This is a genomic window from Vibrio sp. 10N.222.55.C7 (assembly GCF_041473335.1).
Lineage (GTDB): Bacteria > Pseudomonadota > Gammaproteobacteria > Enterobacterales > Vibrionaceae > Vibrio > Vibrio crassostreae_C.
The window spans coordinates 60780-117780 of the sequence record NZ_JBFRSC010000008.1 but is presented as its reverse complement, the minus strand read 5'-3'; the positions used below and the strand labels follow the sequence as shown (position 1 = coordinate 117780).

Below are 57001 nucleotides of genomic sequence, written 5' to 3'. Positions count from 1 at the left end.
GCACCTTTAGCGAAATTCGACAACCGCCCAGGTATTACTTGGGGTCGTATCCTACGTTGTTGGGGTATTGTTGGTCTTGGTAACCTTATCGGTTCTTTGATTGTTGCTTTCCTTGTTGCAGTATCACTAACGGGTAACTTCTCTCTAGAACCAAACGCTGTTGCTCAAAAGTTCATTGCTGTTTCTACAGGTCGTAGCCTAGGTTTTGAAAACATGGGTATGGACGGATGGATCACGTGTTTCGTACGCGGTATCTTCTGTAACCTTATGGTATGTCTAGGTGTGATTGGCAACATGACTGCACGTACAGTATCTGGCCGTGTAGCAATGATGTGGTTCCCAATCTTCATCTTCTTCGCACTAGTCTTTGAGCACACAGTGGTAAACATGTTCCTATTCCCACTAGGTATGATTCTTGGCGCTGATTTTGGTATCGCGACATGGTTGAACTTCAACCTTATCCCAACAATCCTAGGTAACATCGTTGGTGGTCTATTAATGACGTGTGTTCCTCTATACCTAACTCATGCTAAAACAGCTCCTTCTCTAGGTGCTAAGTAATCCTCAGTAGGGTGAAACGTAATTTAGTATGAGATTAAGAGCCCCAACAACATGTTTGGGGCTTTTTTAGTTCGAAAGCCCTTATATCATTGCGCAAATTACTCGCAATAGACTGTTTTGTTATAATTACTTCTATCTTCGTTAGTATTTAGACTGAATATTTAATTCAACACCTGATAGTCTAAGGGTTAAGGATTTGGATAAGTCATCATGAATACAGTGACTTATCACATAGATTGAAGCTTGAGATAAAACAAGCAAACCTTCGGAGCACAGCATGTCAGAAGTATTGTCATCGAATGTTAAAGAAGTAACCAAAGGATTGGTTTCATTAGTAGGCGCGGGTCCGGGCGACCCAGACTTACTTACGTTAAAAGCGGCACGAGTGATTCAACAAGCAGACGTTTTGGTTTATGACCGCTTGGTATCAAAGGATATCTTGGCGATGGCTAACCCAGAAGCGGAAATGCTGTATGTGGGTAAAAAGCTCGATCATCACTGCGTACCGCAAGATCAGATCAACCAACTATTAGTGACCAAAGCTCAAGAGAACAAACACGTAGTGCGTCTAAAAGGTGGTGACTCGTTTATCTTTGGTCGTGGTGGTGAAGAGTGTGAAACGTTAGCTGAGAATGACGTGAGATTTGAAGTGATTCCGGGCATCACAGCTGCTGCCGGAGCAACGGCTTATGCGGGCATTCCGTTGACGCACCGTGATCATGCACAAAGCGTGCAGTTTATTACAGGTCACTTGAAGAAAGATGGCGAAGATATTGACTGGCAATCTCTTGCTCAGCACAACCATACCATCGTGTTTTACATGGGCTTGAAAGAGAGTCCGAACATTCAGAAGAATCTACTCGATAATGGTATGCGAGCTGACATGCCAGTTGCGATCATCGAAAACGGTACACGCCAAGAACAAAAGGTGTTTAGAGGTGGGTTACGTGATTTAGCTGACCTTGCGAGCGTCGCAAAGAGCCCAGCGCTGATTGTTGTAGGCAGCGTGGCTCAGCTCCATGAAAAACTTGCTTGGTTTAACAAACAAGCTTGATCGTTTGACCTTCTAATTGGATCTCTAAGCCACTACTGAGTCCATCAAGAATCAAATACTGCAGCGGCTGCCTTGTCGCTGCATTTCTTGTTGGCGCATCGGCATTTCGTCAATGATATTGGTGATCTGTTTCCAATCTGTTTTGCCACTCCATCGGTGCTTCTCTTTCCCGTCTTTACCAATCAAAACAGCGGTATGTGATCCTTTCGGGATCTCGTAAATACTGGTGACTGCTTCTAAGTTAAACTCTTCTTCTAACCAAGTTGGGACTGTGTAACCACTCTCAGCAATAACCATAATGACGACATCTCGTTCGTCCAATTGACAGTTATTGAGCAACACTTCATTCAGAAACTCTTTAACGATTGAATCTTCCTTTGGAGCGAAATAAATCACACTGCGGTGTGGCAAAGGCTTTGAGTGAGAATAAACGGGGTAGGCGAGTACTGAATTGATGGTTAAGCTCATGATTATTACCGTGCTGATGGTCAGTAGTTTAAGCAAACTAAACCAGCTACCAGAGTTTGATGGTTGATTTAAAGTTTGCATCGCTTTGGTTGTGTCGATGCTTACGATCGAATTGTGTGTTTGTCGGTGCAGCATTGCCAACCTCCCTTTAAAAACTCTAAGCCTGAGTACGATTTGAACGCTACGTAAAGAAGAAGGTGAAGATCAGAACCACCTAAGAAACGCTCAAAACAAATCCACTTACAATAAGCATAGTTAGGATTACGTAAAGACACTTAGCTTTACGCTAAAGATATTAGATTTACGTTAACGATAGCTGGCAGGTTCATTTTTATTGAGTAAAGCGACTCGCATTTTACAATTGAATAGAATAGGGTATACGGAAAATCTAAAGGTATGAATTTATGGAAAACATAGCAATTTTGGTCGACGTTCAGAACGTTTACTACACGACGCGCGACAAATACCGTTCTAACTTCGACTATAACCAGTTTTGGTATGTTGCCACGGAAGGGCGTAACGTTATTGCAGCTAATGCTTACGCAATCTCAAGCCAAGATCCAAAGCAGCGTCAATTTCATCATATCCTTCGTGGTGTGGGCTTTAATGTGAAGTTAAAGCCGTTTATTCAGCGTCGAGATGGCAGTGCAAAAGGCGATTGGGATGTGGGTATTGCGTTAGACGCGATAGAACTTGCTGAGACGGTTGATACGATTGTTTTGGTATCAGGAGACGGTGATTTCGAAATCCTTGTAGAGCGAATCAAAGAGCGCTTTGGCAAGCCTGTTGAAGTGTATGGTGTTCCCGGGTTAACTGCTCAAAATCTTATCGATTCTGCATCAAAATTTGTACCGATTGAAAAAGATTTTCTTCTATAGAGGAAATCGGGCACTTTATAATTGAAATCAATAATAACGATAATTAGAATGCAAACAGTTCTTATTTATCGGTATGTGTAATGTCTCGCGTTTTAGTTGTTGATGATGATATTCAGTTGTGTGAATTACTGGGTGAAGTGTTAGAAAATGAGGGGTATCACGTTGATACTGTTCATTGCGGTGAATCCGCGCTTGAGTTTATTCAATCTCACCCTGTCGATTTGGTTCTACTCGATGTAATGCTTCCGAACCTAAGCGGCATTCAAGTAGCAAGACGTATTTGTCAGCGTTTTGCTACTCCCATTCTTATGCTAACCGCGCTTAACGACGATGCCTCAATGCTCGATGGCTACCAAGCAGGCGCCGACCAGTACATCGCTAAACCTTTCAATGTTCCTGAACTCTTAACCCGTATTAAGGTGATCTTGCGCCGAGTGGGTTTTGAACGCCAAAGACAATCTTTAGCTTCCTCTAATCACGGCTTGTGTGAACAACTCTCTCGTTTGCCATTAACTGGCACTGAAAAAGACTTGCTTGATTATTTGGTCAAAAATGACGGTATTGTCGTCTCAAAGTCTGATCTGCAAATCCATGTACTCAAGAAAGAATTGTGTCCCTTCGATCGTAATTTAGATATGCATATCAGCAATATACGTAGAAAGCTCGTTCAGGCAGGTTTGTCTAAACAACATATAAAAACCGTTCGTGGTAAAGGTTACAGTTACCTAGAGTCGGTCGGAGCATGAGTAAAAAACTGCTGCGTTGCCCTGATTTTATTGCTAAGCGTAAAGACGGACTCACTTTCCAACTGTTCAGTTACCTGACCGTCATTTTGGTGAGTATTTTGATCCTGCAAGGTGTCGCTGAAAGAGCCTTGATGAAAGCGCTGCTTAAAGTCCCAGAATCGGTAAAAGCGGAAATGCTCGACCTTGCTTACCAAGCGAATGTGTTGATCGAAGAAGGGGACATGGATGAACTCGCGGACTGGGGTAATGCTCAGCAGTATTATCTGTTCGTCATTGATAAAGACAATCGTCCGATCACACATCGTCACATGCACCCACATTTTGAATTTAAGCTCAAATACTTAAGAACGTTAGATCACCAACTTAGTGATCGAGTGAGTAAGCCGATCTTCGGCCTACCACTGGATAACGGTAAAACACTGGTTATCCAACTACCGCACCAGTTTCATCCCGCAAAATCTTTTGCGCCATATTCCTATATGCTTAAAGCATTGATTGCATTGGTCGTATTGTCTCTGTTCTCGATTATCATGGCCAAAAGCCTTCAGCAACCGTTGGATAGATTGAGAGAAGCGAGCCGCAGACTGGCTCAAGGTGACTTCACGGTCAGTGTGGTGTCGGAGTTGAACTCCACCACGCGTGAATTCAACGAGCTTGCACACGATTTTGATTATATGACCTTTGAGATTAAATCTCTGGCTGAAAAGCAACGTTGTTTGATTCGTGATGTCTCACACGAGTTAAGAACACCATTAGCAAGGCAAAACCTCGCACTACACCTGCTGCGCAGCAAGGTTGATGATAAAAGCATTGGTTTGCTAGAACGAATGGAAAATGAAACAGAAGAGATGAATAAGCTGGTGGGTGAGATACTTGAATTTAGCCGCTTAGAAACCTCTCGCTATGACTCCAAGTTAAGTTTAATGCACCTTGAGCACTATTGTTCAATGTTGATCGCGCAGATGCAAAACGATTTAAAACCGAATCAAACTTTGATTGGTTCCCTAGAGACGCCGATATCAATGGTGAACGTTGATGAGAGGCTACTGCTTCGAGTCATTGGTAACTTGGTCGGGAATGCCATTAAATACGCGGGTGAGAACGCTCATGTGGTCGTGACGACATACGAACAGGTAATGGATAGACGTTACAGTGTAATATCTGTAGAAGATGACGGTGATGGTATTCCTGATAACAAGATTGCAGGTATATTCGACCCGTTTACTCGTATTGAATCAGCAAGAGACAAACGGTCTGGTGGCTACGGTCTGGGCCTTGCGATTGTTAAAGAAGCGATGGGTGTGATGAATGGACATGTAACTGCTGAGAATAGAGAAGGTGGGGGGCTGAGAGTGAACTTGATGTTCCCAATCGGTGATTAGCTTTCCCTATTGATAATTACCTTAAATTGATAACTGTCCCAACTCAGTAGTACTGACTTAAGCGATACCCAATAAAAACGCCACTGCATCTGCAGTGGCGTTTTTTTTTATGCGCTTTGGTATGGGCTAGGCGTAGCCATTAATTACGCCTGAGCTTGAAGACAAGAGCATAAGATAAGCGAGACTATGCCTGTTGGCGAGCTAGCTTAACTTCTTCTTCTTTCTCACCTGCTGCTGGGTCGTTGAAGCGAGACTCGTCTAGAGCGCCTTCAGACTTAGCAACGATGATAGATACGGCACTATCACCTGTGATGTTTACAGCGGTACGAATCATATCAAGAAGGCGGTCAACACCCATGATTAGAGCAATACCTTCAAGCGGCAGGCCAACTTGGTTCAATACCATCGCTAGCATAACAAGACCAACACCAGGGACACCTGCAGTACCAACAGACGCCAGTGTCGCCGTTAGGATAACCATTAGGTAATCACCCATTGAAAGGTCGATGTTGTACGCTTGCGCGATAAATGCCGTCGCAACACCTTGCATGATTGCAGTGCCGTCCATGTTCACAGTTGCACCTAGTGGTACTGTGAAAGAAGCGACTTTGTTGTCTACGCCCATACGGTTCTTAGCCGTTTCCATAGTTACTGGAATTGTTGCGTTCGAAGATGCTGTTGAGAATGCAAACATGATTGCATCTTCCATCTTACGTAGGAACGTAATCGGACTAAGACCTGTGAATCCTTTAAGCATCGCACTGTAAGTCACCAAGCCATGCAACAGCAGGGTACCAGCAAGCACTAAGAAGTATTCTGCTAGGTTCCAAATCGCACCTAAGCCAAGGCCAGAGAACAGTTTCGCCATCAAGAAGAATACGCCGTAAGGAGCAAGGTTCATTAGTAGCGCAACTAGCTTCATGATCACTTCGTTTAGATCAGAGAAAACTGCAGCGATACGTTCACCGGGTTTGCCCGCTGCACTGATTGCGATACCAAACAACACTGCAAATACGATAACTTGTAACGTTTTGCCCTCAGCCATCGCCTGAATAGGGTTGGTTGGGAACATGTCGATGATTACTTGGCCCAGAGAAGGGGCATCCGCTGATTTGAAAGAGCTCGCAGCAGTAAGATCCGCACCAGCTCCAGGTTGGAACAGGTTACCGATAGTTAATGCTAGAGTGATGGCAACGGCAGTAGTACCGATATAAAGTGCAAGCGTTTTGCCACCCATACGGCCAAGAGTTGATAAGTCTTTAAGAGAACTTGTACCGCACACTAGTGAAACGAAGACTAGAGGCACAACAAGCATTTTTAAACTGGCGACAAAGATTTGTCCGCCCACTTCAAAGAGTCCGTTAACGATGTAGTTGTTAACAAATCCGTTGTCTGCAAAAAGGGATTGAATGGCGAATCCCGTTAATATACCTACGACCATACCGAGGATTACTCGACCAGTCAGAGACATAGGTTTCTTGGTATTCATTTAGAACACTCCTTATTATTTATAACTTTGATACCTTTTCAAAGTGAGCAGGAGATTAGCAGTCGGATAATCAATTCGAAAAACAAAAAATGAGTTTGGAATTATAGATGTGATCAAAATCACTGATAATTGTGTAAATTAAACAAATAAAAACAAAATAATTCACTGTTAATTTACATCTATCGAGGGTTTTATACATAAATTTGTCGTTTCAAAGGTAGTAAATAAGAAGAGATGATTTTCTTATCAATCTTCACGTCTTCAATTGACTGAACAAATACCGTTGTTTCAAAAAATTCGGTGAAGATAACCAGTCGATTTACGTCCATGAGCCTTAACTATTTGTATTGAATGGTTTTGTTGAACTCCTCAAATATGACTCACCGACAGGCCTTTACAAAACTTTACGAATGCAAAGAATGTAAATTTAATGCAAATGGTAATAGTTATCACTTATATTCACTCCCGAAATAATTCAGTGGTACCGGCAACGGTTCAGCGAACACATCGAATAAATAACAAAGTGTTCGTCTAAAAGAATAAAAGCGGAGTAAAGGACATGTTTTCAAAGAGCCCATTGGCTTTAGTGATCGGCGCAGTATTAGCTTCACCAGCAGTATTGGCAGAAACAGTAAAAACAGACGAGCATATGGTTGTTGAAGGTCGTGACTACGGTTATAAAGCCGACACGAACACAACAGCAATGCGCATGGAGGCGACTCAATTAGAGACTCCGGGACAAGTTTTAGTAATCGATGAGCAAATCATCGATGAACAGCGTGCAACAACGCTTGGTGACGTGCTTAAGAATGACGCGAGTGTAAGTGCTGGCGGTACAAGCCGTAACCGTGAACGTTTCTCTCTACGTGGTTTCTCGGTAGAAAGCTCTTCGGGCTTCCTTAAAAATGGCCAGCAACATTGGTCTCACTACCGTCAACCAATCGAACTGCTAGAGCGTGTTGAAGTACTAAAAGGACCTTCTGGTCTTCTTTACGGTATTTCTGCACCAGGTGGCTTGATCAACATGGTAAGCAAAAAGCCAACTTACGATACGCAAGTAAGTGTTAGCCAAGATATTGGTTCTAATGACCATTCTCGTACAACGGTAGACGTAAGTGGCGCTTTGAACGACGCTGAAACTCTACGTGGTCGCGCGATTCTATCTAAAGAAAGCTACGGCTCTTGGAGAACTTATGGTGACGGAACTGAACCACAAACAGAACGTTTTGTTGGTGGTGTATTCGTTGATTACGATGTAACTGAAGACGTGACAGTTTCTGTTCATTACGACAAAACTAACGACGAAGGTAGCGTAGATTCTGGCGCTTTATACACGCTAGACGGCAACCGAGTAGGTAGCGACAAGCACATCTGGGATGCACAGTGGTCACAGATCGAGAATGATGTTGAGAACGTTGGTTTTGATATTGCTGCTAACCTGACTGATACATGGTCATTAAAAACAGGTTTCAACTACCAAGATTTCGAACGTATTGATATGGAAAGCTACCCAAGCTTTTCAAATATGAATCCTGATGGTACGGGCACCGTGACTCAAGGCGGTAACTACCGTCATGATAAATGGCGTTTCAGAACGGCTTACGTTGATCTAACAACAACCGCTGATCTTGCGGGCACAGAGCACCAACTATTATTCGGTGCTAACTGGTTAGGCTACAGCTATTACCGTGGTATGGATCGCTTCAGCAGCGCTGAATACGCACCAGATGCAACAGTACCAGCGCCGTCAGTGGGTCCAACATCGCTAGGTAAGATGAGTACTTACGATACTTGGGGCTTCTACATCCAAGATTTGATTACTATTAATGATGAATGGCAAGTTCTTGCGGGTGCTCGTTTCGACCGTAAAGTAAGTGATGGCGTAGCAGAAGAAAATGTAGCGCCTAAGCTTGGCCTGATTTACCACCCAGCATCAAACGGTAGTATCTACGCTTCTTACTCTGAAAGTTTCGAACCACAAGGTGTTGTGTCTAGCGGTAGCCGTAACTACACCAACGATGGCGAACTTCTTGATGCCGCGACGGGTGTTTCTTACGAAGTCGGTACTAAGTGGGAGCTGATGGACGAACGTCTATTCGTTTCTGGTGCGGTATTTGATATTACCCAAGAAAACATCTCAATGGATGTAGAAGACACTTCATCAGGCGATTGGACGAAGACACAAGGTGGCGAACAAGTTCACCGTGGCGCTGAGTTAGCAGCGCAAGGCTTTATCTCAGAAAAATTCTCTATGTCTGGTTCTGCAATGTACTTAGATGCTGAAATCACGAACCATGAAACGTATGAAGGTAACCGTCCAGTTGACGTACCTGAGTTTGCAGCAAGCGTTTGGTCTACCTATGCAGCAACAAACGAAGTTGATGTGAACCTGGGTCTTATCTACGAAGGTTCTCGTTACGGCGATAGCGCGAACACATTCAAGAAAGACGGCTACGCACGTGTAGATATGGGTGCTGCATACACGCTTAAGTACGACGATTCTCTTGATTTCGTAGCGCGTCTAACAGTCGAGAACGTATTTGATAAAGAATACCTAGCGGGTGGCGGTTCAACATCTTCAAACCACCAATTTGCTGAAGACGTAGTAATCGGCGAAGGCCGTAACTACATGGCGACTTTACAGGTAAAATACTAATTTGTTAGTAGGGTACTATTGTTAGCCTAAATACTAAGGGGAAAGTTTCGGCTTTCTCCTTTCGTGATTCTGCTATTCAGTAAAATATCCCTAGTAATGCGAGTGACTTTTAATGATAATGAGAGTGCTTATCAATAATAGTATTTATCAATAAAATGTATTTGACCTTCTTCTATAGTAAATGACTACAATTATGAATCTTTTAAAAACTAGCCTAGCGCTTGCCATCAGTTTGGTTGCAACGTCTTCTATGGCAAACAGCTTGGATCAAGCTCAATCAATTCAAAACAAGACCAATAACGCGTCGGCTTCGAGCCAAAAGGTTATTGATAAAAGCTCACAAGCGACTTTAATGCTGCAAGCTGAGATTGAGCGTCTGCAAGAAGAAGTTAAAAACTTAGAAATCTATCACGATCACCTTGCTGCATTGGTTGAGAGCCAAAACCAAGAAGCTCAAAGCATTGAAGAGCAGATCGAAGAAATCAAATACACACGCCAAGGTGTTGTGCCATTGATGTATCAAATGATCGATGGTCTTGAACAGTTGGTAGAGAAAGACGTGCCGATTAAGAAAGAACAGCGTCTAGAAAGAGTAGAAAAGCTACAAGCAATGATGACTCGTGCTGATGTGAGTGATGCTGAGAAGTATCGTCGTATCCTGGAAGCTTACCAAATCGAGATGGACTACGGCATCAAGCTCGGTGCTTACCAAGGCCGCGTTGCATTGAGCAACGACAGAACGATTGAAGCTGACGTGTTGCACCTAGGTCGTATCTCTTTGGTGGCTCGTAACCTAAATGGCAGCCAATATTGGTCTTGGAATCAAACACAAAATCAGTGGCAAGAGCTAGATTCTTCAATGAAATCTGAGCTAGATAAAGCTTACGACATTGCAAGCCAACAAGCGGCGCCAAGCCTAATTACTTTACCTGTTTCTTTAACTGTTGCGGAGGTTAAGTAATGAACTTAAAGCCATTAGCAGCATTGCTTTGCATTACATCACTTTCATTTTCTGCTTTCTCAGCTTCAGACTCAACGGCTCAGCTAGTTAATAAAGCAAAATCAGAGAGTCGAACTCAAGCTTCTCACAACGTAGTGCGTGAAGCTGATTTCAAAAAGACAGAACAAGAACTGAAAGCGATCAAAGCTCAGCTTGAAGCGAAGCGTACGTCTATCCAAGGTGCGACAGATGTTCTGACTCAAACGTTCAGTGATAACGAAAACAAGCTTGCTCGCTTAGAAGAGAAGCTGCGTTTAGAAACCGGTAGCTTAGGCGAGCTGTTCGGTGTCGTTCGTCAAAACGCAAAAGAACTCGGCGCAGAGCTTAGCTCAACCGTGAATAGTGTTGATCGTGCTGAACACACTGCAACTGTTGATCAAATCATTGATGCTAAATCACTGCCTTCAATGCCACAGCTGACCGGTTTGTGGATGAGCATGGTTGAACAGATCCAAGCGAGTTCTGAGCTTAGCAAATCTCAAATTGCATTCATTAATGGTGAAGGCAATACAAACAAGGTTGACGCTTACCGACTAGGTTCGATTGGTCTTGTGACAGAGCAAGGTTATGTTAGCTGGAACACTCAGCGTGAAGATGCGATCGCTTACCTTAAGCAACCACAAAATGGTCCAACGTTAGCGTCACTTTCTTCGTTAGCGAATGGTGAAGTATCTAACGTGGTTGTCGATCCTTCTCGCGGGTTTATGCTAGAGCAATTAGCACTTACGCCAAGTTTAACTGACCGTCTACAAGCGGGTGGTGTGGTTGGTAAAGTGATTCTTGGCCTACTAGCTATTGGTCTAATCATCGCATTAGTTCGTGGTGTCTCTCTTGCTATCGCACGCCAGAAAATTCGCGCGCAACTTAAGAACCCTGAGCAAGCGGGTGATAACCCACTAGGTCGTGTTCTTGCGATGTACAACAAGGAACAAAACCAAACGGTTGAAGCGTTAGAGTTGCGACTTTTAGAAGCGGTAGTTGATGAGCAGACTCACCTAGAGAAAGGTCTATCGATGCTTAAGCTATTGGCGGCACTAGCACCAATGTTGGGCCTTTTAGGTACAGTAACCGGCATGATCGAAACATTCCAAGTGATCACTCAGTTTGGTAATGGCGACCCTAAAGTTATGGCGGGTGGTATCTCGATGGCGCTTGTAACTACGGTACTTGGTCTGGTTGCGGCAATGCCTCTTCTACTGGCACACAACATTCTTAGCACTCAAGCAGAAAACATTCGCAATATTCTTGAGAAGCAAGGTATTGGTCTTGTTGCTGAGCAGGCTGAAAAGACCGTTGAATCAAACGCTGTTGTTTCACCAGTTGGGACTGCTGCGTAATGGATATTTTGTCGGGTTCTCTATTACCAGCGAGTTGGTTAACGAGTGACTGGCTGCTGTCTTTATCAAGCTTTATGGAGCAGGGCGGTTTCGTCCTGTGGTGGCTAGCGGCTGTCGTCCTAGTGTATTGGGTGCTTGTGGTAGAACGTGTGCTTTATCTTGCGTTCTACTTTCCTAAGCAACGCCAAGCTTGGATAGCGAAATGGCATGAAAGAGAAGATCACTCTTCTTGGCATGCCAAAGCCATTCGTGAAGGTTGGTTAGGGCAAGCGAGTATCTTGCTTAACCAAAACTTGAATTTTATTAAGCTGTTAGTCGCTATTTGCCCGATGTTGGGCTTGCTAGGCACTGTAACCGGTATGATCTCTGTTTTTGATGTTATGGCGACACAAGGCAGCAGTGACCCTAAATTGATGGCTTCAGGTATCTCGTTAGCAACACTGCCAACCATGGCAGGCATGGTTGCAGCGTTAGCGGGCATGTTTGTTCACGCTCGCTTAGCGAAAGTGTGTAACCGCTTAGAATTGAAATTAGAAAAATCTTTAAGGAGTCAACGATGAGACTCGGTCGACGTCATTCTAAAAACGAAGAGGCTCAAATAGACCTTACTTCGATGCTTGATATTGTCTTTATCATGCTTATTTTCTTTATTGTGACCAGTTCATTTGTTCGTGAATCAGGGGTGGAAGTCAATCGCCCACAAGCGTCTAACGTAGTAAGCCAAAAGGATGCGGGTATCTTTGTAGCGATTACGTCTGCGAATGACATCTTCATCGATAAACGTGTTGTTGATGTTGAACGTGTTCAAGCGACGTTAGAGCATTTATTGCTAGAACAACCTGATGCTTCTTTGGTCATTCAAGCGGATGAACACGCTTACAACGGAACCGTTGTTAAAGTGATGGACGCCGCTAAAGGTGCGGGTGTTAAAAACATTGCGCTTGCTGCTGAAAAGCGATGATCTTGGAGGATCTTCATAAATGATTCGCCTATTTCTTGCTTTACCGCTAGCGGGTGCATTGGGCTTAGCGCTGTTTTCTTTCATGGCTTGGATGGTCGATAATGGCCACCAACGTTCACCAGACGATAGCGAGACGTTAAGTTTCAACATGGTAATGGTGGAACAAGAACAAGAAGTTCAAAGAAGACAACGTGCAGTCCCTGAAAAACCAGAAATGCCAGAGCCGCCACCGGAAGCGCAAACGTCTCAGTCACAAGCTGAAGTTACGCCTCTGAATTCGATGTCTTCATTACCTTCTTTGGATTTGAATACATCCATTGACGGCCTAGCGATTAACGCGCCGACATTTTCTGATTTTGGGTCAAACCAACAAGCAATGCCTCTGTATCGAGTAGAACCTCGTTACCCACCTAAAGCGCTGAAGCGTGGTGCTGAAGGCCATGTGATAATGTCTTTTACCATCGACGAAACGGGACGCCCAATTGACATTCAAGTCACTGACGCAAACCCACGTCGTATGTTTGAACGTGAAGCGATGAGAGCACTTAAAAAATGGAAATATCAACCGAAAGTCGTCGATGGAAAAGCGATAGCTCAGGTTGGTCAAACCGTGAAACTAGAGTTTAAGTTGGCAAAATGATGAAACAGATATGGATATTAGTGGGCTTGTTGTTAATGCCCCTTACAACACAGGCACAAGAGCTAACCCAATATACTGCTATTCGTGTTCAAAAGGCGCATAAGCTTGCTCAAGATGAACAGGTTAAACAGGCCATTGACGTACTAGCAGGTTTAGAGCTTTCTAAGGGCTACGACAAAGCGTACGTAGCTCGTATGCTAGGTGTTTTTTACTGGCAAGATGGCAAAACCGATAAGGCGATTAAGCAGCTTACATACGCCGTCGATACCAATTTGCTGGTGGATGAACAAGCTTGGATAACGAAGCGTATGCTTGCGGATCTGTTATTAAACGATCAACAGTTCAAAAACGCGCTTCCACATTACTACGAGTTAGTAAAAACAGCGCCAGAGGCAGAAAAGAAAGACGTGCTTTGGATGCGAATTGCACAAGCGGAATACCAAATCGAAAACTGGTCAAAAGTACTGGTTGCTATTGGTAATCGCGACAAGTTCAATGCGAAATCAGAACTGTCGCCTCTTTCGCTAAAATTGGGTGCACAACTACAGTTAAAGCAATGGAAGCAATCTATTCCAACACTGGAAAGCCTGATTGAACTTCAGCCAGAAAAAGACAACTGGTGGCGTCAACTTGTGGGTATTCAGTTAAGACTAGAGCGTAACCGCGATGCATTGAACACGTTAGCGTTGGCGGATCTACAAGGTGTTGAGCTGAAAAACTCAGACCGCCGATTACTGGCTCAGCTTTATGCTAAACGTGGTATTCCAGAGCGTGCAGCACAAGAGATCGCTAAGTTAGATGATGCGAACAGCGATGTTCAACTCCTGGCTGAGCAAGCAACCTACTGGCAGTTAGCGAAAGAGTGGGACAATGCGATTGAAGTATGGACGTTAGCGTCTAAAAAGGACACGCAATATCATTGGAATGTGGCTCAATTACTGGTTCAGCAAGGTTACTACGATCGTGCTCTGGTTGTTTTGGATAAAGTGAAAGACAAGAACAAGCAAGCTGATGTTGCTTTAGCGAAAGTACGTTCATGGTACAAGCTAAAGAATCTTGATAATGCTCTTGCTCAAGCGAAACGTGCGAACAACATTGAGCCTTCTTCTGAGGCAAAAGGTTGGATTAAATATCTGACTCAGCTAAGAACAGTGAGTGATAACGGCAACGTCTAACTGCGAATAGCACAACAGAAGACAAGAGAAAGTAATATAGAGAAAAGGGTGTCATTTGATGGTTCAAATGACACCCTTTTTAATTTTGGCGGTTAAAGCTTTTTGAACTTTATCGTTCCAATGCGGCAGTTAAGGCTCGCACATCGTGCCGCTGGACGTAGCACTTTGAATCACGCCGCTGGTATCAGCAACCCAATTAATGGTGCAGTCACGATAAGGGTTTTTGAATGCGTGTACTGTATAACCATTGTCTAACGGTTTCTTGGTTTCAATCCAAGCATAGTTTCGAGACGCCCAAAAACTGATAGGGCGTGACCGTTCGGTGAGATAACGTTCTTGTACATCGGTTATGTCTGAACCGATGTATTCTTGAATATGTTCTTCCGTGCTGATTATTTGGCTGGTGCACGCCGTCACTAGCGCAGCAAAAGCCAAAACAAAAATACGCATTTCAAATCCTTTTAAGCTTCATTAGCTATCATCAAACCAGTGATCAAATAGTCCCAACTTTCTATCCTTAAAGCTACGACTGTTACCTTAAACCCATCTCAATCAAGCATGTTGAGATTGAGCTTTTTTGAGCTTTGACCCTGTTATCAATAACCTCTAATAAAACGAATCAAATCCCTTTAGTACACGTTAGCAAGAATATGCATACAGTTCGATTACTTCCCATGTAATGTTATGTAAATTTCCTTACGCCACTCGGCAAACGTAAACAATGTAAATTGAATGCCAATACGAATGATTATCAACTAAATTGTCGCCATAAAATTTATAGGTATTGGTTTGTATGTCGTTAAAAAGTAGGGCGGTTCAGTCATGGGCTCGTCGACTTCATGTTTATATTTCTATGGCGCTTCTGTTCGTGGTTCTTTTCTTCTCAGTGACAGGTATAACCCTGAACCGACCTGAGTTATTTGAATCAAGCCAACCCAATATCCAACGCTCTACGCTAACGCTTCCTACTAGTTTATTTACGATCCAAGACGGCCGTTTAAAAGCTGACGAGACAGCCTTTGAAACGTTTCTGTTTGAAGAAGCTAACCTCTCCGGCGTTCCTTCAGGTTTGGACATCTACGCAGAGATCGAAGACGGTGAGTTGCTCATCGGTGAAGTGTCTATGGACTTCAAAGGACCGGGCTACAACGCTTCCGTGTTTGTTGACGTTACGTCTGAATTTGTAGAAGTCGAAACCACGAATTACGGCGTTATCGCATTGTTGAACGATCTACATAAAGGTCGTAACAGCGGTGAAGTATGGAAATGGTTTATCGATATCACTGCGCTACTGATGATCTTCTTTGTGCTTACTGGCGTGTGCTTACTGTTACCTAAGAAAAAAACACTCAATACCTCCATTAAATGGACGGTGTTTGGGTCTGCAATCTCATTGGTTATCTATTTTGTCGCCGTGCCTTAACGCTTGATTCGATTGATGAATCGGATTGAAGAACGAACTTAAGGTTAAACGGATTTTAAAGGTTGTTAAAAATGAAAAAAATGAACTGGAGCAAGGCGCTTCTTGCTTTATCTCTTTTGCCAAGCCTAGGTATGGCACAAGCGATTCCTGATACGGCAAAACTGGATGTCAGCTTTGAGCTTCCAAAGATTGATACCTCTATGTATGCACGTCCTTATGTGGCGGTGTGGGTAGAGAATAGCGAACGAAAGTCAGTGAAAACCATCGAGCTTTGGGTCGGTAAAGACGAATGGCTTAAGGATCTGCGCAGCTGGTGGAGAAAGGTTGGCCGTTACGATCGTGAACTGGTTGATGCTGTGACGTCTGCAACACGTCCTGCTGGCCAGTACCGTTTCGTGTGGGATGGTAAGAGCGACAGCGGTGAAACGTTAGAACAAGGCGAGTACACGGTTCATATCGAAGTGGTTCGTGAACACGGTGGCCGTAATTACCTTCGCCAAAAAGTATCACTCGCAGATTCAAACATATCTTACGAATTAAAAGCAACGGAAGAGACGGGTGAAATCACCCTGAACTACATCGCTAAATAGTAAGTGCGAACAGTAACTAGCAAGTGCGAACAGTAACTAGTAAGTACGAACTAAAACCAAGCTGAACAGAATAGACAGTGGTCATCGTAGGCTCAGATAGAGCGACACGGCTAACAATTATAAATAATGGAATTGAACATGATGAAACAGACAAAAATCAAAGCACTTGCTCTAGCGGGTGTGATGGCATTCGGTCTAGCAGCAACGACAACGGCACAAGCTCACCCACGTTGGATTTTGCCATCTCACTTTACTGTATCTAAAGAAGGTGGTGATTGGCTAACGTTCGATGTTACTGCGTCTCACGGTACGTTTGTTTTTGATAAGCCTGCTGGCAGCGAAAATGCTCATGTCATCATGCCAGATGGCCGCAGCGAGCGTCCTAACTTCGTTATTCGTGGCAAGCGTCGTTCAATCTTCGACTTCTATTTTGAAGAAGAAGGTACACACAAAGTGGTGATAAACAATGAGCCTTCTTACTACACGCAATACAAAGCGGGTCGTCGTGACACAGTGAAATGGATTAAAGCAAACAAAGCGGAACGTGATTCAGTTCTTCCTGAAAAGTCGCGTGACGTGGTAACACAAATTAGTTTCACCCGTGCAGAAAGCTACATCACAGTGGGTAAGCCATCGGATTCAGTATTTAAGATTGAAGGCAAGCTACTTGAAATGAAGCCAGTCACGCACCCTTCAGACATCATTGAAGGTGAACCAGTAACGTTCCAATTCTTCTACAACGGTGAAATTCAAAAAGACGTGAAAGCGGAGATCACTCGTGAAGGCACGCTTTACCGCAACCACCAAGAACAGATTGATGTAGTGAGTGATGAGAACGGCGAAATCACGTTCACTCCAGACGTGGCTGGTCGTTACGTAATGAAAGCGAACTACAAAGGTGAGTTGATTGACAACCCACTGGCAGACAAAGCAAGCGCGAACGTTCACCTGACGTTCGAAGCACTGCTTCAGTAATCTGTGATATCGGGGCTAGCTCCCTGATTAAGCAATCAAAAACTTAAGGGCTCATTTGAGCCCTTTATCGCTCAGTTTACTACTGAGAATTTGCACTGTGGCTAGGGTATGAACCATGACAATAAAAACAAAACTAAAATCGATAATCACTCCATGCTTGGCACTGGGACTTGGTTTCGCTGCATTGCCTGCGCAAGCACACTTTCCATTGATGAGCTGCTGGTTTGAAGGCAAAACCGTGGCCTGTGAAGCGGGTTATTCTGATGGCAGTAAAGCGATTGATTACGCGGTTGAGATGTACGACTACGAAGACAACTTGATTGCAAAAGAGATGACAGATAAGCGCTCTATCGTTGAGTTTCCAAACCCTGACACTGAGTTCTACCTTGTATTCGATTCAGGCCATGAGTTTCCTGTTGAAGTCGACGTTGTTGAGATCAGCGAGAAATGATGATCCAAGGTGTACGTGCTGACACGGGCGGCAGAGAAGGCAAATGGGTAGGGCTGATCATTGTGTTCATTCTGAGCTTTGCTACGGTCGCGATCCCATTTCATCAAGCAGAAACCCACGTAAAAGCGGTACTTGATCATCAAATTCTGGTGACCGATGTTGAACAAGAAAACTTGGCAATGTTGTCAGAGCTGCGTTTAGCGCATGAAGAGATTCGTGACCTACGTATGGGCTCAGACGGCGAATGGCCGAGTGTTGCATCACTTAAAGATGAATGGGTTGCCCCGTTTGTAGAAGATCAGAGTTGGAAGCGCAAAGGTTCTCATGCTTGGGTACTGGACGAGCGTGGTTATTACTTTTCTACTCCAAGTGAACAAGCTACGCCTACCGATCATGGTTTTGCGGATTCCTTTATTTTAAATGCGAACAGCGTTTCTCCTGAAATCTGGATCTTCTTGGGCGGTGTAGCGAAACAGCCCGCTACTTTTGACCAACACACGCTAGAGTCTACGGGTTGGAAAATGGTCGTGAACGAATCAGAAATTGAACAGCATCATGAAAGCGATGCTCACTAATAATAAGAGAATTACTATGCGAATTATGACTCTGTTCATGTCGTTATTAGCGGTGTTCATGGCACCCAATGCATTGGCAAAAGAATATAAGATCGACAGCAACAAGCTGACGATTGGTATCACGCTTCAACCTTACTACAGCTACGTAAAAGCAGTAGTAGGCGACAAAGTGAACATCCTTCCTTTGGTTGATGCCGGCTTTAATCCGCATAACTACTTGCCACAACCGAACGACTTGAAGAGATTGAGCCAGATGGACGCCATCGTGGTAAACGGTATTGGTCACGATGACTTCGCGCTTAAAGTGATTTCAGCCGCGCAACGTGATGACCTAGTCGTGATCGAAGCAAACAAAGAAGTGCCTCTACTTCCTGCTCTTGGTCAGTCTGTTGGTCAAGGTGCCGTTAACCCACATACCTTTGTTGGGCTTTCGACAACAATTCAAAAGGTTTACACCATCGCGAGTGAGGTCTCTAAGCTCGACCCTGACAACGCGGCTTTTTATCGTAAGAATGCACGTAAATACGCAAAGCAATTTCGCTTTATGAAGCGCGATGCGATGTTGTCATTAGGTGAGTTAGATACTTCAGGTATGAAGGTGGCGACCACGCACAATGCGTATGGGTACATTCTGCAAGAGTTTGGTGTAGATGTGGCGGCGGTGATTGAGCCAGCACACGGTGTTGAGCCAAGTGCGAGCCAACTGCAAGATACGATCGAAAAGATCCGCGCTTCGGGCATTGATGTTTTGTTCTATGAGCTCAACATGCCAAATCGCTTTGTTGACACCATTGAAGCGGAAACAGGTGTTCAGCTTTACCGTTTTTCTCACATGACGCACGGCGAATATGCAGACGATAAAGTCGAAGTTGAGATGAAGAAGAACCTCGAGACGTTAATCGAAGCTATGAAATTTGCGGCGGCGAACCAAGCTAAAAGCGGGAACGCATAATGTTAGGTCCATCGATTTCAATCAATCACCTCGGTCTGCAATACGACAACAACGTCATTCTTGACGATATCTCACTAGAACTTAAAGCGGGTCAGTGTCATGTAATCATGGGGCCAAACGGCGGTGGTAAAACCTCTCTGCTACGCTCTGTTCTTGGTTTGACGCCTTTCTCTGGGCAAATCAATATTCATTGGCCAGAAAAGCAGAGTATTGGTTACGTACCTCAAAAAGCGACCTTCGAATCGAGCTTGCCTTTGACGGTCATGGATTTCGTGTTGCTTAACCAAACTCGAATTCCGCTATTTTGGCGTCGTAAGTCTAAGCAATTGGATCTTGCACTCGCGCAATTGGATCGAGTGGGTATGGCGACACGTAGCGATCGCCGTATGGGACAGTTGTCGGGTGGTGAGCAGCAACGTGTGTTGTTTGCTCAAGCGCTATTGGATAACCCAAGTCTATTGGTGTTGGATGAACCAACGACCGGTATGGATGAACAGGGCGTTCGTTATCTTGAATCGCTGATTCGTGAATGTGTTGACGAGGGTCGCACGATCCTTGCGGTTCACCACGATGTAACCGCAGTACGTCGCCTTGAAGCCAATGTACATGTTGTGAATCGATTCTTGGTTGATAGTGGTCCACACGAACAGGTACTACATCCAAGTAAGATTGAAAGCTTATTCCAGCATTACAGCAGTGGTGCTGCGATGAACAAACCGAAGGAGGTTGCGTAATGGATTGGCTACGACAATTTGCCGTAAGTGGTGTTGAAGCGGGTTGGTTATATGACAGCTTCATGTATGCGTTCATGGTCAATGCACTGGTTGCTGCATTGTTACTGGGCCCGTTACTAGGTGGCCTGGGTACTTTGGTGATTGCTAAGCGTTTGGCTTTCTTCTCTGAAGCGGTAGGCCACGCGGCATTAACCGGTATCGCTATAGGTGTGTTGCTTGGCGAGCCACCAGAAAACCCAATTATTGGTCTGTTTAGCTTCTGTATGATCTTCGCGCTGCTTCTTCACTTTGTAAGAAACAGAACCAATGTGCCATACGATACTTTAGTTGGCGTTTTCCTTGCTTTAGCACTGGCAGTGGGTGCGGCATTGCTGATGTACGTGGCGCGTAAGATCAACATCCACATGCTTGAGAACGTACTATTTGGTTCGATTTTGACGGTAACAGACCAAGACTTAGCGATTCTCGCAGGCAGCTGCGCGATCATTATTTTGCTCTTGATACCGACGTTCAACCGTATTCTTCTAACCTGTATCAGCCCTGATATTGCCAAGGTTCGTGGTTATAACACCAGTTTCTACGACTACTTGTTTGTCATGATGATCACCTTAGTGACGATTGCAGCGGTGAAGATCGTAGGTGCTGTTCTGGTTGGTGCATTATTGCTGATCCCAGGTGCGACAGCTCGCTTGCTAACTAAACGCATGGGCAGCTTTGTATTGCTGTCGGCATTACTGGCAACAGTCGCGTGTTTAGTTGGAACCGTCTTACCTATGGAATTGAAACTACCAGTACCTTCGGGCGCTTCAATCATCATCGTTTCTGCAACGTTTTTCCTAGCAGCAACGCTATACCGAATTGTAAGAAAGGCGTAATCATGACTTGTTTAATGAATCGTATCGCTAGCTCAGTAAAAGCAACGGCTCAAGTGAGTGTACTTGGTAGTGTATTAATGGCTGGTTCTGTGATGTCACTGAACGTGAATGCAGAAGACATCCTAACCAGTACACCTGTGACTTATGCATTGGCGACAGAGCTAACCAAAGGCACGGACATTACGACCGAATATCTACCACCTAAGCGCTACGGTATTGACCGTCTGCCGAATTGGTTTGGTACCAAGGGTGCGAGTAAAGTGCTTCAATCGGGTGAAAAGGCGACCGTTGCGGTAACGTTGTCATCGATCTGGCAAGCCGACCCTACGTTTGTATACGCAAGACAAAGCAATATCCGTTTAGTTGAGGTTGATGCCGCTCAAGCGATTACACCGCGTGCACAAGGCGTTGCTGCGCTTACATTGTCGAATGGTGATGTGTCTAAATACGCATGGTTAAACCCGACCAACTTAACACGTATGGCGGCGATTGTGGCTGACGACTTTAAGTTGTTGTGGCCTGCGCAAGCTGAAACGATTGATAGCAACTTACAACGTGTGATGTTGGATGTTCGTGAACTGATCAACAAGCAGCAAGCAGTATTGCTCGACAATGACGTAGATTCAGTATTGTTGCTTTCAGAAAGCTTGGAAGATTTCGCCTCTGGCAGCCAACTGTTTGTTGAAGAACGCATGTTCAAAGCTGAACTGGAATGGACAGAGCAGGACAAAGCCAAGCTTAAAGAGATGTTTTCGGAAGATGATGCTCTATGGTTAGTTACAGCGAAAAAGCCAAGCAACTTGATTAAATCATTGGTACCGAATGAGCGTATCTTGGTAGTGGATTCTGTTGATCGTTGGGGCAGAGCGGGAATCAACGCAAAAGCACCGTTTGCCCGTTGGGAAGTGCAGCCATTCAAAGGCTAACCAGCGCGATTAAAAATGGTAGGATCAAAAAAGCAGCCCAATTTGAGGCTGCTTTTTTGTTCTTGTCTGTTGGCTCTGAAAAGAGTGTCAGACAAGAGGACTGCGAGTATAAACTTACTCTGCAGCTTTTGTCTCTTCAGCTTCAACAGTTGCTTCTACTGAACCTTCAGCTTGCTCTTGAGCTGCTTTCGCTTGTTCTTCAGCTTCCATTTTTGCACGGTCAGCTTTAGAGATGTAGCGAGGCTTGTTGCTACTATGCAGTTTAGAATTCGCCTGTTTCTGCTTCTTTTTTAGAATTTGATTGATTTTTTTCTTACGGTTCATTGCTGCATAGCCTTGTATTTAGTTTAGGCGGAGGAGGATAATCATTTTAGCTCTAGAACTCAATATTTACATGGTATTCAGCAAGGAAAATATCACTATGCAGTCAGTCGAGACCGAACGTTTAAGATTAAGAATGATCACACCTCAAGATGCGGCGTTTATTCAACGACTATACAGCTCAGAAGATTTCCTGCGTTACATTGGTGATAAGGAAATCAACAACACTGAAAAGGCTGTCGAGTACATTGAAAACAACATTCTTAAGATGCATGAAGAGAAGGGTGTCTGTTTGTTGATGGTTGAAATCAAAGAAACTTCAACGCCAATTGGTATCTGCGGATTAATAAAAAGAGACACCTTAGCGTCGCATGATATTGGCTACGGGTTTGCTCCTGAGTTTTATGGTCAAGGCTTTGCCCAAGAAGCCGCGGAGGCGATAATTGAACAAGCTAAGCAGAATGCTGATATCGATCATTTAGTTGCCATCACTACCTCTGATAACATTCGAAGTATCACACTACTGACTAAGTTAGGCTTTGTGTTCGAGCGAGTTGAAGATGTGATAAGCGAAAGCGTTAATCTCAACCTGTACGGTTTCTCATTAGGTAATTAAAACATGTTCCAACATAACAATATTCTACAAGGTGAGCTCGCAACGGAGTACAAAACCGTTATTGCGATGGTGCACATCTATTGCAAAGATCACCACGGTGAAGTTCGTCAGAATAACGCGTTATGTGAGGAGTGTGAGCAACTGTTGCGTTACGCCGAAACACGACTGGATAGATGTCCTTATGGCGAAGCAAAACCGACCTGTAATAAGTGTCCGATTCATTGCTATAAACCAGACCCGAAAGAGCAAATGCGATTGGTGATGCGCTATGCCGGGCCAAGAATGCTACTTAAGCATCCGATATTAGCGATTCGACATCTGATTCATGAGAAACGGAAAGTGCCTGAAAAGCCGTTGCCGAATGTGTCGAACCGCCATATCCGAATGAACAAGAAGTAAGTGGCGCTTTAAAGTAATTTCTAAAGAAATGCAAAAGGTCTGATTTCTCAGACCTTTTTTATGTAGATACGTTTTATCTAAGTTTGAATATAGCCAGGTAACTGAAACTTACGCCGCTTGAGGCTCTTCGTAGGTCACCGTTAGGTTGTTGATCCAGCGTCGGCTCAAGTAACGGTGTGAACAGATGGTCAATTTCACGACTTCTTCTACCAACATTAGACCATAGATGTATTTAAAGTCCCATTCAGCGACAAACGCGCCGTAAACACATACAGGAATGCCCACCATCCACATCGCGATGAAATCCATGCGAAGGCAGAACGCATTATCACCACCAGCACGAATAATACCGTTAATGATCACCATGTTGAGCATGCGAATCACGACCGCAAAGCACATGATCATCATCGCAGGTGAAGCAAGCGGGTATAAAGCGTCTTTGGTCAGGTTTAGCCATGACAGAACGTGCTCTTTACCCATAAACAATAGCAAGCCTACAACCGCACCAAAACCAACCACGGCTTTGATGAACGTCAGACCCATACTCATAGCGTCATCAAACTCATCACGACCGAGTGAGTGACCAACCAACACGGAACACGCTACAGAAATACCAAAGAATATCGAGTAACACAGCGACTCAAAAGGCGCGAGCATAGAGAACACAGCAAGTTCCGTTGTGCCCATGTGACCGAAGATCATTTGGTATGCCATAGTACCCATTGCCCATAACACGGCATTCATCGTTAGTGGCAAAGCAATACGACGGTAAGATAGCCATAATGACGGACGATGTGGTGAGCTAGGCGTGGTTAACAACCAGTGTTTACGCATGCGCATATAGCCATACATCAAACCCACTTGAATCAAGCGCGCTAAAGTGGTTGCCAATGCCGCACCTGCAACGCCCATCGCTGGAATACCGAAGGCACCTTTAATGAGTACGAAGTTAAGTGCGATGTTGAGGGCAATCGTGACCGCACCAAGCAATAGTGGTGTTACGGTGTCACCTGATGAGCGCATGCTTGCTTCTACCACGACCACAATGTGAGTCAGAAGAAGGACAGGGAATCCATACCACAGGTAAGTCGCGCCAAGTTCAATCACGGTTTGATCGCTGGTCTGCAACATCATTAAAAACTGAGAACCAAGAGTGATGATTGCAGTAACAGGCAGCAGAACTTTTAAGCCAAACACCATTGCGATAGATGATACCGTTCGCGCGCTTTTTCGGTCGTTCTTTCCCCAGTATTGAGCGACTAATGTTCCGTTTGCTGAGGCCAACCCTGCCATAATCATAATAGCAACGAAGTGCCATTTTGATGCAATTCCCACAGCCGCAGCTGCTTCCATACCATAATCACTGACCATTAATACGTCAGCAAGGGCAAGAATAGCGACAAGCGCACTTTGTAAAGCAACAGGTAAACCCAGTTTAACGATACGAGGTAAGATGCTCTCTGGCTTGTTATTCATAGATGAGTTAGGGTTGATGTTAGTTGTCATAAGCTCTCCGATTTATGGCAGAACTATAGTGATTTGAGCGAAGTAACAACATGTTTAAAAAACAACAAAACCTGTGCGAATCCGTCATTGATTCAATGAGACCAAAATCAACTTGGCATGATGATGTTTTTCTCGCTGAACAGTGCAAAGAACGTTTTTTGACCGTTGAAGATATTCCAGAGATGAAAAGCTTTGGTGTCTATATGGGCGGCATGGCGAAGCTATATGATGGCTACTGGGTTGAGCGCGAATCCGTTAATGTTCATACGTTGATTTTCACTATGGAAGGTGGCGGCATTCTAACAACCGCAACATCGGTCCAAGCGATTACACCTTATACACTCGTGGTGCTTCCTGCTGAAACCCCATTTCGTTTTGAACTCGATCCTCAATATAATTATTGGAAAATGGCGTGGATGCTGACGCCTGACACCAAGCAATGGCAGCACATAGCAAGTTTAGGACAGGGGATTGTGCCTTTTGGAGAGTGTGAGCAGATCTGGTCATTAATGAACTTGGTTTACTTTGAGATAGGCGGTAGAGCCAGTTACCGTAAGTTACTCTTGAGTGAAATTATCCGAACATTGACGGGGTTTGAGCCTAAGTCGACCAGCACCACTGCACGTGTTCAAGCGCTCTATAACGAAATTGAAAGTAGTCTGCATCAGCCATGGACAGTGGCAGGGATGGCTGAAAGAGTGTTCATCAGTGAAGAGCAACTCAATAGAGTCACCAAGACGCTATTCAACCTCTCACCACGCAGTAAATTGATTCAATTACGTATGGACAAAGCCACCAGTCTACTGAAATATCAAGATTGGTCAGTTTCTATGATTGCTAATCGCTTAGGCTACAAAGATCCTTATAACTTTTCGCATCGTTTCAAAAAGCATTTCGGTTTGTCACCCAGTCAATATCGAAAGAGCCATCGACTTCTTGGTTAGCCTTGCACGATGAAATGAGAAGTGTGGGAGAAGAAGGTTACATATAGGCATGAGTTGAAAAGGGCCCTTCGCTTAGACATAAAGTCTGAACTCGGAGCCCTAATGACACGCATCTAGTGTCTGTCTATTTAAGCTTACTCGCCTGCAATCTGTAGGTGAGAGCGCTTTAGGCTAGCAATCAACATGTAGATCGTTGTAGCAAGTAGAGACGCGAATAGGTAAGTGAACAATCCTGCTTGTGAATCCATAAAGCTGTCTGCAACGATTGGTCCCGCAACAGAACCGATGCTGTAGCAAAGTAGCATGATTTGAGTCACTGACACCAAGTAGCTTGGGTCAAGGTTACGGCAACCTAAGTTAATCGCGATTGGGTATAGCGCAAATGTGGCCATGCCTAATACGAACAAGCTCATGCCTAGTACGTAGAAATCGTGATTGATAGTCAGCACACCAATGCTTGCAACCCCTAGCAGGCAGAACAAAGCCATTAATAACACTTGTCCTACGTGGTGAGATAACCAAGTCACCATCGGCTGTACAGCCATACCACCCATGATAACCAAAGCCATCAAACCACCAATGTCTTCGTGTGCAATGTTACGTTGAGCAAGTTCAACTGGCATCAAGCCGTAAATCGCACCTAGCGTTAATCCGGAAACAATGCAGCCAATTAGCGCGCTGTGGCTTAATTTGCTGATCTGCTTTAAAGACAAAGATTGCGCATCGTGGATCTGTGGTGGAGTTGCTTGTCCGTACATCAGCACAATGATCGCACCAAACAGAAGGGTGAACATTGCGATGAAAGGTACGCCACCAGTAATACCTAGGTAACCGATACCAAGCTGACCAACTGCAGAACCGCCGTACAGTGAACACATGTAGATAGCGAGACGTTTTGCGCGTTGTGACTCGTCGCCGCTCATTAGCCAAGACTCTACAATCACGAAGATACCTGCAACCGCCACACCAGCCACAAAGCGAGCTAGTAGCCATACTGCTTGGTGTGGGATCAATGGCAATACAAGGATCGTTGCGATGAACACACTCAATGCGATGACGAACGCATCTTTGTGGCCAACACGCGCAATGGCACGTTCAATCAATAATGTACCAGCCAGTAGACCTGCATAGAATGCACTCGCCAACCAACTCGATAGATCTTTGTCTAAGCCATACTCAGACAGCATTAATGGTAATGAACTCATTAAGTAGCCTGAAGCGATCGCGTAAAAAGACAATGCAATAACAGGAACAGTTATGCGAGTTGTTGGTTGGATGTTGTCCAATGCAGGAGCCTCTGATAGTAAAAGAAACGATGAATTTTCCGCGACTATGGGGGAGAAACTGAATTGGGTAAAACAAATAAAAATGGTCGTTAAGATAAAGGAAATTTATCGACCAACTAAACTAAAATACGGTTGCGATATTTGGTGGTTTGGCGAGATTTTATGCGGGCAAAAAGTCGTTAAGCCGTTGTTCATTGGTGGTTTAATTTAGAAAAAGATTGCAGCGTGATTGTCTTTTTATGATTTGGATTGAGTGGGATTTTAAGTGTTAGACAGTTTCTTTACGGTATTGACGTGGCGAGTTACCACTCCACTTACGAAAGGCATGACGAAAGTTAGCGCTATCAGAAAAGCCAACTCGTTCAGATATCTCTTCAATACTCATTCGAGTTGAAGAAAGGTAGTGCCGGGAAAGGTGAAAGCGAACATGGTCCAGTATCTTCTGATAGCTCGTATCCGCTGCTTTCAGGTGACGACGCAGAGTTCGAGAAGACATGCCCAGTTCTGAAGAAATGGATTCTATAGAAGGGTAACATCCTGGCCTTTCAATCAGCATCTGAGAGACTTTCTCTTTGAGGCTACTGGGTGCACTGACTTTTGCCAACATGTCATCACACGATTTTAAGCACATCTGTAAAGTGATGGGGTTGGCGGTAGGAAGAGATGAATACAAGGTGGTTGCGTCGAACTCCCATTCAAGCCGGTCACTATTGAATTCAACCGGGCAGCGGAAAATCTCTGTGTATAGATCGCCGTATTCAGGTTTTGGATAGGGGAAGCGGATCACTTGAGAAGGAAAGGGCTGCTGTAAGACCTCTTCGCACAAACTGTGTATCGCTGCGAACCAGTATTCACAACAAAAGGGCAGTAAAGAATCGAGTTCGATAAGTTGCTCTGCGCGAAAGTAACCAATGTTGTCTTCTACAGACATGGTTTTCCTGAGGACAGGGCCAGCAAGTTGCAGATACTTAAACCCGATTAAAAAGGCATCGAGTAGTGTTTCGCTGCTAAACACCGCATAACCGAGCACGCCGAAATCGCTGAACCTCGCTTGTTGGCCAACTTTAAGCCCCAATCCGTCTTCGTTGGAATTCGCTAACGCATTACTGAACACAGCAAGCTTTTGCGCCAAAGTGATGTGTGTATCGGGTGTGTTGAGTTGGAGAGCATCGATGTTACTGCCTTCGAGCAACTCTTCGATACTGAGAACAGGCGACAGGTAACGATGCAGCAACTGAAGATCCAGAATGCCGAATGCTTGCATGTCGGGTTCGTAAACTGCGGTGTATTCCATAAGCTGCCTCTTGTTGAATATCGATATCTTAACCGAACTTTTAACATTTACGCCTGTTGCTTGTTCTCACTTTCGCAAGCTTGTTCCAAATTTTGGTTTATGTGTGCAAGGTTTTATTGGGCTAGCGCAGGCTGTGTCCGAATATCACCGGTTTTTGTCTTTTTGAAACCTGTTCGAAATGTTATCGAAATGTTGTAATTTATTGGGCTGCACATTGGAGCGTCTCAAACATTTTGCTCAATAACGACTCTTATCTACATGACACACCAATGTGCAGGCTCGTGATGACAAGAAAGAGACTTATTACAACGATTAGAACGTCTACGGTGACCGTCACAAACAGGTCTAAGCCGCACAAGGAGATCATGGATGCACAATCTTGCTGTTAATTTGGAGCGTAGCGCTTCGCTTTTTCCAACTAAAGCCGCTCTGCGTATGGGATCGGATGAAATCAGTTTTTCTCAGTTAGAACAACTTTCTGGAAACGTGGCTGCTAACTTGAAAAGACTTGGATTGCAGAACGGAGATAAGGTAGCGTTGTCATGCCCGAACGTGACTTACTTTCCGATAGCCTATTACGGGATTCTAAAAGCGGGTTGTGTAGTCGTGCCTTTGAACGTGCTATTCAAGGCCAGAGAGATCGCTTATCACCTTAATGACTCTAACGCGAAGGCCTATTTATGTTTTGACGGCAGTGAAGAGCTTCCAATTGGTCGCTATGGTTTACAAGGTTTTGAGCAGGCAAACCACTGTGAACACTTTGTCGAGATGCCTATCCCAACAAACACAGACACTACTTTAGAAAGTAATGAGGAGCATGAATCAATCGCTGATTGGTTGGCACAACCTTTTACTCCTTTTGAGTCTGTGGCTTGTCATGGCGATGATACCGCAGTAATCCTCTATACCTCTGGCACAACAGGTCAGCCAAAAGGCGCAGAGCTTTCTCACACCAACATGCAAACCAATGCGATGGCATCTCAGTATTTAATGAGATTGGAATACAGTGACACGACAATGGCCACGCTTCCTTTGTTCCACAGTTTCGGCCAAACAGTGATGATGAACGCGAGTGTGTTAACGGGCTCCACCATGGTGTTGATTCCTCGTTTTGAACCATCACTGGTTATTGAACAGATCATTAGCCATAAAGTCAGTGTCTTTGCTGGCGTTCCTACCATGTACATTGGGCTTCTTAGAGCCGGAGAAGAGTCATTAGAGCGCTCTGAACAGGTTAAACACAGCTTGAGGTTAGGTGTTTCTGGCGGTGCTTCTATGCCGCTTGAGGTCATACGGCAGTTTGAATCTCGTTTTGAATTACCAGTCTTAGAAGGTTATGGGCTCTCGGAAACGGCGCCGGTTGCGACCTTTAATCATATTGATGGCGATCGTTTATCGGGTAGTGTCGGTCAGCCTTTATGTGGCCACCTCATCAAGATTACTGATATACAAGGCAACTCTGTCGCTATGGGTGAACTCGGCGAAGTCTGCATTAAAAGCCCAAGTGTGATGAAAGGCTATTATCAAAGGCCAGAGGCGACAGCTGAATCTATTCGTGATGGTTGGTTCTTAACGGGAGATATCGGTCGCGTCGATGAGCATGGCAATTTGTTCATTGTTGACCGTGTTAAAGACATGATTATTCGTGGTGGGTACAACGTTTATCCACGTGAAGTCGAAGAAGTGTTGATGTGTCACCCCGATGTCGAAATGGTCGCGGTGGTAGGCGAGCATCATGAACATTTAGGCGAGGAGATCCACGCGCATGTGGTTCTTCACGAACATACGCAATGTGATAGTGCCGCCTTGATAGCATGGTGTCGTGAGCAACTCGCCGACTACAAATACCCGCGTAAGGTATTCATTCGTAAAGCCTTACCCATGACAGCAACCGGAAAAATCTTGAAGCGTGAGTTACACCCACTAGAAATAGCGGAGATGGCAAATGGATAGTTATGATTTTATTATTGTTGGCGGTGGTTCAGCTGGGTGTGTGATGGCTTCTCGGCTGTCGGAAGATCCTGATGTGACGGTTTGCTTGTTAGAAGCGGGTGGTAAAGACACCAGCCCATTCATTCACACACCCGTTGGCGTGGTGGCGATGATGCCAACCAAACTCAATAATTGGGCATTCGAAACGGTTGAACAGCCGGGTTTGAACGGTCGTAAAGGCTATCAGCCTAGAGGTAAGACACTTGGCGGTTCTAGCTCTATCAATGCCATGATGTACGCTCGTGGACATCGCTATGACTACGATAGATGGGAAAGGCTGGGCAATGCTGGCTGGAACTATGAATCCTGTTTGCCTTACTTTAAGAAAGCAGAAAACAACGAAGTCCACCAAGATGAGTTCCATGGCCAAGGTGGTCCTCTTAATGTGGCCAATCTTAGATCGCCAAGCCCTATGTTGGAACGTTATTTAACGGCGTGTGAATCGATAGGTGTACCTCGCAATGAGGATATTAACGGCGCTGCTCAGTTTGGGGCGATGCCGACGCAGGTAACACAGCTGAATGGTGAACGATGCAGTGCTGCCAAGGCTTACTTAACGCCAAACCTTTCACGATCAAATCTCACGGTCGTGACTAAAGCCACCACACATAAGGTTTTGTTTGAAGGCAAGAAGGCGATTGGTGTTGAATATGGTTCTAGCGGAAAGCGTTATCAGATACGATGCAACAAAGAAGTGATTCTTTCCGCTGGCGCGTTTGGTTCTCCCCAATTGCTGTTACTGTCTGGTGTCGGTGCTCAAACTGAACTAGAGACACATGGAATCGAACAGGTTCATGAATTACCTGGAGTGGGCAAGAACCTTCAAGATCATATCGACTTAGTACATTCGTATAAATGCAGTGAAAAGCGTGAAACTTTTGGTATCTCGCTGCAAATGGCCTCTGAAATGACCAAAGCCTTACCACTATGGCACAAAGAACGCTGCGGTAAAATGAGCAGTAATTTTGCAGAGGGAATAGGCTTTCTCTGTTCCGAAGATCATATCGCTGTACCGGATTTAGAGTTTGTATTTGTGGTCGCTGTTGTAGATGACCATGCTAGAAAAATTCATACCAGTCATGGCTTTACCTCTCATGTCACCTTATTGCGACCGAAGAGCTACGGCACCGTAACGCTCAATAGTAATGATCCCTATGATCCGCCTAAGATCGATCCTGCGTTTTTCAGTCATCCTGAAGACATGGAGATCATGATTAAGGGCTGGAAGAAGCAGTATCAAATGTTAGAGAGTTCCGCGTTTGATGATATCCGAGGCAATGCTTTCTACCCTGTGGACGCCAGTGATGACAAGGCTATCGAGCAAGATATTCGCAATCGTGCAGACACTCAGTATCACCCGATCGGGACCTGTAAAATGGGACCTAGTAGCGATTCTTTAGCTGTGGTAGATAAAGATCTCAAAGTTTATGGATTGGATAATTTGAGAGTCATTGATGCTTCTGTGATGCCGACACTGATTGGGGCAAACACCAATGCACCAACCATTATGATTGCTGAGAAAGTCGCAGATCAAATCAAACAGCAATACGGGTTTGGCAAGCAAGAATCTAATATTCAAGCGAAAGGCGAAGCTGTAGTTTTATTCAAGAAGTTAAGTGATAACCATAAATAAAACAGTAGGTTAGATAGTCTTGATTTGGTAAGACTCTCTAACCTATTTTTGTGTGCTTACTTAGAATTAAGTAATGCTAAATCAATAGCTTAACCAATAGTATTACTTAGTTAGTGCTTGATTAAGCCACTGATCAAATTGACCTTTTGGCAGTGCACCGTTAATCGTATCAACACGTTGACCGTTCTTGAACACCATCACCGTTGGGATGCTTCTGATTTGATACATAGCCGCCAGTTGCTGTTGAGCTTCGGTATCAATTTTAACAAATCGAACATCGCCAGCGCGCTCTTTAGCGACATCGCTGAACACAGGTGCGAAACCTACACATGGGTTGCACCATGTCGCCCAAAAATCGACAACGACAGGCTGTGAACTGTTCAAAATTGATTGGAAATTCAGTGACGTACCTTCGATTGGTGCACCGTCTAGAAGTGCGTTTTTGCACTTACCACAAGTAGGGCTTTCTGAAATTCTTTCTGAAGGAACTCGGTTTACGCCACCGCAAGAAGGGCAACGTGTGTTGAATGTAGACATAACTTTCTCTTTTTATTGCGTCTCCGTGCCTAACGCGATTTACGAATCATGTACGGAACGCTTATACTGTTTAAAACAAGAATAAGATACTCAAATAAAAACAAACAATAAACAGGTAAATGATGACAAAATTTTACGCTGAAATTACGGGCTGGGGAAAGTGTCTGCCACCAGCCGTGCTATCCAATGATGATTTAAGCACTTTCATTGATACGTCTGACGAGTGGATTCGTACTCGAACTGGTATCGAAAATCGTCGTATCAGTCATGTAAATACCTCTGAGCTAGCGACCGTTGCTGCTCAACATGCAATGGCGTGTGCTGGTTTAACAGCCGAAGATATCGATCTTGTGATCGTAGCGACGTGCAGTCCAGACTCTCTTATTCCAAATACCGCGTCTAAAGTTCAACAGAACTTAGGCATCAAGAGCGCAGCAGCTTTTGACCTTAATGCAGCGTGTACAGGCTTTATCTACGGTGTTGAAACAGCAACTCGATTGATTCAAGCGGGCAACTACCGCAATGCGATCGTTGTGGGTGCAGAGCGTCTTTCATTCTTCATCGACTGGACCAAGCGTGATACTGCGGTTCTATTCGGTGATGGCGCTGGCGCTGTGGTTCTATCACGTACTGAAGAGCAAGTGGGTTTACAAGAAGCTCAAATCGGTTGTGACGCAGAGGGCCGTGACATTCTAGCAGTACCAAAATTCGGTACTTCTATGGACCGCTTTGCTGCTGATAACGGTTACTGGGATTTTGATTTCGTTGGTAAAGAGATCTTCAAGCGTGCAGTGAAAGGAATGGGCGCTGCAGCACATACAGTATTGAGTCGCACTGGCATCTCAACTGAAAACATCGATGTTGTGATTCCGCACCAAGCGAACATCCGAATTATTCAAACTCTGTGTGATATGGCGGGCATTGAACGTGAGAAAGCGTTTGTGAACATTCAAAACTACGGCAACACATCGGCTGCGACTGTGCCGATTGCATTGTGTGAATCGTTAGAGCAAGGCTTTGTTAAACCTAACTCAAACATTCTTGTGGCGGCATTCGGTGCCGGTTTAACTTGGGGGGCAGGTCATATTAAGTGGGGTAGCCGTGTTGAGCCGTTAGGTCAATCGGACGCTAAGCTTCCAGAAGCAGATAGCTCGGCATTAGAACTTCTAGAGAGAGCCATTTTACACTGTAAAACGCGTCCTAATTCTGAGAATGAGTAGCAGCATGGCCCAAGTTCGTTTTATGACAGAAGCCGACCTCGATGGAGCGGCTTTAGTTCACCAAGCTACTTTTGTTCGACAGCAAAACTCAAAAAATTGGTTACAATGTAACTTAAATGCTGCGCCACGCTTTCTTAACTTTGTTGCTGAAAGCGATGGCGAGATTGTCGGCTACATTATTTGGGTTCAAAAGAGTGGGTTTAGGCCTGAAGCTGTTTTGGAGCTAGAACAACTTGCTGTATTACCGAGTGCTCAGGGGCAAGGATTGGGCAAAAAGCTGATTCTAGACTCTTTGCCTCAAGTGAAGCAGAAGCTATCAGAGCAGGGCTCGACACTAAAACATGTATTAGTGACCACCAGAGCAGATAACTTTGCACAAAAGCTCTATCAGTCGACATTGGGCGCTCAAGTCGAAACCACGATTTCAAACTTTTACTCAGCCGATGAAGTGCTTATGATAGCTCGCAATGTAGGTGAACGAATCTGATCGCTGAGTTCTTAGAACCATTATTATCAGCGGCATAACTCGATTAACGTTTTATTAGGGGCTTCTGTGGCCCTTTTGTTATTTCTTAGGAAGTATTTTGAAGAAAGTTTTAGCAATTGGCTACGTTTGGCCAGAACCGAATTCATCGGCGGCTGGCAGCCATATGATGTCTCTTTTACGTCTATTTAAGAGACAAGGTTGGTCAGTTGAATTTGCAACACCCGCTCAAGAAACCGAGCACATGATTGATCTCTCTGAAGAGGGCATCACAAGCCAATCTATACAGTTAAATTGCGATAGCTTTGACGATTACATTGAAGAGCTGCAGCCCGATGTTGTGATGTTTGACCGTTTTATGATGGAAGAACAGTTTGGTTGGCGTGTCGAGAAAGTATGCCCGAATGCCTTTAAGTTACTGGATACGGAAGACTTACAGTTTCTTCGTAATGCTCGACACGAAGCGGTTAAGAAAGAAACAGATCTGACCAAAGCACACTTGTACAGTGACTTGGCTAAACGTGAAATTGCCGCGATTTTGCGCTGTGATCTTTCGTTGATCATTTCAAGTTACGAGATGGAACTGCTTCAATCTGAGTTCAATATCGATCCCAAACTGCTTCATCATCTGCCGTTCATGGTTGATCTTAATACGCTTCCTGAAAGCACGAAAAGCTTTGAAGAACGTAAGCATTTCATGACGATAGGCAACTTTAGACACGCACCGAACTGGGATGCCGTACTTCAGCTACAGAAGATTTGGCCGAAGATTCGTAAACAGTTACCTGACACTGAACTTCATATTTATGGATCGTATCCGCCGCCAAAAGCAACCGCTTTGCATAACCCTAAAACTGGCTTCCATATCAAAGGTTGGGCGAAAGACGCTCAAGAAGTGATGGAAGATGCACGTGTTTGTGTTGCGCCATTACGTTTTGGCGCTGGCATTAAAGGCAAGTTACTTGATGCGATGAAGCTACAGACTCCGAACGTGACCAGTGAAATCGGCAGCGAAGGCATGTTGCCACAAGGAGAACTGCAATGGCCAGGTGCGGTTGCTGATGATATCGACGAATTTGTTGAAGCTGCAGTTGCCCTTTATAAAGATGAAGAGAAGTGGCTTAAGGCACAAAGCCGATGTCATTCAATCCTTGAAGCGCACTACGAGCAGAATAAACTGGGCGACACATTGATTGAGCGATTGATTGCGCTAGGTTCTGAGCTTGATGCGCATCGACTGAATAATTTCTTTGGTTCAATGCTTAAGCACCATAGTATGGCGAGCACTAAGTACATGTCGCAATGGATTGCTGAGAAGAACAAGGTCAAATAGCTGTTCTTTACCAAAGACAGAATAAATCTTAAGCCCTTAGGTTAACGCCTAGGGGCTTTTTTCATGCAGGGCGCTTGTTAATTCCAGACTTACAAAACGACACATACTCGCAGTACATTAGCATTGACTAATTTATATTTATTAGTAAACTCTAATTTATAGGTTGTCATGAGTTTATGATGTTTGTGGATAGGAGAGGTTTGTGCTTAGTTTGATTCCTTGGGATGCTTTTTTCGGCGGCATGTTGTTAGGCGTGTCGGCCATTGTTTTAATGTTGGGGATTGGTCGAGTTGCTGGCATTAGTGGCATTGTCAGCCGATTATTGCCAACTGGCACCAGCAACAAAGAACGTAAAGATGCGGATACAGCAAACACCGAAAAACACTGGCGTATCGCCTTTGTTGTGGGAATGGTCGCAAGTGGTTGGCTATTAATTCCGACGGGCTACCAACTTCCGCAGTTAGAAGAGATGAATCTCGCTTTAGTGATTATTGCTGGCCTTCTGGTGGGCTTTGGTACTAAAACAGCGAACGGTTGTACTAGCGGGCATGGCATTGTCGGAATGGCGCGTTTATCTAAACGTTCTATTGTTGCGACCTGTGTATTTATGGGTGTGGCAATCGTAACCGTGTTTATCAAGAATCTGACTGGCTTGGGGGCATAATGAAAAACGCTTCATTTACTATCTTTATCGGTTTGGTCGCAGGTATTCTTTTTGGCTCTGGCATGATCATCTCAGGGATGGTTGATCCTGAGAAGGTACTCGGCTTCTTAGACATTACCGGTAACTGGGACATTAGTTTGGCATTCGTCATGGGTGGCGCGCTATTGGTCTTTGCACCGTTTTATCATCTGGTCATTAAAAAGCGCGCTAAAGCCATCAATGGCGAGCCGTTAGATAGCCGTAACAATCCGTTGATAGACAGAAAGCTGATTCTTGGATCTACAGCGTTTGGCTTAGGCTGGGGGATTGCAGGCTTTTGCCCAGGCCCTGCGGTAACCAGCCTAAGTGGCGGCAACCCGACGGTGTGGGTGTTTATGATAAGCATGCTGGTGGGAATGTGGCTGGCGGATCGTATGAACAAAACGTGTTAGTAGCAAGCTTATAGCTGATTACATTGGCTTTGACGTTATCCGTTCTGAGCTGACCAAGCATAGAGGTTGACTCGCTTTCAGCACGAAAGTCAGTCAGCCTCTTTCTATATTTACTGTTTCTATTATTTTCAGTTATCTACAATCTGTTGTTATCTAAAATCTACTATTTAATAGTCGTTGAAACTGGACAGTGGTCGCTGAGTTTGTAGTCCAGAACATCTTGTGTTTCAAATACCTTCTGCTTTGCAGGAGAAGCATTTAGCGACTCACTCACCACAATATGATCAATAACAGAGCGGAACTGATGTGTGCGATAATTGTTGCGGTTAGAGCGTACCTTACAATCTGCACGGGTCTTTCGTGTCGCTAACTGCGCATCAGTATATTGTGATAACTCTTTCCACATCCAATCTCGTGAGTAAGCGAGGTTATGGTTAAAGTCGCCAAGAATGGCGTAGTCTTCGTTATTGCGCTCTCTTTGCTTTATCCACTTGTTCAGTTGCTGAGCTTGCTCTTTTAAACGAGAGCAATCGCGGTTGGACTTATACGCTCCGCTACAACCTGCCTTTAAATGCACAGACAACATGTGAATGGGTTTAAAGTTTGTTTCTACAACGATATAGCTGGCAAACCTAAGTTTACTGTTGGATGTGGTTTCAAGCGGAAAGTCAGCGTAGTCGGTGAGGGCTACTCCTTTACGAACTGCAAATCCCGTGTATTGGTTCACTTCTTTAAATTGGCGGTTGCTGTTCTTAGATAGCGCCCGGTCAGACATCAATATCTTGTATTGATCACCAGCCACACGCTGAATGGCATTTACGTTATCGACTTCTTGAAACGCAACCACGTCTGCGTCTAAGGATTGAAAATAAGTTGCGAGTTTGTCGAAATCAGCTTGATCACGTTTGTCAGAAAACTTATTCACAGCCTCGTTGGTTGATAACCATTCGATATTCCAACTGGATATGGTCAAAGGTTCAGCAAATGTCTGGCTACTGAGTAAGCAGCCTAACATTATCCAGTTTTGAAGTCGTTTCATGCCAAATATCCCTAATTTTGTCTGCCAATATTGATGAGCCGTTATCCTACAACACTTACCAAAAATTCAACTCTTTTTAGGAGTTTTTTTATTGTTACATTGTTTCTTTTCGACTTGAGAACTAGCGTAATAATATTGAATTGATCTTAGTCAGCGTTCTCTTTTTATTGATCCAAATCAATACTCAAAGTTGGTGGTTCTCGTTAAATACGCCACAATATCTAGTGTTAGTTAAACGATAAATCGCTCTATATAGTGTGTTTGTGGATAAGTCTGTGAATACCTCAAGAGTAAGGAGAAGTGGTGAAATCAATCGTAATCAAGCGTGATGGCTCAAGAGCTCCATTCAGTAGAGATCGCATCCAAGCTGCAGTGGAAGCAGCATCAGACAAAGCCGATAAGGAAATTGCTATTTATGCACTGAATGTGGCATTAGCAGTTGAGTTGAAGCTCGAAGACTACGATGAAGTTCATATCTCTGAAATTCAAACCATGGTCGAGAACGAGCTAATGCAGGGACCATACAAGTCTCTGGCTCGTGCCTACATTGAATATCGTCATGACCGCGACATCGCCCGTGAGAAGCAAAGCGCTTTAACTCGTGAGATCGAAGGTTTGATCGAAGAAAGCAACGTTGATCTAATCAATGAAAACGCGAACAAAGATGGCAAAGTAATCCCAACTCAGCGTGACCTGCTGGCGGGTATCGTGGCTAAACACTATGCGAAAACTCACATTTTGCCACGTGATATCGTACATGCTCACGAATGTGGTGATATTCACTACCACGATCTAGACTACGCACCGTTCTTCCCAATGTTTAACTGCATGCTTATCGATCTGAAAGGCATGTTAACGCATGGCTTCAAGATGGGTAACGCGGAAATCGACACACCTAAGTCTATTTCTACGGCGACAGCGGTAACCGCGCAGATCATCGCGCAAGTGGCGAGTCACATCTACGGCGGCACAACGATTAACCGCATCGATGAGGTTCTTGAACCTTACGTTATGGCGAGCTACGAGAAGCACTTATCGCTAGCGAAAGAGTGGGACATTCATAGCCCAGAAGCTTTTGCTATCTCTCGCACAGAGAAAGAGTGTTACGACGCGTTCCAATCTCTGGAGTACGAAGTAAACACGCTGCACACCGCTAATGGTCAAACACCATTCGTGACGTTTGGTTTTGGTTTAGGTGAAAGCTGGGGCTCGAAATTGATTCAGCAATCAATCTTGAAAAACCGCATTGCAGGTTTGGGTAAGAACCGTAAAACAGCCGTGTTCCCTAAACTGGTATTTGCGATCAAAGATGGTTTGAACCACCAGAAGCAAGATCCAAACTACGACATCAAGCAATTAGCGCTAGAGTGTGCGTCTAAGCGTATGTACCCAGACATTCTTAACTACGACAAAGTAGTAGAAGTGACAGGGTCATTTAAAACTCCTATGGGTTGTCGTAGCTTCTTGAATACTTACGAAGAAAATGGTGAGTTGATTCACGAAGGCCGTAACAACTTAGGTGTTGTTAGCTTGAACTTGCCACGTATTGCGATTAACGCAAAACAAGATATGGCTAAGTTCTACGAACTGCTTGATGATAAACTCAAGCTGGCTCGTCGTGCATTAGAAACTCGTATTTCTCGTCTAGAAAACGTGAAAGCGCGTGTTGCTCCAATCCTATACATGGAAGGTGCGTGTGGCGTTCGCTTGAAAGCAGACGACTCTATTGCAGACATCTTCAAGAACGGCCGTGCGTCTGTTTCTCTTGGTTACATCGGTATCCACGAAGCAATGACTGCGCTTTACGGCACAGACGTTCACTTGTACGACGATGGCGAAATGCGTGCTAAAGCGCTTGAGCTAGTGGAGTACATGAAGCGTGAAGTAGAATCTTGGACCAAAGAGACAGGTTATGCATTCAGCCTATACGGCACACCAAGTGAAAACCTATGTAGTCGTTTCTGCAGCATCGACACCAAAGAGTTTGGTGTGATTGATGGCGTAACAGACCGTGGTTATTACACCAACAGCTTTCACTTAGACGTGCAGAAGACAGTGAACCCATACGACAAGATCGATTTCGAGATGCCTTATCCTGAAATCTCTAGTGGTGGTTTCATCTGTTACGGTGAGTTCCCGAACATGCAGAAGAACATCGAAGCACTAGAAAACGTATGGGACTACAGCTACACACGTGTTCCTTACTACGGTACAAATACGCCGATTGATGAGTGCTACGAATGTGGTTACAACGGTGAATTTGACTGTACTAGTAAGGGCTTTACGTGTCCTAAGTGTGGCAACCACGACTCAACCAAAGTATCGGTAACACGCCGTGTTTGTGGTTACCTTGGTAGCCCAGATGCACGACCATTTAACTTCGGTAAGCAAGAAGAAGTTAAACGCCGAGTGAAGCATCTTTAGTAAGCTCTAAGATTATTAGCTAGCTTACTTAGAAGAGCTACGTTTCAAGAAATATGTTTGGTATCGGCGCTATGTCGATACCAATTCTTTCGTTTCAGCTTTTACAACACATCTTCTCAAACTATTAAGTAATCACGAGTTTTCAATACTGCCTTATGAATTATCACCAATATCACCCAATCGACGTTGTAAATGGCCCTGGAACACGCTGCACTTTGTTTGTGTCGGGTTGTGTACACCAGTGTCGCGGGTGTTATAACCAATCGACGCAAAGGTTGGACTCTGGGCATTTGTTTACTCAAGAACTGCAAGACCACATTATCGCTGATCTCAATGATCCGCGAATTAAGCGTCGTGGCTTGTCGCTTTCTGGTGGTGATCCTTTGCATCCTGCAAACGTGTCTGAAGTGCTTAAGCTTGTTCAGCGTGTAAAAGCAGAATGTGAAGGCAAAGACATCTGGATGTGGACGGGCTACGAGCTCGACGAACTCGACGAAAAGCAGAGGCAAGTACTTGAATATGTTGATACTTTGATTGATGGTCGTTTTGAGCAAGATAAAGCGGATCCAATGTTGGATTGGCGTGGTAGTTCAAACCAAATCATCCATCGATTTACTGATATATAACTGCTGTCGTGACTTTGCACACTCGTAAACGAAAAAGGGCTTCATCGTTAGCGCAATGCTACAAATCAGCCCTTGGGTGTGAGTTCTTTGAATCTATCGCCTGCACGTCAGTGTCAGTTTATCGCCTGTTTATATAGGAATGTGCTCAGGCTCGTCGATTAGATTGTTGATCCATTTCTTAGAGTGAATTCGCTGGCTAGTTAAAGCGATCTTCGCTAACTCCTCCAGTAACACAATCATCAACACCCATTCTAGCGGCCAACCCAACACCAGCGCAGTAAAGTAAGCAAGGGGAATACCGATTGCCCATTGGCCAAACAGGTCGATGAAGATACTGTAGTTGATGTCTCCACCACTTTTCAGCACGCCACCAATACCAACCATATTGAAGACTCTTAGTATCATGCCGAGTGCCATGACTAAGGTGACGTTAACGGCTGTCTCTTTGAGCTCTAAGTGAGTAAGGCCGATCATGTATACGATCGCGGGTTTAGCAAACCAACACACCAAGGCTAATATAGCCGCAAGCCCACAGCTGACCAATACATAACCCCATGCGGTGTTCTCAACACGTTGATAGTTCTTCGCGCCGATCTCGTTGCCTAGAATGATCGAAGCGGCGACCGCAAACCCCATGAACGCCGAGATCAAGATACTTTCTACTGGCGATAACAGCGAAATGATCGCAAGCTCTCCAACACCCATTTGCCCAACTATCACGTTATAAATAAGAATCCCGCCCGCCCATGCTGTGTCATGAACCAACATAGGTATTGCTATCGTGAAGTACTTCTTTCTATGCTTCGGTAATATCGCTTCTCGCCAATTACTTAATGTCGGGAATAGATGCGCGTAGTGTTTCTTCGCCATGATAAGCAGCGCTATCGTCTGAAAGAATCGAGACACCGTGGTGCCAATAGCCACACCAACTACGCCCAGTTCTGGAAATCCAAACAAACCAAAGATCAGCAATGCATTGAGAATCGCATTAACGATGATTGCCCAAATACTGATCTTGGTGGGTAGCTTGGCTTCGCCGACCGATCGCAGTGCGCTTTCTAAGGGCACTACGATCGCGGTACCAAAAAGGCTGGCTCCTGTTATCCAAAGGTAATCCGTTGCCAAGCGGACGTAATCAGGGTCTGAGGCCACCACAGACACGACTGATTCAGGAGCCAATGTATAAATCAACACAAAGGGGATGATGGTAAAGACAGACAATGCCCATGACTGTGCTAATGTGCGTCTAATTCCGTTGAAATCTCCCGCACCGAAATATTGCGAAGCTAGCACACTGACAGCGCCGCTAATCCCGGATACCATGATCAAGTTGAAGAAAAATATGCGGTTACCCACACCAACCGCCGCAGTTTCAGAGTCACCCAGTTGGTTAACCATAAAAATATCGACCACGCCGAGTAATGAAAACAACATGGTTTGTAGCGATACAGGCAAACCGATGTGTAAAAGCTTTTGCCAAAAATCTTTGTCTAGATGACGATATGTCGAGCGCATCGCATTTCCCCTGTGGTTAATATGCGAGAAGTTTATCGGCATTTGTTTAGGCTGTATTGTTCAGGTTCATCACAAACTTTTGCCAAACTATCTATTTTCAAAAGCTGTCTATTTGTCAAAACGATCTGTTTTCAAAATCATCTATTCCAAAACTATCGAATGACTAAAGTGGCGATTTAATTGCAGGCAAACCTAATGAGCGACCAGTGAAATGAGTGAGAAACACGAACGGTACGAGATCTCTGATCAGACACACCAAGAGTTTGTCGATCAAAGCCATGTATTGGCATTCGAAGAATTGGGTATCGTTCAGTGTGGGACGGCGTCGTGCCGAGATTTCTTTTCGGTACATCGGAAGAAACCCCAGAAACACATGCTGCTATACACGGTTAGGGGCAAAGGGTGGTTAGAAAGTGGGGCGTGTCGCTATATTCTAGAGCCGGGGTCGTGCATTACTGTGCCTGCAGGCGTTGAGAATGGCTTTGGGATTGAAGAAGAAACATGGCAGATAGCGTGGATCTTTCTATCGCCTGATAAGCATTGGGATAATGTCGTCAATGATGAAGTGAGTTATACGCTCTCTCCTGCAGCCGAAGTCGTCTCGTCTTGTATTCATACCTTGCTGAGAAGTATTGCCTTGCCCATTGATTTAGGCGGAGCGATTGCCATTCACAGCGTAGCCCAAATAGAGTTCCTGATTAATGCACCAGTCCCGCAGCAACAGTCTCGAAATTTGATTCGCTTGAGACGTGTGTTCGACAGTGTTCAAAAGCAGCTTCATAAAGAGTGGAATGTGCATGAGCTAGCAAACCTATTTCCTTGTTCAGAGCCGCACTTCCATCGTTTGTGCCAACGTTATTACTCTCATAGCCCGATGACTCATATTATGCGTATGAGAATGGAATACGCTGCTCGTTTGTTGAAATCGAGTGATTGGTCGATTCAACATATTGGCGAGATCGTGGGGTACCCGAATGCAGCGAACTTTAGTACTCGATTTAAAGCTTGGTCGGGCATCACACCAAGGCAATTCAAACAAGGCATTTAGCTGAGAATCAACAAGGTACTTCTTAAACAAGCTACTGCTCTTTTGATAAAGCACTAAAAGTGTTCGAAATTTACGCTGTTTTGTGACGTAAAATGACCAATCTCTGTTTACTTATTCTAACTAAGCGCTTCTATTAAAAAATGTTTCTGATTTGTCTACGATAATGTTAACGTGAAACTCATTACTTGAATTTCAAAGGGTTGTGACTTTCATGTTTTCACATCTACCAAAACCAACTTTAGATCCAATTCTATCTCTTTCTGTTGCTTACCGCGGCGATACTCGTACTGATAAAGTCGACTTAGGCATTGGCGTTTACAAAAACGATCAAGGCGAAACTCCGATCATGAAAGCCGTTTCTATGGCTCAAGATATCGTTGTTGAAACGCAGAAAACCAAAGCTTACGTTGGCCTAGCAGGCTGTGAAGAGTTCAACCAGAGCATGGTTGATCTGCTGCTTAAAGGGACTTCTGCAATGGATCGCGTTGCTGCGATTCAAACACCGGGTGCAAGTGGTGCACTTCGCATGTTGGGTGACTTAATGAAAGTTTCTCAACCAGACACCACGGTTTGGATTTCAAACCCAAGCTACGTTAACCACAAACCGGTGATGGAAGCGGCAGGCTTAAAAGTTCGATATTACAATTACTTCAGTCCTGAAACGAAGCAAGTTGATACTGCAAGAATGTTGGATGACCTTTCAAAAGCGGGTCCATCAGATGTGGTACTACTGCACGGTTGCTGTCATAACCCAACGGGTGCGGATATCGACTTTGAGGCGTGGCAGGAAATTACCAAACTATCGCAGAAAAATGGCTTCTTGCCGTTCGTTGATATTGCCTACCAAGGCTTTGGTGATGGCTTAGAAGAAGACGCAAAAGGTCTTCAACACATGGCTAACAACGTCGAAGAGATGTTGATTACGACATCTTGCTCGAAGAACTTCGGTTTATACCGTGAAAGAACGGGTGCCGCTATCGTGATTGGCAAAAACAGCGAACACGTTGGCAATGCTAAAGGTAAGCTTCTAACGCTTGCTCGTTCAACTTACACAATGCCGCCAGATCATGGTGCAGCTTTGGTTAAAACAATTCTTCAGAATCAAGAGCTAACCTCGATTTGGAAGCAAGAATTGAGTGAAATGCAGCAACGTTTGTTGAATCTGCGCCAAAGTTTATGTGATGAATTGCGAAATACTTATAACACGTCACAATTTGACTTCATTGAAAGCCATAAAGGCATGTTTAGTGTACTAGGCTTTAAAGAAACTCAAATGAATCAATTACGTGAAGAATATGGAGTCTATGGTGTTGGTGATGGACGCATCAATATCGCAGGCCTTTCCGAATCTCATATTCCTTATGTAGCAAAAGCGATAGCAAACGTTTCAAAATAGAAGGTGACTGAATGTATAATTGGAAAGCGATTGTAGTTTTAATGCTAAGTGGTGGCCTGTTTGCTTGTTCGGCTACAACTCAAGCTCCTGTTGAGCCAGAGCAAAAGCCTCAAATCGAACAACCTGTTGTGGATGACTCTTCAAAAACTGACGCAACAGAAGGCGAGAAAGTAACGGAACCTACTGAGAAGCCTGAAGAAGTAAAACCAACTGAGCCGGAAGTAAAACCTGCACCTGTTGAAAAACCAGTAGAGAAGGTTAGAAAAACAAGTGACGGCAAACTGATTCTTGGTGAAGAAGAGTGGGTGTTTGTTCCTGGTTTAAAAGAAGCGTTTAAAGCACGTGTCGATACCGGTGCAACAACCTCTTCAATCAGTGCAGTTGATATTGTTGATTTTGAACGTGACGGCAAAGACTGGGTTAAGTTCAAGATTGAACACGACGGAATTACAACTGAAGAGATCAGCTTACCAGTAGAACGCTGGGTTAAGATCAAGCAATCAAGCGCAGAAGGCACACAACGACGCGCTGTGGTTGTAGCTTCGATTCAAATTGGCGATCTAAAAGACAAAACTGAATTTACGCTAGCCGACCGAACGCATCTTTCTTTCCCACTTCTGTTGGGTAGAAGCTTCTTTAGAGATGTTGCGGTTGTCGACGTGAGCAAAAAATACGTTCAGAAGAAAATTACTAAATAACAAGTTCTGCTCGTCATCAAAGCTTTTCGTTTGAAGAGCTATAGTTTCAAAGGTGACGAGCTTAAAAGACTTTTAGTGTTGATAAATGAAATCCCTACCAGTTCTGCTGGTGGGGATTTTTTATTTACACCCCATAACGTATGAAAAGCATCTAAATGGTCTATGTTTACTATTCGTTTACTGTTTAGCCTCGACAACGTGATCGAGATCTCTATATAATCCGCGCTTCGATTTTTGTTTAATCCATACTTTCGTACTTCTTATTTAGGTTCTTGAAATAGCCTAATAATTATCTGTCAGTACACGCTTAGGAATTAGTTCTTTGATATCTACCGCGAACATCACAATGCAATTTGGCGCAGAGCCGCTGTTTGAAAACATCTCTGCTAAATTTGGTAACGGCAACCGTTATGGTTTGATCGGCGCTAATGGTTGCGGCAAATCAACGTTCATGAAAATCCTAAGTGGCGCATTAACGCCAAGCTCGGGCAACGTTTCTATCACTCCAGGAGAAAAGCTGGGTGTGCTAAGCCAAGATCAGTTCGCTTTCGAACAGTACAGCGTTATCGACGTTGTGATCATGGGCGACAGAAAGCTGTGGGAAGTAAAACAAGAACGTGACCGCATTTACTCTTTGCCAGAAATGAGCGAAGACGATGGCATGAAAGTCGCTGAGCTTGAAAGCGAATTCGCGGAAATGGATGGCTACACAGCAGAAAGCCGTGCTGGCGACATCCTAATTCAAGCGGGTATTGAAGAAGAGTTCCATTTCGGCTTGATGCAGCAAGTAGCTCCAGGTTGGAAACTGCGTGTGCTATTGGCACAAGCTCTGTTTGCAAACCCAGATATCCTGCTTCTTGATGAACCAACCAACAACTTGGACATTCACACGATCAACTGGCTTGCTGAAGAGCTAAACCAGCGTAAATGTACAATGATCATCATTTCGCACGATAGACACTTCCTGAACTCTGTGTGTACACACATGGCAGACATCGACTACGGTGAGCTACGTGTTTACCCTGGTAACTACGAGTACTTCCTAGAAGCATCAGGCTTGATTCGTGAGCAACTTCTAGCAAGTAATGCTAAGAAAGCGGCTGAAATCAGTGAGCTTCAAGATTTCGTAAACCGTTTTGGTGCTAACGCATCTAAAGCAAAACAAGCAAGCTCTCGCGCTAAGAAAATGGACAAAATCACGCTTGATGAAGTGAAATCATCGAGCCGTATGAGCCCATCTATTGATTTTGGTGAAGGTAAGAAACTGCACCGTCAAGCGCTTGAACTTCAAGACCTTGGTCACGGCTTCGATGGCGAAACATTGTTTGCTGGTGGTAACTTGTTGCTTGAAGCGGGTACTCGTCTTGCGGTTATCGGTGAGAACGGTGTGGGTAAAACCACGCTGCTACGCTGTCTAGTTCAAGAGCTAGAGCAAAACGAAGGTATCGTTAAATGGTCTGAAAACGCCTCGGTAGGTTACTGCCCACAAGATAGCACTAAGGATTTTGATAACGACCTGAGCATCTTCGATTGGATCTCACAATGGCGTACAGCGAAGCACGATGACCTTATGGTACGTGGCATTCTAGGTCGTCTATTGTTCACTGCTGACGATGCGAACAAAAAAGCGCGTAACTGTTCTGGTGGTGAGAAGAACCGTCTGTTATTCGGCAAGCTAATGATGCAAGACATCAACGTGCTTGTAATGGACGAACCAACGAACCACATGGACATGGAAGCAATCCAAGCCCTGAACGATGCGTTGAAGGTTTACACGGGCACGCTTATCTTCGTAAGTCATGACCGTGAGTTTGTTTCTTCATTAGCAACACACATCATTGATGTAAAAGATCAACAGCTAGTGAGCTTCCAAGGTACTTATGAAGAGTACTTAGATCACCAGAAAAAGATGCTGATGGTTAGCTTATAAAGCAAGTCGCTGGCTCAGGTCGTGAACGACTAAAAGCCAGCGAAACTAACAAACAAAAAAGCCCCGAACATTAATATGTTCGGGGCTTTTCTATGTAATACGTTTAGCTATTTATTACTCAGTAATTGAAATCTAGATTAGAATCCGAATCGAGCCGACATTAAGATTTGGTGGCCATATGTGCCGTTATTGCGCATATCAAGACCAACAGACAGTTGATCAGTTGAATGGAAACGAGCACCGATACCCAAAATTGAACGAGTGTCATCGTTGTCGATCAGTTGACCAAGGCGTGCGTTAACTTCAACGTTTGCCATTAACCAAGCTCTCAAGCCAATGTTGATTTCTGTTTTGATGTGGTTATCGTCATTACGTTCAATGTTGTGCAGTAACATTTGGCCAGTAACGTCAGCAAATTGATTTATTGGGCCGTTGAATCCCATACCTACCGCTGCATCCCAATCACTTTCAAATTCTGAATCGATACGAGCAACAAAGTGAGAGTTCTGAGTGAACATTGTTGTGACTTCACCACCGAAAGTACTTGGGCTAGTACCCATGCGCAGCTCGAATGTGTTGTAGTTAAAGTTGTTTGCAGACGCAGAGAATGAACACAGTGCAGCGAGTCCTAAAAGGACAGTCTTATTCGTGCAACCTAGCATGGTGACTCCATATAAATTGTATTTTGCGGCAGTATAATACAAAAAAGCCTGCAATATGCAGGCCAATTATTTGAAGTCGGTATTTTTATATTAATCGCTTATAGAATCTGGATGTGGTCCACTTCGATTTCAGGTGTCTTACCACCTTCATATTCACCGAAGATACGAACTTTTGTATCAGCGGTCAGTGGTTGTGCTAGGCGGATATCATCATCAAGTTCGATTTGAATTTCACTCTGGCCATCAGAGAAGACAAACGTGTCATTCTTAAGTTGACGAACGATCTTGCCATCCACAATTGCTTCTTGCTCTGCGAACATGCTTGTGTCGGCAAGTAGTGTCGCAACAGAAACGGTTTCAATCGGGCCAGTATAAGCAATAGCGCTTTCGTGCTTGTTGCTGTTGTGGTCACTAGCCATTGCGAAAGTAGGAGCAAGGATAATAGTAGATGCGATAGCTAATACAGTTTTTTTCATGGTGAATCCCTTAATGTTGTTTTTAGTAGAAACGTTTCTTTTCGTTAGTACGTTTTTTGTTTAGTCGCCTGTTATCGTTCACAAGCTTTGTTTCGATGGAGCTATTAAACAACACGGGGGTTGAATCCAGAGTGAGTAACACATTCATTTTCCATTCATTTTATTGAGCATCTACTCGGCAATGACGATAAGATGGAGGCAGAGAGAGATTGCCCATAGCTATAAATTGAAAATTAAGAAATTAAGAAATTAAGGATTTAAGTACAAATGCGAGCACCATTAAGTGCCCTTATGGTTCAAGGGACAACGTCAGATGCCGGAAAAAGTGTTTTGGTGGCAGGTTTATGCCGTGTTTTGGCAAGGAAAGGAATCAAAGTGGCACCTTTTAAGCCACAGAACATGGCGTTAAACAGTGCTGTGACAAAAGATGGTGGCGAAATTGGCCGTGCTCAAGCGGTTCAGGCGCAAGCTTGTAATATAGAGCCAACCGTTCACATGAACCCTGTATTGCTAAAGCCCAACTCAGATACCGGCGCGCAAGTGATTTTGCAAGGCCGAGCGCTGAGCAACATGGAAGCGACGGGTTATCATGATTACAAGAAAGTGGCGATGGATACAGTTATCGATTCGTTTGACCGACTTTCTGAAGAATATGAAAGCGTGATGATTGAAGGTGCGGGGAGCCCAGCCGAAATCAATCTTCGTGAAAATGATATCGCTAACATGGGATTTGCTGAGAAAGCGGACATCCCTGTGCTCATCGTTGCTGATATTGACCGTGGTGGCGTTTTTGCGCATCTCTACGGGACATTAGCTCTATTGTCTGAATCTGAACAAGCTCGTGTAAAAGGCTTTGTGATAAATCGTTTTAGAGGCGATATCGCACTGCTTCAATCTGGCCTAGATTGGCTAGAGGAAAAAACCGGCAAGCCAGTCATTGGTGTTTTGCCATATCTGCATGGTTTTAACTTAGAAGCGGAAGATGCCATTACCTCTGCTCAAGAGTCTGACGGAGAAGCTAAGCTTAAGGTGGCGGTGCCAGTGCTAACCCGAATCAGCAACCATACAGACTTTGACGCGTTAAGATTGAATCCTTCGATTGATTTACGTTATGTCGGTAAAGGCGAACGTGTAAACAATGCTGATTTAATTATCTTGCCGGGTACAAAGTCGGTAAGAGCAGATTTGGATTACCTAAAAGAACAAGGCTGGGATAAAGATATTCAACGCCACCTGCGCTTAGGCGGCAAAGTGATGGGTATCTGCGGTGGCTACCAAATGTTAGGTAACATCATCCACGATCCTGATGGCGTTGAAGGGGAACCCGGCAGCAGCGAAGGGTTAGGGTATCTGGATACTGAAACGACCCTTACACAGCAGAAAACCTTAACCAACGTACGCGGCACCATGACGCTGGATGGCAAAACAGCACAAGTAAAAGGGTATGAAATCCACGTAGGTAGGACTGATGTCAAAGAAACAGCCTTACCGGTTCAGTTAGAATCTGGCAGCCTAGATGGCGCTGTGAATCAAGATAACTCGATTTTTGGTACTTACTTGCATGGCGTATTCGACAACAGTGATGCGTTGTCGCTTATTTGCGAATGGGCAGGAGCCAACGATGTGACCGCGATTGACCACGAACAGCTTAAAGAGCTGGGTATTAATCGAATCGCTGATGCCATCGAAGAGTACTTAAATCTTGATCTGCTTTGGCCAGAGTTAACAGCTTAAGCCGCCATTTAGAAGTTAGCTAAAGAACTTAAACGAACAATAGATAAGTGATAACAATGAAAAAGCGAGTCTTCCTTTTAACCATGGCTTTAACTTCGGCATTGAGTTCTAGTCATCTTTTTGCTGCGGAAAAGCTACGAGTTTACGCTGCATCGTCGATGACCAATGCGGTTAATCTGTTGGTTGAAGAGTTTGAGAAAGACCATTCTGTCGATGTGATTCCTGTGTACGCGAGTACGTCGTCTTTGGTGCGACAAATCGAAAGAGGAGCACCAGCAGACATTTTTATCTCGGCAAATGAGAAATGGATGACGCATTTAGTCGATCGTAAATTGGTTTATAGTGACAATGTCACAAACCTATGTGAAAACGAACTGGTGCTGATTGCTCCTAAAGAGACATCGGTAACGTTAGACCTATCAAAAGGTGAACAATGGGCTAAACTGCTTACTAATGAAAGGCTTGCAGTGGGTAACACCATGTCGGTTCCTGCTGGTATCTATGCAAAAGAAGCGTTAGAAACGTTAGGTGTATGGGACGATGTGAAAACTCGATTGGCACCAAGTAACAATGTTCGTATGGCCTTAGCCTTAGTCGAGCGCAGTGAAGCTAAGCTTGGCATTGTCTACAAAACGGATGCGTTGCTTTCTAAAGAAGTAAACCTAGTGTCGACCTTCCCATCAGATCTGCACACACCAATACGTTACCCTGTAGCGAAGTTGAGTGATAAAGTTGTGGCAGAAGAGTTCTATACTTTCCTAAAGAGCGAAAAAGCGAAAGACACCTTGAACAGTTTTGGATTTGAAGTGCGTTAAATGATGTATTTATCGGAATACGAATACCAAGCCTTAATGCTGAGCTTAAAAGTCGCTGGGTTTGCAATCTTATGGCTTATCCCTATCGGTATTGGCTTAGCATGGCTACTTGCTAAGAAACAATTTGTAGGTAAGAGCATTGTTGAGAGTATTGTCCATTTACCTTTGGTACTTCCACCTGTGGTTATTGGCTATTTACTGCTAGTGATGATGGGCAGGCAAGGTATCATAGGTTCGTGGCTCAATGACGTGTTTGGTATTGTATTCAGCTTTAGCTGGAAGGGCGCGGCACTCGCTTGTGTGGTTGTGGCGTTGCCGCTGATGGTTCGCTCTATTAGATTGAGCCTAGAAACCGTAGACAGTAAGCTTGAAGAGGCGGCTGCTACATTAGGCGCTTCACCTCTTCGTGTGTTTTTCACGATCACTTTACCCTTGATGATCCCAGGGGTCATTACCGGCACCATGCTTTCATTCGCAAGAAGCCTAGGGGAGTTTGGCGCGACCATCAGCTTCGTTTCAAATATTCCCGGTGAAACTCAAACCATTCCTTTGGCTATGTATACCTTTATTGAAACCCCTGGCGCTGAAATGGAAGCCGCGCGTTTGTGTGTCATTTCTATTGTGATAGCGCTGGGTTCATTGATGCTATCTGAGTGGCTCAACAAAAAGTCAGCACAACGCTTGGGAGGCAATGCATGAGTGCTTTGATCCTCCAATATCAACAACAACTTGGTGAAACGTTCTTTGATATCGACTTGGAATTACCAAGTAGCGGCATTACGGCAATTTTTGGTCGTTCTGGCGCGGGTAAAACCTCACTTATCAATGCAATCAGTGGCCTTAAACAGCCCGATAAAGGTCTGATCAGCGTATCTGGAACCACACTGTTCGATAGTGAAAATGGCATTAATTTGCCGACTCACAAACGCAACGTCGGTTATGTGTTCCAAGAGTCGCGATTGTTTCCACATATGAAGGTGGCAGCGAACCTTAAATACGGTATGAAAAGCGTCGATCAAGCGCACTTTGAGCAAATAGTCTCGCTGTTGTCTTTGGGTTCATTGCTTGACCGATACCCAGCTCGTTTGTCTGGCGGTGAGAAGCAACGTGTGGCGATTGGCCGCGCTTTGTTATCAAAGCCGAGCATTTTGTTGATGGATGAGCCTTTAGCGTCTCTCGACTTGCCTCGTAAGCGCGAAGTGATGCCATTTCTGGAAAACTTATCCGAAACCGTCCAAATACCGATCATCTATGTCACTCATAGCCTCAATGAAATTTTACGCTTGGCAAATCACCTTGTGATTATTGACCAAGGCAAAGTGATTTCGTCGGGTGTGACGGAAGAGGTGTGGGCATCGAGAGCCATGCAACCTTGGCAATCTTTCTCAGAGCAAAGCTCGTTGTTTGAAGCGACATTAGCGGAACACAATGACGATTATGCGCTGTCTCGCCTGATGCTAGGAAAGTCGACGTCGTTATGGGTTCAGAAAGTATCGAGTGAGCTTGGTACGACAGTGAGGCTGCAAGTTAGGGCAAATGATGTCTCTATCACGCTAGAACGGCCGAAAGGGACTTCTATACGTAACATCCTTCCTGTCACCATTAAAAGCGTAGAGACGCACCAACAAGGCACAAATAAGCAGAGTGTCGCGGTCGAGCTAGAGTTAGAGTCTGGGTGCTACCTATGGGCAACCATTACATTGTGGGCGCTGGATGAGTTAAATCTAGAAATCGGGCAGCGTGTTTACGCTCAAATTAAAGGTGTGAGTGTCGCTCAAAGAGATATCGCGGTAACGCATTAAACCTGACAAGGTCAGTTTTTCGATATTGTCGCGATACTGCCTGTTATAGGTTCTGAAAATTCGATCTTGATTCCATGAATGGATACATGCGTCATTTTTATACGGTATAACTGCCAGTTTTGCGCCACACTATATAAATGTTAAAGCATATGATTTGTCGAATCATATGAACATTAGCAACAAGAACATACAGACGTAACGATCGACGAACAGAAAATAGCGGATATAAAAAAGCCGCGTGTTTAAAGAAACATGCGGCTTAATTCTAAGTAGTACTGATAGCGCTTAGCCTAGTTTAGGCGACTAGCGACTTACTTAGTAAAAACTTCTTTGAAATCACGCTTCAAGATTGCATCACGACGAGCTTTCTTGATTTGTTTAACCATGTCTTTTACACAGTTGTGTAGAACTTGGTCTAGCAGTTGAGCACGGTACTCTTCTTTTTCTTCGTCAGACATGTCTTCTGGAAGTTTAAGAGTAGGGAACTCTTCCATCACGTTAACACCAGCGAAAGCTTGGCTAACTGAGATTAGAGCGTGGAACTGCTCGAAGTTGTCTAAAACATTTTGTGCGCTTGCTGGAAGACTATCCCAAGCTTCGCGTACTGCTTCTTCAGACACTTCGTGAATAGAAGTAACCATAAAGTGCATCTCTTTTGGTACGCCATCAAATTCGATAACTTGACGAAGTTCTGGTGAGATGGTGGTTAAATCGATTTCTTGTTGTTCGTTGTTTGTAGCGTCTGACATAGTATTTCTCTTTAAAAAGAAACAATGCTAAAAAGATCTGTAAAAAAGTCAATATAATATAGAGATTAGGGCATGATTTAAGCCCAAATTTGAGCTACTTTGAATATTCAACACTAGATAAAGGTGATGTGATGATAGAAAAGGGATCTTCAATGCGCATATTGCTGGTTGATGACGTTCAACTAGACAGGATGCAACTTGCTATCCGACTCAAGCAACTGGGTCATATTGTAGAAGCTGTCGGTAGCGGAAAAGAAGCCCTGAGTGTTTATTCTGATTTTGATCCTGAACTCGTGTTACTTGATATCAGCATGCCTGATATGGATGGTTTTGAAGTGGCGAATGAGGTTCGAAGCCGATTCCCAGAATGGGTTCCCATCATCTTTCTTAGTGGTCACGAAGAACCTGAGATGATCGCAAAAGCGATTGACGCTGGTGGCGATGATTACCTGATCAAGCCAGTAAACAAGGTTGTTTTGAATTCTAAGCTGATTGCGATGCAACGTATCGCGCACATGAGACGAGAGCTAAAACAAAGCACAGCCAAACTCGAAGAACTGAACATCCTTCTGCAGCAACAAGCCAACGAAGATGGCCTGACCAAATTGTATAACCGTCGATATATGGATACTAAGCTTGAAGAGAGCATAGCGTGGCACGGAAGACGTAATATATCCATGACAGTCATACTTCTAGATGTAGACTTCTTTAAGCCTTACAACGATAATTATGGTCATATTCAAGGGGATAAGTGCTTACAAGGGCTTGCTAATACCTTGAAACAGCTGTTTGTTCGTGCGGGAGAATTTGTAGGTCGTTATGGCGGTGAAGAGTTTGTTCTGATTCTTAGCGATACAGACAGTGAAGGCGCTAAGGTACACGCGACTCGAGTTAAAGAGGCATTGCATGAGATGAACTACGCTCATGAACACTCAACGGTATCGGATAGGGTGACAGTGTCACAAGGTGTGTTGTCATTTGTACCAGAAGGTGGTGAATCTATCGCCTCTATTTATGAAAAGGTCGATCAAGCGCTTTATCAAGCGAAGCAAAGCGGCAGAAATACCTTTGTACAACGCAACATTTTGGAGCTTGCTCGTTAGTTAGCGAGCTCTTTTAGATATTTGAATTTATACTTCTAATAGCGTTTGAGCTAGGAAGTGCTTTAAGTGATAAAAGAAATGCCACATTCGAAGTCATTTTCTATGACTAACACATCTTGGACGCTTGCGGTTCCTCTATTTTTTACCGCTTTGCCGACCACTGTTAATGCCAATACGCTATCTGATCTTTTTCGAAAGGATCTAGAGCAGAGCTTTGCCACCAGTGTATTGCTCAACGACACCGATGTTTTCACTTTTGGTATCAATAACTTTGACCCCAATAAAGTGTTTAGTTTGGACAATGAAGACATCGGTTCGAATGATTCGGTAAGTCGTCGCCAAAACATCACCTCCCTGAGTTTGCCTTACACATTTGAATTACCAAGTTACATCGAAGACAACCATCAAGAGGTGACGCTACGCTTGTCTGCATTGCGAATCGAGAACGATGTCGAGTACGCGGCAGCAAACAGAAACGATTTTCAAAAAGAGTCGGTAGTGTCTGGCTACGTCGAATTCGCGAATGTGTCCCAGCTAGACGAATATTGGAGCTTCAGCTCTGCAATCGGTAACCACATCTCTTACTACCGCAATGATTATGAATATCGCGCTTCGTTGCTAAAGCCTATTCAAGACCAACTGGATGGCGTATATCTCAATACTGATGCTTGGGCTTACATCATCGAGCCTAAAATCAAGCTGATGTACGAAGATAAGAATGACTGGGGAAAGTATAAATTGAGCACCAGTTGGCATTACTTTAATGGCATCGGCTGGGGCGAGGCGAATAATGGCAATGTCGGTCATCCTGAAGGGTGGTATATCGCCAATGAAGCCAAGGTTTTCTATGCTCTCGTGCGTTGGGATAAGAACATCACTTCGATGTACTCGAGTATAAGACGAATTGATATTGGTGGTGACACCGTGGCATCTATGGGCACCACATCTTACTACGAGGGCAGTGTTGGTTGGTTGCTTAACCCAAACCTGTTTAATGAGTGGGTCGATAACGTGGGAATAGGTTTTACGATTAACTACGGAAGTAGCTTAAAAGGTGGCAGCTTGGTTATATTCTTCAACCAAGATTAAGCTCTTTTTTCCAGTTAAGCCCATACGGCCTCAAATCAATGAGGCTCGTTGAACTTGGAAGTAATAGTTATTGAAGCAGATCGCTATTAATGGCTTAAGCTATTTAGATCTCTAGCACTCAATATCTTTCGCTATCAACCATTGTTAACGGTCAATACATAGTTTGTTTCGACCGGTTTCTTTCGCTTTATACAGTGCTTGGTCAGCAAGCTTCAACACATCTTCAGGATGTCTGGTGGTTGTGCTATCAGACAATCCAATACTCACCGTCACATTCACCACTTCCGATGGTTTACCGTTCTTGCCACGCTTTTTCATACCCACTTCATGATCGTCGGGGCGCTCATGGCTATTCCGAATCGTCATGTCGTAGTTTTGAACTTCGGAAATCAGAGCTTGAAGGTGCTCTTTAACTTGTTCCGAATGTTTGCCTTTGAAGATAATCGTGAACTCTTCTCCACCATAGCGATAAGCTTTAGCGCCGCCTGTGGTTTCCCTCAGAATGCGTGCCACCAGTTTTAACACATCGTCGCCAATGTCATGTCCGTAGGTATCGTTGAATTGTTTAAAGTGATCAATATCGACCATCGCCATCGAATACTTACGCCCCAAGTGCTTCATATCGACTTCTAAGGCGTGTCGACCGGGAATGTTAGTCAGTTGGTCGTTAAAGGCCATATCATGACTAGCAGACACCACATAGACGATGATCAGTGTGCCTGACAGCGAGAACATGGTGCTCGAGATGTACTGAATATCGAAGAAGATGAACGTACAAGAAGAAAGCAGGATAGCGCTATAAACCACAACATCGATAGAGCGGTTATACACCAACACGAGAATGGCAGTAAGGCCAAGCAAGCAAAGGCTATACAGCACTAAAACAAAAGGCAGTTTGGAGAAGTCTCTGACAATAAATAGAAGACCATCACTCCATGATTCAAAACCGCCGGCATGGAAGTGAGAGACGATCAATTGTGCCCACACCATAAACAGAACAAGAACGATGGCGTAGAGCAGCATCGACTTTGAGTTTACGCCGTTATCAGGGAAGGCATAAACAAGTAAGCAAGTGACAGGTACTAATGCCGCAAGTAACGAGAGCTCTAATAGCGTTGTGCCAGTATTGAGAGGCGTTTGTAAGCGAACTTGGATGATCAGATAAGCGACAAGCATGGTCACCGATACCATCGCCATTCGACCTTGTCTGAACGTATGGCATAGCAGAACCGCAACGCTCAATAAAATGTAAGGGAGGTTGCTAGCAAACCCTAAATTTGAGTCCGTCACGAGAATGACGTTGTCCATACCAACGAGCAAAATTGTTAACAGGACTAAAGGGAAGCAAAATCGAAACATGCTCGACGTTACAAAAGATGATGCCATT

General features: G+C 44.4%; 58 protein-coding genes (1 of these 58 running past the window's edge). 44 read left to right on the top strand and 14 right to left on the bottom strand.

Annotation, left to right across the window (positions count from 1 at the left end; genetic code table 11):
- Nucleotides 1-561, top strand: the 3' portion of a protein-coding gene (locus AB4482_RS03150) for a formate/nitrite transporter family protein (RefSeq protein ID WP_017062558.1). It extends 255 nt beyond the left edge of the window; the window shows 561 of its 816 coding nt (coding positions 256-816); its start codon lies off the left edge, out of view; the stop codon is at nucleotides 559-561.
- Between the two features lie 277 nt (nucleotides 562-838).
- Nucleotides 839-1615: a uroporphyrinogen-III C-methyltransferase gene (cobA, locus tag AB4482_RS03145; protein ID WP_372180537.1), complete on the top strand. Its 777-nt coding sequence runs from the start codon at nucleotides 839-841 to the stop codon at nucleotides 1613-1615.
- A 51-nt stretch (nucleotides 1616-1666) separates the two neighbouring features.
- Here cobA and AB4482_RS03140 read toward each other — a convergent pair whose 3' ends face one another.
- A complete protein-coding gene (locus AB4482_RS03140) occupies nucleotides 1667-2164 on the bottom strand; it encodes a DUF4174 domain-containing protein (protein WP_372104675.1) in 498 nt (165 codons plus the stop codon).
- 323 nt (nucleotides 2165-2487) lie between these two features.
- Here AB4482_RS03140 and AB4482_RS03135 point away from each other — a divergent pair, with 323 nt between their 5' ends.
- The 3 genes from AB4482_RS03135 to AB4482_RS03125 all read left to right on the top strand — a co-directional run bounded on the left by AB4482_RS03135 (nucleotide 2488) and on the right by AB4482_RS03125 (nucleotide 5089).
- Nucleotides 2488-2961 carry an NYN domain-containing protein gene (locus tag AB4482_RS03135; RefSeq protein WP_010429860.1) on the top strand — a complete coding sequence of 158 codons (474 nt, stop codon included), beginning with the start codon at nucleotides 2488-2490 and terminating at the stop codon, nucleotides 2959-2961.
- Nucleotides 2962-3041: 80 nt separating this feature from the next.
- Nucleotides 3042-3707 carry a response regulator transcription factor gene (locus AB4482_RS03130; protein ID WP_017062555.1) on the top strand — a complete coding sequence of 222 codons (666 nt, stop codon included), beginning with the start codon at nucleotides 3042-3044 and terminating at the stop codon, nucleotides 3705-3707.
- Complete coding sequence (locus AB4482_RS03125) at nucleotides 3704-5089, top strand: sensor histidine kinase (RefSeq protein WP_017064547.1); 1386 nt, start codon at nucleotides 3704-3706, stop codon at nucleotides 5087-5089. Before AB4482_RS03130 ends, AB4482_RS03125 begins: the two co-directional genes overlap by 4 nt.
- Before the next feature lie 184 nt (nucleotides 5090-5273).
- Here AB4482_RS03125 and AB4482_RS03120 read toward each other — a convergent pair whose 3' ends face one another.
- Nucleotides 5274-6578 carry a dicarboxylate/amino acid:cation symporter gene (locus AB4482_RS03120; RefSeq protein WP_017062553.1) on the bottom strand — a complete coding sequence of 435 codons (1305 nt, stop codon included), beginning with the start codon at nucleotides 6576-6578 and terminating at the stop codon, nucleotides 5274-5276.
- Between the two features lie 559 nt (nucleotides 6579-7137).
- On the opposite strand from AB4482_RS03120, the gene AB4482_RS03115 reads away from it, so the two are divergent.
- The 7 genes from AB4482_RS03115 to AB4482_RS03085 all read left to right on the top strand — a co-directional run bounded on the left by AB4482_RS03115 (nucleotide 7138) and on the right by AB4482_RS03085 (nucleotide 14347).
- Entirely contained in the window at nucleotides 7138-9234 is a 2097-nt protein-coding gene (locus AB4482_RS03115; RefSeq protein ID WP_372135587.1) for a TonB-dependent siderophore receptor, read from the top strand.
- Nucleotides 9235-9427: 193 nt separating this feature from the next.
- Nucleotides 9428-10195 (top strand): DUF3450 domain-containing protein, encoded by a 768-nt coding sequence (locus AB4482_RS03110; RefSeq protein ID WP_017062550.1) that lies wholly within the window; start codon nucleotides 9428-9430, stop codon nucleotides 10193-10195.
- Entirely contained in the window at nucleotides 10195-11571 is a 1377-nt protein-coding gene (locus AB4482_RS03105) for a MotA/TolQ/ExbB proton channel family protein (protein ID WP_017067522.1), read from the top strand. The genes AB4482_RS03110 and AB4482_RS03105 overlap by 1 nt, the downstream gene beginning before the upstream one ends.
- Entirely contained in the window at nucleotides 11571-12131 is a 561-nt protein-coding gene (locus tag AB4482_RS03100; protein ID WP_010429842.1) for a MotA/TolQ/ExbB proton channel family protein, read from the top strand. The genes AB4482_RS03105 and AB4482_RS03100 overlap by 1 nt, the downstream gene beginning before the upstream one ends.
- Complete coding sequence (locus AB4482_RS03095; protein WP_004731145.1) at nucleotides 12128-12532, top strand: biopolymer transporter ExbD; 405 nt, start codon at nucleotides 12128-12130, stop codon at nucleotides 12530-12532. Before AB4482_RS03100 ends, AB4482_RS03095 begins: the two co-directional genes overlap by 4 nt.
- Nucleotides 12533-12551: 19 nt before the next feature.
- Nucleotides 12552-13172, top strand: a complete 621-nt coding sequence (locus AB4482_RS03090; RefSeq protein ID WP_017067523.1) for an energy transducer TonB — start codon at nucleotides 12552-12554, stop codon at nucleotides 13170-13172.
- Nucleotides 13169-14347, top strand: a complete 1179-nt coding sequence (locus tag AB4482_RS03085; protein WP_372180536.1) for a tetratricopeptide repeat protein — start codon at nucleotides 13169-13171, stop codon at nucleotides 14345-14347. The genes AB4482_RS03090 and AB4482_RS03085 overlap by 4 nt, the downstream gene beginning before the upstream one ends.
- A gap of 129 nt (nucleotides 14348-14476) precedes the next feature.
- Here AB4482_RS03085 and AB4482_RS03080 read toward each other — a convergent pair whose 3' ends face one another.
- Entirely contained in the window at nucleotides 14477-14797 is a 321-nt protein-coding gene (locus tag AB4482_RS03080) for a hypothetical protein (RefSeq protein ID WP_017067850.1), read from the bottom strand.
- 343 nt (nucleotides 14798-15140) lie between these two features.
- On the opposite strand from AB4482_RS03080, the gene AB4482_RS03075 reads away from it, so the two are divergent.
- The 9 genes from AB4482_RS03075 to AB4482_RS03035 all read left to right on the top strand — a co-directional run bounded on the left by AB4482_RS03075 (nucleotide 15141) and on the right by AB4482_RS03035 (nucleotide 21848).
- A complete protein-coding gene (locus AB4482_RS03075) occupies nucleotides 15141-15770 on the top strand; it encodes a PepSY-associated TM helix domain-containing protein (protein ID WP_102428351.1) in 630 nt (209 codons plus the stop codon).
- A gap of 71 nt (nucleotides 15771-15841) precedes the next feature.
- Nucleotides 15842-16360 carry a DUF2271 domain-containing protein gene (locus AB4482_RS03070; RefSeq protein ID WP_017062545.1) on the top strand — a complete coding sequence of 173 codons (519 nt, stop codon included), beginning with the start codon at nucleotides 15842-15844 and terminating at the stop codon, nucleotides 16358-16360.
- Between the two features lie 138 nt (nucleotides 16361-16498).
- A complete protein-coding gene (locus tag AB4482_RS03065) occupies nucleotides 16499-17335 on the top strand; it encodes a DUF4198 domain-containing protein (protein WP_372180535.1) in 837 nt (278 codons plus the stop codon).
- A 115-nt stretch (nucleotides 17336-17450) separates the two neighbouring features.
- Entirely contained in the window at nucleotides 17451-17786 is a 336-nt protein-coding gene (locus tag AB4482_RS03060; protein WP_017079279.1) for a hypothetical protein, read from the top strand.
- The gene (locus AB4482_RS03055; protein WP_372180533.1) at nucleotides 17783-18361 is read left to right on the top strand and encodes a DUF6162 family protein; all 579 of its coding nucleotides are present in this window, start codon (nucleotides 17783-17785) and stop codon (nucleotides 18359-18361) included. Before AB4482_RS03060 ends, AB4482_RS03055 begins: the two co-directional genes overlap by 4 nt.
- Before the next feature lie 16 nt (nucleotides 18362-18377).
- On the top strand, nucleotides 18378-19313 hold the full coding sequence (locus AB4482_RS03050; protein ID WP_017069113.1) for a metal ABC transporter solute-binding protein, Zn/Mn family: 936 nt from the start codon (nucleotides 18378-18380) through the stop codon (nucleotides 19311-19313).
- Complete coding sequence (locus AB4482_RS03045; protein ID WP_372180532.1) at nucleotides 19313-20047, top strand: metal ABC transporter ATP-binding protein; 735 nt, start codon at nucleotides 19313-19315, stop codon at nucleotides 20045-20047. The genes AB4482_RS03050 and AB4482_RS03045 overlap by 1 nt, the downstream gene beginning before the upstream one ends.
- On the top strand, nucleotides 20047-20922 hold the full coding sequence (locus AB4482_RS03040; RefSeq protein ID WP_372180530.1) for a metal ABC transporter permease: 876 nt from the start codon (nucleotides 20047-20049) through the stop codon (nucleotides 20920-20922). The genes AB4482_RS03045 and AB4482_RS03040 overlap by 1 nt, the downstream gene beginning before the upstream one ends.
- A gap of 2 nt (nucleotides 20923-20924) precedes the next feature.
- Nucleotides 20925-21848: an ABC transporter substrate-binding protein gene (locus AB4482_RS03035; protein ID WP_017062538.1), complete on the top strand. Its 924-nt coding sequence runs from the start codon at nucleotides 20925-20927 to the stop codon at nucleotides 21846-21848.
- Nucleotides 21849-21962: 114 nt separating this feature from the next.
- On the opposite strand, the gene AB4482_RS03030 is transcribed toward AB4482_RS03035, so the two are convergent.
- Nucleotides 21963-22172: a DUF2986 domain-containing protein gene (locus AB4482_RS03030; RefSeq protein WP_017060973.1), complete on the bottom strand. Its 210-nt coding sequence runs from the start codon at nucleotides 22170-22172 to the stop codon at nucleotides 21963-21965.
- Nucleotides 22173-22269: 97 nt separating this feature from the next.
- Here AB4482_RS03030 and AB4482_RS03025 point away from each other — a divergent pair, with 97 nt between their 5' ends.
- Both AB4482_RS03025 and AB4482_RS03020 read left to right on the top strand, forming a co-directional pair.
- On the top strand, nucleotides 22270-22785 hold the full coding sequence (locus AB4482_RS03025) for a GNAT family N-acetyltransferase (RefSeq protein ID WP_136978234.1): 516 nt from the start codon (nucleotides 22270-22272) through the stop codon (nucleotides 22783-22785).
- Between the two features lie 3 nt (nucleotides 22786-22788).
- Nucleotides 22789-23184, top strand: a complete 396-nt coding sequence (locus AB4482_RS03020; protein WP_017060975.1) for a nitrous oxide-stimulated promoter family protein — start codon at nucleotides 22789-22791, stop codon at nucleotides 23182-23184.
- A 108-nt stretch (nucleotides 23185-23292) separates the two neighbouring features.
- On the opposite strand, the gene AB4482_RS03015 is transcribed toward AB4482_RS03020, so the two are convergent.
- Nucleotides 23293-24690, bottom strand: a complete 1398-nt coding sequence (locus AB4482_RS03015) for an MATE family efflux transporter (protein ID WP_372131578.1) — start codon at nucleotides 24688-24690, stop codon at nucleotides 23293-23295.
- A gap of 50 nt (nucleotides 24691-24740) precedes the next feature.
- On the opposite strand from AB4482_RS03015, the gene AB4482_RS03010 reads away from it, so the two are divergent.
- Nucleotides 24741-25634, top strand: coding sequence for an AraC family transcriptional regulator (locus tag AB4482_RS03010; RefSeq protein WP_017060977.1), 894 nt, complete (start codon nucleotides 24741-24743; stop codon nucleotides 25632-25634).
- A 134-nt stretch (nucleotides 25635-25768) separates the two neighbouring features.
- On the opposite strand, the gene AB4482_RS03005 is transcribed toward AB4482_RS03010, so the two are convergent.
- Nucleotides 25769-26920 (bottom strand): MFS transporter, encoded by a 1152-nt coding sequence (locus AB4482_RS03005; protein ID WP_029235229.1) that lies wholly within the window; start codon nucleotides 26918-26920, stop codon nucleotides 25769-25771.
- Between AB4482_RS03005 and AB4482_RS03000 the strand changes: the two genes are divergently transcribed.
- Entirely contained in the window at nucleotides 26892-27131 is a 240-nt protein-coding gene (locus AB4482_RS03000) for a hypothetical protein (protein WP_017060129.1), read from the top strand. The two genes, AB4482_RS03005 and AB4482_RS03000, sit on opposite strands and share 29 nt — an antisense overlap.
- 57 nt (nucleotides 27132-27188) lie before the next feature.
- On the opposite strand, the gene AB4482_RS02995 is transcribed toward AB4482_RS03000, so the two are convergent.
- Nucleotides 27189-28214 carry an AraC family transcriptional regulator gene (locus AB4482_RS02995; RefSeq protein ID WP_017069105.1) on the bottom strand — a complete coding sequence of 342 codons (1026 nt, stop codon included), beginning with the start codon at nucleotides 28212-28214 and terminating at the stop codon, nucleotides 27189-27191.
- Nucleotides 28215-28583: 369 nt separating this feature from the next.
- On the opposite strand from AB4482_RS02995, the gene AB4482_RS02990 reads away from it, so the two are divergent.
- Nucleotides 28584-30167 (top strand): long-chain fatty acid--CoA ligase, encoded by a 1584-nt coding sequence (locus AB4482_RS02990; protein WP_372131577.1) that lies wholly within the window; start codon nucleotides 28584-28586, stop codon nucleotides 30165-30167.
- Nucleotides 30160-31839 (top strand): GMC family oxidoreductase, encoded by a 1680-nt coding sequence (locus AB4482_RS02985; RefSeq protein WP_372131575.1) that lies wholly within the window; start codon nucleotides 30160-30162, stop codon nucleotides 31837-31839. The genes AB4482_RS02990 and AB4482_RS02985 overlap by 8 nt, the downstream gene beginning before the upstream one ends.
- 102 nt (nucleotides 31840-31941) lie before the next feature.
- Here the strand turns inward: AB4482_RS02985 and trxC are convergent, their stop codons facing one another.
- Nucleotides 31942-32376, bottom strand: coding sequence for a thioredoxin TrxC (gene trxC / locus AB4482_RS02980; protein WP_017060125.1), 435 nt, complete (start codon nucleotides 32374-32376; stop codon nucleotides 31942-31944).
- A 122-nt stretch (nucleotides 32377-32498) separates the two neighbouring features.
- Here trxC and AB4482_RS02975 point away from each other — a divergent pair, with 122 nt between their 5' ends.
- From AB4482_RS02975 to AB4482_RS02955, 5 genes are all read left to right on the top strand, one after another.
- Nucleotides 32499-33596, top strand: coding sequence for a ketoacyl-ACP synthase III (locus AB4482_RS02975; protein ID WP_102333615.1), 1098 nt, complete (start codon nucleotides 32499-32501; stop codon nucleotides 33594-33596).
- Between the two features lie 22 nt (nucleotides 33597-33618).
- Complete coding sequence (locus AB4482_RS02970) at nucleotides 33619-34083, top strand: GNAT family N-acetyltransferase (RefSeq protein ID WP_029235379.1); 465 nt, start codon at nucleotides 33619-33621, stop codon at nucleotides 34081-34083.
- Between the two features lie 97 nt (nucleotides 34084-34180).
- On the top strand, nucleotides 34181-35413 hold the full coding sequence (locus AB4482_RS02965) for a glycosyltransferase (protein ID WP_372180528.1): 1233 nt from the start codon (nucleotides 34181-34183) through the stop codon (nucleotides 35411-35413).
- Nucleotides 35414-35615: 202 nt separating this feature from the next.
- Nucleotides 35616-36077, top strand: coding sequence for a YeeE/YedE family protein (locus AB4482_RS02960; protein WP_010429747.1), 462 nt, complete (start codon nucleotides 35616-35618; stop codon nucleotides 36075-36077).
- Nucleotides 36077-36508, top strand: a complete 432-nt coding sequence (locus AB4482_RS02955) for a DUF6691 family protein (protein WP_372180526.1) — start codon at nucleotides 36077-36079, stop codon at nucleotides 36506-36508. The genes AB4482_RS02960 and AB4482_RS02955 overlap by 1 nt, the downstream gene beginning before the upstream one ends.
- Before the next feature lie 163 nt (nucleotides 36509-36671).
- Here the strand turns inward: AB4482_RS02955 and AB4482_RS02950 are convergent, their stop codons facing one another.
- On the bottom strand, nucleotides 36672-37547 hold the full coding sequence (locus tag AB4482_RS02950; protein ID WP_017064569.1) for an endonuclease/exonuclease/phosphatase family protein: 876 nt from the start codon (nucleotides 37545-37547) through the stop codon (nucleotides 36672-36674).
- Between the two features lie 303 nt (nucleotides 37548-37850).
- Here AB4482_RS02950 and nrdD point away from each other — a divergent pair, with 303 nt between their 5' ends.
- A complete protein-coding gene (gene nrdD / locus AB4482_RS02945) occupies nucleotides 37851-39971 on the top strand; it encodes an anaerobic ribonucleoside-triphosphate reductase (protein WP_102394372.1) in 2121 nt (706 codons plus the stop codon).
- A gap of 155 nt (nucleotides 39972-40126) precedes the next feature.
- Nucleotides 40127-40597: an anaerobic ribonucleoside-triphosphate reductase-activating protein gene (nrdG, locus tag AB4482_RS02940; protein ID WP_017069098.1), complete on the top strand. Its 471-nt coding sequence runs from the start codon at nucleotides 40127-40129 to the stop codon at nucleotides 40595-40597.
- 129 nt (nucleotides 40598-40726) lie between these two features.
- Here the strand turns inward: nrdG and AB4482_RS02935 are convergent, their stop codons facing one another.
- Nucleotides 40727-42154 (bottom strand): MATE family efflux transporter, encoded by a 1428-nt coding sequence (locus AB4482_RS02935; RefSeq protein WP_372180524.1) that lies wholly within the window; start codon nucleotides 42152-42154, stop codon nucleotides 40727-40729.
- 169 nt (nucleotides 42155-42323) lie between these two features.
- Between AB4482_RS02935 and AB4482_RS02930 the strand changes: the two genes are divergently transcribed.
- From AB4482_RS02930 to AB4482_RS02915, 4 genes are all read left to right on the top strand, one after another.
- Complete coding sequence (locus AB4482_RS02930; protein WP_372180522.1) at nucleotides 42324-43160, top strand: AraC family transcriptional regulator; 837 nt, start codon at nucleotides 42324-42326, stop codon at nucleotides 43158-43160.
- A gap of 211 nt (nucleotides 43161-43371) precedes the next feature.
- The gene (locus tag AB4482_RS02925) at nucleotides 43372-44556 is read left to right on the top strand and encodes an amino acid aminotransferase (protein ID WP_017060118.1); all 1185 of its coding nucleotides are present in this window, start codon (nucleotides 43372-43374) and stop codon (nucleotides 44554-44556) included.
- An 11-nt stretch (nucleotides 44557-44567) separates the two neighbouring features.
- Nucleotides 44568-45254, top strand: coding sequence for an ATP-dependent zinc protease (locus tag AB4482_RS02920; protein ID WP_017069095.1), 687 nt, complete (start codon nucleotides 44568-44570; stop codon nucleotides 45252-45254).
- Between the two features lie 322 nt (nucleotides 45255-45576).
- Nucleotides 45577-47184: an ABC-F family ATPase gene (locus AB4482_RS02915; protein WP_081325167.1), complete on the top strand. Its 1608-nt coding sequence runs from the start codon at nucleotides 45577-45579 to the stop codon at nucleotides 47182-47184.
- Between the two features lie 137 nt (nucleotides 47185-47321).
- Here AB4482_RS02915 and AB4482_RS02910 read toward each other — a convergent pair whose 3' ends face one another.
- Nucleotides 47322-47846 carry a hypothetical protein gene (locus AB4482_RS02910; protein WP_102394374.1) on the bottom strand — a complete coding sequence of 175 codons (525 nt, stop codon included), beginning with the start codon at nucleotides 47844-47846 and terminating at the stop codon, nucleotides 47322-47324.
- Between the two features lie 98 nt (nucleotides 47847-47944).
- On the bottom strand, nucleotides 47945-48322 hold the full coding sequence (locus AB4482_RS02905) for a YgiW/YdeI family stress tolerance OB fold protein (protein ID WP_017060114.1): 378 nt from the start codon (nucleotides 48320-48322) through the stop codon (nucleotides 47945-47947).
- Nucleotides 48323-48589: 267 nt separating this feature from the next.
- Here AB4482_RS02905 and AB4482_RS02900 point away from each other — a divergent pair, with 267 nt between their 5' ends.
- The 4 genes from AB4482_RS02900 to modC are packed head-to-tail and all read left to right on the top strand — an operon-like array spanning nucleotide 48590 to nucleotide 52673.
- Nucleotides 48590-50056: a cobyric acid synthase gene (locus AB4482_RS02900; protein ID WP_171733216.1), complete on the top strand. Its 1467-nt coding sequence runs from the start codon at nucleotides 48590-48592 to the stop codon at nucleotides 50054-50056.
- 56 nt (nucleotides 50057-50112) lie between these two features.
- On the top strand, nucleotides 50113-50871 hold the full coding sequence (gene modA / locus AB4482_RS02895; RefSeq protein WP_017060111.1) for a molybdate ABC transporter substrate-binding protein: 759 nt from the start codon (nucleotides 50113-50115) through the stop codon (nucleotides 50869-50871).
- Nucleotides 50872-51570, top strand: coding sequence for a molybdate ABC transporter permease subunit (gene modB, locus AB4482_RS02890; protein ID WP_017060110.1), 699 nt, complete (start codon nucleotides 50872-50874; stop codon nucleotides 51568-51570).
- On the top strand, nucleotides 51567-52673 hold the full coding sequence (gene modC / locus AB4482_RS02885) for a molybdenum ABC transporter ATP-binding protein ModC (protein ID WP_017067812.1): 1107 nt from the start codon (nucleotides 51567-51569) through the stop codon (nucleotides 52671-52673). Before modB ends, modC begins: the two co-directional genes overlap by 4 nt.
- Before the next feature lie 311 nt (nucleotides 52674-52984).
- Here modC and AB4482_RS02880 read toward each other — a convergent pair whose 3' ends face one another.
- Nucleotides 52985-53422 (bottom strand): DUF3069 domain-containing protein, encoded by a 438-nt coding sequence (locus tag AB4482_RS02880; protein WP_017060108.1) that lies wholly within the window; start codon nucleotides 53420-53422, stop codon nucleotides 52985-52987.
- A 131-nt stretch (nucleotides 53423-53553) separates the two neighbouring features.
- Between AB4482_RS02880 and AB4482_RS02875 the strand changes: the two genes are divergently transcribed.
- Nucleotides 53554-54525 (top strand): diguanylate cyclase, encoded by a 972-nt coding sequence (locus tag AB4482_RS02875; protein ID WP_372180520.1) that lies wholly within the window; start codon nucleotides 53554-53556, stop codon nucleotides 54523-54525.
- A 78-nt stretch (nucleotides 54526-54603) separates the two neighbouring features.
- Nucleotides 54604-55614, top strand: coding sequence for a Solitary outer membrane autotransporter beta-barrel domain (locus tag AB4482_RS02870; protein WP_372180519.1), 1011 nt, complete (start codon nucleotides 54604-54606; stop codon nucleotides 55612-55614).
- Between the two features lie 144 nt (nucleotides 55615-55758).
- On the opposite strand, the gene AB4482_RS02865 is transcribed toward AB4482_RS02870, so the two are convergent.
- Nucleotides 55759-57000, bottom strand: coding sequence for a GGDEF domain-containing protein (locus AB4482_RS02865; protein WP_372180517.1), 1242 nt, complete (start codon nucleotides 56998-57000; stop codon nucleotides 55759-55761).
- Between the last annotated feature and the right edge of the window lies 1 nt (nucleotide 57001).

Bases quoted from the DNA above. Each gene is read 5' to 3' on its own strand.
- cobA (WP_372180537.1), top strand. From the start codon at position 839: ATGTCAGAAGTATTGTCATCGAATGTTAAAGAAGTAACCAAAGGATTG.
- AB4482_RS03140 (WP_372104675.1), bottom strand. From the start codon at position 2,164: ATGCAAACTTTAAATCAACCATCAAACTCTGGTAGCTGGTTTAGTTTG.
- AB4482_RS03135 (WP_010429860.1), top strand. From the start codon at position 2,488: ATGGAAAACATAGCAATTTTGGTCGACGTTCAGAACGTTTACTACACG.
- AB4482_RS03130 (WP_017062555.1), top strand. From the start codon at position 3,042: ATGTCTCGCGTTTTAGTTGTTGATGATGATATTCAGTTGTGTGAATTA.
- AB4482_RS03125 (WP_017064547.1), top strand. From the start codon at position 3,704: ATGAGTAAAAAACTGCTGCGTTGCCCTGATTTTATTGCTAAGCGTAAA.
- AB4482_RS03120 (WP_017062553.1), bottom strand. From the start codon at position 6,578: ATGAATACCAAGAAACCTATGTCTCTGACTGGTCGAGTAATCCTCGGT.
- AB4482_RS03115 (WP_372135587.1), top strand. From the start codon at position 7,138: ATGTTTTCAAAGAGCCCATTGGCTTTAGTGATCGGCGCAGTATTAGCT.
- AB4482_RS03110 (WP_017062550.1), top strand. From the start codon at position 9,428: ATGAATCTTTTAAAAACTAGCCTAGCGCTTGCCATCAGTTTGGTTGCA.
- AB4482_RS03105 (WP_017067522.1), top strand. From the start codon at position 10,195: ATGAACTTAAAGCCATTAGCAGCATTGCTTTGCATTACATCACTTTCA.
- AB4482_RS03100 (WP_010429842.1), top strand. From the start codon at position 11,571: ATGGATATTTTGTCGGGTTCTCTATTACCAGCGAGTTGGTTAACGAGT.
- AB4482_RS03095 (WP_004731145.1), top strand. From the start codon at position 12,128: ATGAGACTCGGTCGACGTCATTCTAAAAACGAAGAGGCTCAAATAGAC.
- AB4482_RS03090 (WP_017067523.1), top strand. From the start codon at position 12,552: ATGATTCGCCTATTTCTTGCTTTACCGCTAGCGGGTGCATTGGGCTTA.
- AB4482_RS03085 (WP_372180536.1), top strand. From the start codon at position 13,169: ATGATGAAACAGATATGGATATTAGTGGGCTTGTTGTTAATGCCCCTT.
- AB4482_RS03080 (WP_017067850.1), bottom strand. From the start codon at position 14,797: ATGCGTATTTTTGTTTTGGCTTTTGCTGCGCTAGTGACGGCGTGCACC.
- AB4482_RS03075 (WP_102428351.1), top strand. From the start codon at position 15,141: ATGTCGTTAAAAAGTAGGGCGGTTCAGTCATGGGCTCGTCGACTTCAT.
- AB4482_RS03070 (WP_017062545.1), top strand. From the start codon at position 15,842: ATGAAAAAAATGAACTGGAGCAAGGCGCTTCTTGCTTTATCTCTTTTG.
- AB4482_RS03065 (WP_372180535.1), top strand. From the start codon at position 16,499: ATGATGAAACAGACAAAAATCAAAGCACTTGCTCTAGCGGGTGTGATG.
- AB4482_RS03060 (WP_017079279.1), top strand. From the start codon at position 17,451: ATGACAATAAAAACAAAACTAAAATCGATAATCACTCCATGCTTGGCA.
- AB4482_RS03055 (WP_372180533.1), top strand. From the start codon at position 17,783: ATGATGATCCAAGGTGTACGTGCTGACACGGGCGGCAGAGAAGGCAAA.
- AB4482_RS03050 (WP_017069113.1), top strand. From the start codon at position 18,378: ATGCGAATTATGACTCTGTTCATGTCGTTATTAGCGGTGTTCATGGCA.
- AB4482_RS03045 (WP_372180532.1), top strand. From the start codon at position 19,313: ATGTTAGGTCCATCGATTTCAATCAATCACCTCGGTCTGCAATACGAC.
- AB4482_RS03040 (WP_372180530.1), top strand. From the start codon at position 20,047: ATGGATTGGCTACGACAATTTGCCGTAAGTGGTGTTGAAGCGGGTTGG.
- AB4482_RS03035 (WP_017062538.1), top strand. From the start codon at position 20,925: ATGACTTGTTTAATGAATCGTATCGCTAGCTCAGTAAAAGCAACGGCT.
- AB4482_RS03030 (WP_017060973.1), bottom strand. From the start codon at position 22,172: ATGAACCGTAAGAAAAAAATCAATCAAATTCTAAAAAAGAAGCAGAAA.
- AB4482_RS03025 (WP_136978234.1), top strand. From the start codon at position 22,270: ATGCAGTCAGTCGAGACCGAACGTTTAAGATTAAGAATGATCACACCT.
- AB4482_RS03020 (WP_017060975.1), top strand. From the start codon at position 22,789: ATGTTCCAACATAACAATATTCTACAAGGTGAGCTCGCAACGGAGTAC.
- AB4482_RS03015 (WP_372131578.1), bottom strand. From the start codon at position 24,690: ATGACAACTAACATCAACCCTAACTCATCTATGAATAACAAGCCAGAG.
- AB4482_RS03010 (WP_017060977.1), top strand. From the start codon at position 24,741: ATGTTTAAAAAACAACAAAACCTGTGCGAATCCGTCATTGATTCAATG.
- AB4482_RS03000 (WP_017060129.1), top strand. From the start codon at position 26,892: ATGCGAGTTGTTGGTTGGATGTTGTCCAATGCAGGAGCCTCTGATAGT.
- AB4482_RS02995 (WP_017069105.1), bottom strand. From the start codon at position 28,214: ATGGAATACACCGCAGTTTACGAACCCGACATGCAAGCATTCGGCATT.
- AB4482_RS02990 (WP_372131577.1), top strand. From the start codon at position 28,584: ATGCACAATCTTGCTGTTAATTTGGAGCGTAGCGCTTCGCTTTTTCCA.
- AB4482_RS02985 (WP_372131575.1), top strand. From the start codon at position 30,160: ATGGATAGTTATGATTTTATTATTGTTGGCGGTGGTTCAGCTGGGTGT.
- trxC (WP_017060125.1), bottom strand. From the start codon at position 32,376: ATGTCTACATTCAACACACGTTGCCCTTCTTGCGGTGGCGTAAACCGA.
- AB4482_RS02975 (WP_102333615.1), top strand. From the start codon at position 32,499: ATGACAAAATTTTACGCTGAAATTACGGGCTGGGGAAAGTGTCTGCCA.
- AB4482_RS02970 (WP_029235379.1), top strand. From the start codon at position 33,619: ATGACAGAAGCCGACCTCGATGGAGCGGCTTTAGTTCACCAAGCTACT.
- AB4482_RS02955 (WP_372180526.1), top strand. From the start codon at position 36,077: ATGAAAAACGCTTCATTTACTATCTTTATCGGTTTGGTCGCAGGTATT.
- AB4482_RS02950 (WP_017064569.1), bottom strand. From the start codon at position 37,547: ATGAAACGACTTCAAAACTGGATAATGTTAGGCTGCTTACTCAGTAGC.
- nrdG (WP_017069098.1), top strand. From the start codon at position 40,127: ATGAATTATCACCAATATCACCCAATCGACGTTGTAAATGGCCCTGGA.
- AB4482_RS02935 (WP_372180524.1), bottom strand. From the start codon at position 42,154: ATGCCGATAAACTTCTCGCATATTAACCACAGGGGAAATGCGATGCGC.
- AB4482_RS02930 (WP_372180522.1), top strand. From the start codon at position 42,324: ATGAGTGAGAAACACGAACGGTACGAGATCTCTGATCAGACACACCAA.
- AB4482_RS02925 (WP_017060118.1), top strand. From the start codon at position 43,372: ATGTTTTCACATCTACCAAAACCAACTTTAGATCCAATTCTATCTCTT.
- AB4482_RS02920 (WP_017069095.1), top strand. From the start codon at position 44,568: ATGTATAATTGGAAAGCGATTGTAGTTTTAATGCTAAGTGGTGGCCTG.
- AB4482_RS02910 (WP_102394374.1), bottom strand. From the start codon at position 47,846: ATGCTAGGTTGCACGAATAAGACTGTCCTTTTAGGACTCGCTGCACTG.
- AB4482_RS02905 (WP_017060114.1), bottom strand. From the start codon at position 48,322: ATGAAAAAAACTGTATTAGCTATCGCATCTACTATTATCCTTGCTCCT.
- AB4482_RS02900 (WP_171733216.1), top strand. From the start codon at position 48,590: ATGCGAGCACCATTAAGTGCCCTTATGGTTCAAGGGACAACGTCAGAT.
- modA (WP_017060111.1), top strand. From the start codon at position 50,113: ATGAAAAAGCGAGTCTTCCTTTTAACCATGGCTTTAACTTCGGCATTG.
- modB (WP_017060110.1), top strand. From the start codon at position 50,872: ATGATGTATTTATCGGAATACGAATACCAAGCCTTAATGCTGAGCTTA.
- modC (WP_017067812.1), top strand. From the start codon at position 51,567: ATGAGTGCTTTGATCCTCCAATATCAACAACAACTTGGTGAAACGTTC.
- AB4482_RS02880 (WP_017060108.1), bottom strand. From the start codon at position 53,422: ATGTCAGACGCTACAAACAACGAACAACAAGAAATCGATTTAACCACC.
- AB4482_RS02875 (WP_372180520.1), top strand. From the start codon at position 53,554: ATGATAGAAAAGGGATCTTCAATGCGCATATTGCTGGTTGATGACGTT.
- AB4482_RS02870 (WP_372180519.1), top strand. From the start codon at position 54,604: ATGCCACATTCGAAGTCATTTTCTATGACTAACACATCTTGGACGCTT.
- AB4482_RS02865 (WP_372180517.1), bottom strand. From the start codon at position 57,000: ATGGCATCATCTTTTGTAACGTCGAGCATGTTTCGATTTTGCTTCCCT.